The organism is Wolbachia endosymbiont (group A) of Barypeithes pellucidus, from assembly GCF_964030885.1.
Lineage (GTDB): Bacteria > Pseudomonadota > Alphaproteobacteria > Rickettsiales > Anaplasmataceae > Wolbachia.
This window is the reverse complement of the sequence record NZ_OZ034985.1, coordinates 57,672-115,342: the sequence shown is the minus strand read 5'-3', so window position 1 is coordinate 115,342 and position 57,671 is coordinate 57,672. Positions and strand designations below refer to the sequence as shown.

51 protein-coding genes and 11 pseudogenes (1 of these 62 only partly in view) are annotated in these 57,671 nt (G+C 35.5%); 36 read left to right on the top strand and 26 right to left on the bottom strand.

The window, feature by feature from the left end:
* Window positions 1-645: 645 nt before the first annotated feature.
* From mnmA to ACQH1X_RS00585, 3 genes are all read right to left on the bottom strand, one after another.
* Window positions 646-1,749, bottom strand: a complete 1,104-nt coding sequence (mnmA, locus tag ACQH1X_RS00595; RefSeq protein WP_425386261.1) for a tRNA 2-thiouridine(34) synthase MnmA — start codon at window positions 1,747-1,749, stop codon at window positions 646-648.
* 245 nt (window positions 1,750-1,994) lie between these two features.
* Window positions 1,995-3,071 carry a rod shape-determining protein gene (locus ACQH1X_RS00590; RefSeq protein WP_425386260.1) on the bottom strand — a complete coding sequence of 359 codons (1,077 nt, stop codon included), beginning with the start codon at window positions 3,069-3,071 and terminating at the stop codon, window positions 1,995-1,997.
* Between the two features lie 21 nt (window positions 3,072-3,092).
* Window positions 3,093-4,511 carry a carboxypeptidase gene (locus ACQH1X_RS00585; RefSeq protein WP_425386259.1) on the bottom strand — a complete coding sequence of 473 codons (1,419 nt, stop codon included), beginning with the start codon at window positions 4,509-4,511 and terminating at the stop codon, window positions 3,093-3,095.
* A gap of 276 nt (window positions 4,512-4,787) precedes the next feature.
* On the opposite strand from ACQH1X_RS00585, the gene ACQH1X_RS00580 reads away from it, so the two are divergent.
* The 6 genes and pseudogenes from ACQH1X_RS00580 to ACQH1X_RS00555 all read left to right on the top strand — a co-directional run bounded on the left by ACQH1X_RS00580 (window position 4,788) and on the right by ACQH1X_RS00555 (window position 10,960).
* Window positions 4,788-5,267 (top strand): OmpA family protein, encoded by a 480-nt coding sequence (locus ACQH1X_RS00580; protein WP_265026544.1) that lies wholly within the window; start codon window positions 4,788-4,790, stop codon window positions 5,265-5,267.
* 170 nt (window positions 5,268-5,437) lie between these two features.
* On the top strand, window positions 5,438-6,739 hold the full coding sequence (tilS, locus tag ACQH1X_RS00575) for a tRNA lysidine(34) synthetase TilS (RefSeq protein ID WP_425386258.1): 1,302 nt from the start codon (window positions 5,438-5,440) through the stop codon (window positions 6,737-6,739).
* A complete protein-coding gene (locus ACQH1X_RS00570; protein ID WP_425386257.1) occupies window positions 6,740-7,963 on the top strand; it encodes an ATP-dependent metallopeptidase FtsH/Yme1/Tma family protein in 1,224 nt (407 codons plus the stop codon). It begins immediately after the preceding gene.
* 145 nt (window positions 7,964-8,108) lie between these two features.
* Window positions 8,109-8,279: pseudogene (locus ACQH1X_RS00565) on the top strand (tRNA lysidine(34) synthetase TilS); the annotation flags it as partial.
* Between the two features lie 12 nt (window positions 8,280-8,291).
* On the top strand, window positions 8,292-10,124 hold the full coding sequence (gene ftsH / locus ACQH1X_RS00560) for an ATP-dependent zinc metalloprotease FtsH (protein ID WP_425386256.1): 1,833 nt from the start codon (window positions 8,292-8,294) through the stop codon (window positions 10,122-10,124).
* A gap of 158 nt (window positions 10,125-10,282) precedes the next feature.
* Window positions 10,283-10,960, top strand: coding sequence for a hypothetical protein (locus ACQH1X_RS00555; RefSeq protein WP_425386255.1), 678 nt, complete (start codon window positions 10,283-10,285; stop codon window positions 10,958-10,960).
* A 25-nt stretch (window positions 10,961-10,985) separates the two neighbouring features.
* On the opposite strand, the gene tmk is transcribed toward ACQH1X_RS00555, so the two are convergent.
* Entirely contained in the window at window positions 10,986-11,588 is a 603-nt protein-coding gene (gene tmk, locus ACQH1X_RS00550; protein WP_425386254.1) for a dTMP kinase, read from the bottom strand.
* A gap of 115 nt (window positions 11,589-11,703) precedes the next feature.
* Between tmk and ACQH1X_RS00545 the strand changes: the two genes are divergently transcribed.
* Both ACQH1X_RS00545 and ACQH1X_RS00540 read left to right on the top strand, forming a co-directional pair.
* On the top strand, window positions 11,704-12,276 hold the full coding sequence (locus ACQH1X_RS00545) for a thioredoxin family protein (RefSeq protein WP_425386253.1): 573 nt from the start codon (window positions 11,704-11,706) through the stop codon (window positions 12,274-12,276).
* Between the two features lie 5 nt (window positions 12,277-12,281).
* Window positions 12,282-14,000: a monovalent cation:proton antiporter-2 (CPA2) family protein gene (locus ACQH1X_RS00540; RefSeq protein ID WP_425386252.1), complete on the top strand. Its 1,719-nt coding sequence runs from the start codon at window positions 12,282-12,284 to the stop codon at window positions 13,998-14,000.
* Between the two features lie 30 nt (window positions 14,001-14,030).
* On the opposite strand, the gene ACQH1X_RS00535 is transcribed toward ACQH1X_RS00540, so the two are convergent.
* Window positions 14,031-14,648 carry an SURF1 family protein gene (locus ACQH1X_RS00535; protein ID WP_253309892.1) on the bottom strand — a complete coding sequence of 206 codons (618 nt, stop codon included), beginning with the start codon at window positions 14,646-14,648 and terminating at the stop codon, window positions 14,031-14,033.
* Between the two features lies 1 nt (window position 14,649).
* A complete protein-coding gene (bfr, locus tag ACQH1X_RS00530) occupies window positions 14,650-15,126 on the bottom strand; it encodes a bacterioferritin (protein ID WP_425386251.1) in 477 nt (158 codons plus the stop codon).
* A 36-nt stretch (window positions 15,127-15,162) separates the two neighbouring features.
* On the opposite strand from bfr, the gene ACQH1X_RS00525 reads away from it, so the two are divergent.
* From ACQH1X_RS00525 to ACQH1X_RS00510, 4 genes and pseudogenes are all read left to right on the top strand, one after another.
* Entirely contained in the window at window positions 15,163-15,450 is a 288-nt protein-coding gene (locus tag ACQH1X_RS00525) for a hypothetical protein (RefSeq protein ID WP_425386250.1), read from the top strand.
* Window positions 15,451-15,710: 260 nt separating this feature from the next.
* Window positions 15,711-15,854: a hypothetical protein gene (locus ACQH1X_RS00520; protein ID WP_425385930.1), complete on the top strand. Its 144-nt coding sequence runs from the start codon at window positions 15,711-15,713 to the stop codon at window positions 15,852-15,854.
* The gene (ltrA, locus tag ACQH1X_RS00515) at window positions 15,841-17,439 is read left to right on the top strand and encodes a group II intron reverse transcriptase/maturase (RefSeq protein WP_425385929.1); all 1,599 of its coding nucleotides are present in this window, start codon (window positions 15,841-15,843) and stop codon (window positions 17,437-17,439) included. The genes ACQH1X_RS00520 and ltrA (ACQH1X_RS00515) overlap by 14 nt, the downstream gene beginning before the upstream one ends.
* Window positions 17,436-17,570 (top strand): annotated as a pseudogene (locus tag ACQH1X_RS00510) (Rpn family recombination-promoting nuclease/putative transposase); the annotation flags it as partial. The gene ltrA (ACQH1X_RS00515) and the pseudogene ACQH1X_RS00510, both read left to right, overlap by 4 nt.
* On the opposite strand, the pseudogene ACQH1X_RS00505 reads toward ACQH1X_RS00510, so the two are convergent.
* Window positions 17,561-17,980, bottom strand: a pseudogene (locus tag ACQH1X_RS00505) (RDD family protein); the annotation flags it as partial. The pseudogenes ACQH1X_RS00510 and ACQH1X_RS00505 overlap by 10 nt on opposite strands.
* Entirely contained in the window at window positions 17,980-18,618 is a 639-nt protein-coding gene (locus ACQH1X_RS00500; RefSeq protein ID WP_425386249.1) for an HAD family hydrolase, read from the bottom strand. The gene ACQH1X_RS00500 and the pseudogene ACQH1X_RS00505, both read right to left, overlap by 1 nt.
* 166 nt (window positions 18,619-18,784) lie before the next feature.
* Between ACQH1X_RS00500 and ACQH1X_RS00495 the strand changes: the two genes are divergently transcribed.
* Complete coding sequence (locus ACQH1X_RS00495) at window positions 18,785-20,056, top strand: hypothetical protein (RefSeq protein ID WP_425386248.1); 1,272 nt, start codon at window positions 18,785-18,787, stop codon at window positions 20,054-20,056.
* A gap of 107 nt (window positions 20,057-20,163) precedes the next feature.
* Here the strand turns inward: ACQH1X_RS00495 and ACQH1X_RS00490 are convergent.
* Window positions 20,164-21,597: pseudogene (locus ACQH1X_RS00490) on the bottom strand (IS4 family transposase).
* A 261-nt stretch (window positions 21,598-21,858) separates the two neighbouring features.
* On the opposite strand from ACQH1X_RS00490, the gene ACQH1X_RS00485 reads away from it, so the two are divergent.
* The 5 genes and pseudogenes from ACQH1X_RS00485 to ACQH1X_RS00465 form a co-directional block, all read left to right on the top strand.
* The gene (locus ACQH1X_RS00485; protein WP_425386628.1) at window positions 21,859-22,371 is read left to right on the top strand and encodes a hypothetical protein; all 513 of its coding nucleotides are present in this window, start codon (window positions 21,859-21,861) and stop codon (window positions 22,369-22,371) included.
* Between the two features lie 296 nt (window positions 22,372-22,667).
* On the top strand, window positions 22,668-23,054 hold the full coding sequence (locus ACQH1X_RS00480; RefSeq protein WP_246433168.1) for a hypothetical protein: 387 nt from the start codon (window positions 22,668-22,670) through the stop codon (window positions 23,052-23,054).
* A 26-nt stretch (window positions 23,055-23,080) separates the two neighbouring features.
* Window positions 23,081-24,382, top strand: coding sequence for a group II intron reverse transcriptase/maturase (gene ltrA, locus ACQH1X_RS00475; RefSeq protein ID WP_425385808.1), 1,302 nt, complete (start codon window positions 23,081-23,083; stop codon window positions 24,380-24,382).
* Between the two features lie 11 nt (window positions 24,383-24,393).
* On the top strand, window positions 24,394-24,519 hold the full coding sequence (locus ACQH1X_RS00470; protein ID WP_425385885.1) for a hypothetical protein: 126 nt from the start codon (window positions 24,394-24,396) through the stop codon (window positions 24,517-24,519).
* Window positions 24,507-25,037: pseudogene (locus ACQH1X_RS00465) on the top strand (IS256 family transposase); the annotation flags it as partial. The gene ACQH1X_RS00470 and the pseudogene ACQH1X_RS00465, both read left to right, overlap by 13 nt.
* A 301-nt stretch (window positions 25,038-25,338) precedes the next feature.
* Here the strand turns inward: ACQH1X_RS00465 and ACQH1X_RS00460 are convergent.
* Entirely contained in the window at window positions 25,339-26,361 is a 1,023-nt protein-coding gene (locus ACQH1X_RS00460; protein WP_425385829.1) for an IS110 family transposase, read from the bottom strand.
* 223 nt (window positions 26,362-26,584) lie between these two features.
* Here ACQH1X_RS00460 and ACQH1X_RS00455 point away from each other — a divergent pair.
* Window positions 26,585-27,130 (top strand): annotated as a pseudogene (locus ACQH1X_RS00455) (IS256-like element ISWpi15 family transposase); the annotation flags it as partial.
* A gap of 203 nt (window positions 27,131-27,333) precedes the next feature.
* Here ACQH1X_RS00455 and ACQH1X_RS00450 read toward each other — a convergent pair.
* The 3 genes and pseudogenes from ACQH1X_RS00450 to ACQH1X_RS00440 all read right to left on the bottom strand — a co-directional run.
* A pseudogene (locus ACQH1X_RS00450) lies at window positions 27,334-27,534 on the bottom strand (transposase); the annotation flags it as partial.
* On the bottom strand, window positions 27,443-27,697 hold the full coding sequence (locus ACQH1X_RS00445) for a hypothetical protein (RefSeq protein WP_425386627.1): 255 nt from the start codon (window positions 27,695-27,697) through the stop codon (window positions 27,443-27,445). The gene ACQH1X_RS00445 and the pseudogene ACQH1X_RS00450, both read right to left, overlap by 92 nt.
* Before the next feature lie 230 nt (window positions 27,698-27,927).
* The gene (locus ACQH1X_RS00440) at window positions 27,928-28,188 is read right to left on the bottom strand and encodes a transposase (RefSeq protein ID WP_265026123.1); all 261 of its coding nucleotides are present in this window, start codon (window positions 28,186-28,188) and stop codon (window positions 27,928-27,930) included.
* A gap of 209 nt (window positions 28,189-28,397) precedes the next feature.
* On the opposite strand from ACQH1X_RS00440, the gene ACQH1X_RS00435 reads away from it, so the two are divergent.
* The 3 genes from ACQH1X_RS00435 to ACQH1X_RS00425 are packed head-to-tail and all read left to right on the top strand — an operon-like array spanning window position 28,398 to window position 31,811.
* Window positions 28,398-29,507, top strand: a complete 1,110-nt coding sequence (locus tag ACQH1X_RS00435; RefSeq protein ID WP_425386247.1) for a PQQ-binding-like beta-propeller repeat protein — start codon at window positions 28,398-28,400, stop codon at window positions 29,505-29,507.
* Complete coding sequence (gene lpdA / locus ACQH1X_RS00430; protein ID WP_425386246.1) at window positions 29,500-30,888, top strand: dihydrolipoyl dehydrogenase; 1,389 nt, start codon at window positions 29,500-29,502, stop codon at window positions 30,886-30,888. The genes ACQH1X_RS00435 and lpdA overlap by 8 nt, the downstream gene beginning before the upstream one ends.
* Before the next feature lie 2 nt (window positions 30,889-30,890).
* Window positions 30,891-31,811: a tyrosine recombinase XerC gene (locus tag ACQH1X_RS00425; RefSeq protein WP_425386245.1), complete on the top strand. Its 921-nt coding sequence runs from the start codon at window positions 30,891-30,893 to the stop codon at window positions 31,809-31,811.
* On the opposite strand, the gene ACQH1X_RS00420 is transcribed toward ACQH1X_RS00425, so the two are convergent.
* Window positions 31,808-31,987, bottom strand: a complete 180-nt coding sequence (locus tag ACQH1X_RS00420; RefSeq protein ID WP_425386244.1) for a hypothetical protein — start codon at window positions 31,985-31,987, stop codon at window positions 31,808-31,810. The genes ACQH1X_RS00425 and ACQH1X_RS00420 overlap by 4 nt on opposite strands.
* Before the next feature lie 171 nt (window positions 31,988-32,158).
* Between ACQH1X_RS00420 and ACQH1X_RS00415 the strand changes: the two genes are divergently transcribed.
* Window positions 32,159-33,388 carry an IS256-like element ISWpi15 family transposase gene (locus ACQH1X_RS00415; protein WP_425386153.1) on the top strand — a complete coding sequence of 410 codons (1,230 nt, stop codon included), beginning with the start codon at window positions 32,159-32,161 and terminating at the stop codon, window positions 33,386-33,388.
* A gap of 65 nt (window positions 33,389-33,453) precedes the next feature.
* On the opposite strand, the gene dnaG is transcribed toward ACQH1X_RS00415, so the two are convergent.
* Entirely contained in the window at window positions 33,454-35,202 is a 1,749-nt protein-coding gene (gene dnaG / locus ACQH1X_RS00410) for a DNA primase (protein WP_425386243.1), read from the bottom strand.
* 509 nt (window positions 35,203-35,711) lie between these two features.
* On the opposite strand from dnaG, the gene ACQH1X_RS00405 reads away from it, so the two are divergent.
* A complete protein-coding gene (locus ACQH1X_RS00405; protein WP_425386242.1) occupies window positions 35,712-35,882 on the top strand; it encodes a hypothetical protein in 171 nt (56 codons plus the stop codon).
* A 561-nt stretch (window positions 35,883-36,443) separates the two neighbouring features.
* A pseudogene (locus ACQH1X_RS00400) lies at window positions 36,444-36,922 on the top strand (transposase); the annotation flags it as partial.
* On the opposite strand, the pseudogene ACQH1X_RS00395 reads toward ACQH1X_RS00400, so the two are convergent.
* The 4 genes and pseudogenes from ACQH1X_RS00395 to ACQH1X_RS00380 form a co-directional block, all read right to left on the bottom strand.
* A pseudogene (locus ACQH1X_RS00395) lies at window positions 36,888-37,639 on the bottom strand (IS5 family transposase). The pseudogenes ACQH1X_RS00400 and ACQH1X_RS00395 overlap by 35 nt on opposite strands.
* 15 nt (window positions 37,640-37,654) lie before the next feature.
* A complete protein-coding gene (locus tag ACQH1X_RS00390; RefSeq protein WP_252154099.1) occupies window positions 37,655-38,137 on the bottom strand; it encodes an IS630 family transposase in 483 nt (160 codons plus the stop codon).
* Window positions 38,138-38,165: 28 nt separating this feature from the next.
* The gene (locus ACQH1X_RS00385) at window positions 38,166-38,513 is read right to left on the bottom strand and encodes an IS630 transposase-related protein (protein WP_425385784.1); all 348 of its coding nucleotides are present in this window, start codon (window positions 38,511-38,513) and stop codon (window positions 38,166-38,168) included.
* 255 nt (window positions 38,514-38,768) lie between these two features.
* Window positions 38,769-39,443: a septal ring lytic transglycosylase RlpA family protein gene (locus ACQH1X_RS00380; protein WP_425386241.1), complete on the bottom strand. Its 675-nt coding sequence runs from the start codon at window positions 39,441-39,443 to the stop codon at window positions 38,769-38,771.
* 26 nt (window positions 39,444-39,469) lie between these two features.
* Between ACQH1X_RS00380 and murC the strand changes: the two genes are divergently transcribed.
* The 4 genes from murC to fumC all read left to right on the top strand — a co-directional run bounded on the left by murC (window position 39,470) and on the right by fumC (window position 45,139).
* A complete protein-coding gene (murC, locus tag ACQH1X_RS00375) occupies window positions 39,470-40,993 on the top strand; it encodes a UDP-N-acetylmuramate--L-alanine ligase (protein ID WP_425386240.1) in 1,524 nt (507 codons plus the stop codon).
* A gap of 4 nt (window positions 40,994-40,997) precedes the next feature.
* Window positions 40,998-42,272, top strand: a complete 1,275-nt coding sequence (eno, locus tag ACQH1X_RS00370) for a phosphopyruvate hydratase (protein WP_425386239.1) — start codon at window positions 40,998-41,000, stop codon at window positions 42,270-42,272.
* Window positions 42,260-43,282, top strand: a complete 1,023-nt coding sequence (cgtA, locus tag ACQH1X_RS00365; protein ID WP_425386238.1) for an Obg family GTPase CgtA — start codon at window positions 42,260-42,262, stop codon at window positions 43,280-43,282. Before eno ends, cgtA begins: the two co-directional genes overlap by 13 nt.
* Before the next feature lie 471 nt (window positions 43,283-43,753).
* On the top strand, window positions 43,754-45,139 hold the full coding sequence (gene fumC, locus ACQH1X_RS00360) for a class II fumarate hydratase (protein WP_425386237.1): 1,386 nt from the start codon (window positions 43,754-43,756) through the stop codon (window positions 45,137-45,139).
* A gap of 4 nt (window positions 45,140-45,143) precedes the next feature.
* Here fumC and ACQH1X_RS00355 read toward each other — a convergent pair.
* A pseudogene (locus ACQH1X_RS00355) lies at window positions 45,144-45,236 on the bottom strand (Rpn family recombination-promoting nuclease/putative transposase); the annotation flags it as partial.
* Between the two features lie 34 nt (window positions 45,237-45,270).
* A pseudogene (locus ACQH1X_RS00350) lies at window positions 45,271-45,696 on the bottom strand (transposase); the annotation flags it as partial.
* Window positions 45,697-45,767: 71 nt separating this feature from the next.
* Here ACQH1X_RS00350 and ACQH1X_RS00345 point away from each other — a divergent pair.
* The 5 genes from ACQH1X_RS00345 (at window position 45,768) to ACQH1X_RS00325 (ending at window position 50,965) form a co-directional block, all read left to right on the top strand.
* On the top strand, window positions 45,768-45,923 hold the full coding sequence (locus ACQH1X_RS00345) for a hypothetical protein (protein ID WP_425386699.1): 156 nt from the start codon (window positions 45,768-45,770) through the stop codon (window positions 45,921-45,923).
* A gap of 73 nt (window positions 45,924-45,996) precedes the next feature.
* Window positions 45,997-46,344: an IS630 transposase-related protein gene (locus ACQH1X_RS00340; RefSeq protein WP_425385784.1), complete on the top strand. Its 348-nt coding sequence runs from the start codon at window positions 45,997-45,999 to the stop codon at window positions 46,342-46,344.
* A 10-nt stretch (window positions 46,345-46,354) separates the two neighbouring features.
* A complete protein-coding gene (locus ACQH1X_RS00335; protein ID WP_306794344.1) occupies window positions 46,355-46,855 on the top strand; it encodes an IS630 family transposase in 501 nt (166 codons plus the stop codon).
* A gap of 243 nt (window positions 46,856-47,098) precedes the next feature.
* Window positions 47,099-49,666: an ankyrin repeat domain-containing protein gene (locus tag ACQH1X_RS00330; protein ID WP_425386236.1), complete on the top strand. Its 2,568-nt coding sequence runs from the start codon at window positions 47,099-47,101 to the stop codon at window positions 49,664-49,666.
* 114 nt (window positions 49,667-49,780) lie between these two features.
* The gene (locus ACQH1X_RS00325) at window positions 49,781-50,965 is read left to right on the top strand and encodes a hypothetical protein (RefSeq protein ID WP_425386235.1); all 1,185 of its coding nucleotides are present in this window, start codon (window positions 49,781-49,783) and stop codon (window positions 50,963-50,965) included.
* Window positions 50,966-51,008: 43 nt separating this feature from the next.
* On the opposite strand, the gene thyX is transcribed toward ACQH1X_RS00325, so the two are convergent.
* The 4 genes from thyX to acpP form a co-directional block, all read right to left on the bottom strand.
* Window positions 51,009-51,863: an FAD-dependent thymidylate synthase gene (gene thyX, locus ACQH1X_RS00320; protein WP_425386234.1), complete on the bottom strand. Its 855-nt coding sequence runs from the start codon at window positions 51,861-51,863 to the stop codon at window positions 51,009-51,011.
* A 9-nt stretch (window positions 51,864-51,872) separates the two neighbouring features.
* Window positions 51,873-53,150, bottom strand: coding sequence for a UDP-N-acetylglucosamine 1-carboxyvinyltransferase (gene murA / locus ACQH1X_RS00315; protein ID WP_425386233.1), 1,278 nt, complete (start codon window positions 53,148-53,150; stop codon window positions 51,873-51,875).
* A 177-nt stretch (window positions 53,151-53,327) separates the two neighbouring features.
* On the bottom strand, window positions 53,328-54,602 hold the full coding sequence (gene fabF, locus ACQH1X_RS00310; RefSeq protein WP_425386232.1) for a beta-ketoacyl-ACP synthase II: 1,275 nt from the start codon (window positions 54,600-54,602) through the stop codon (window positions 53,328-53,330).
* A gap of 13 nt (window positions 54,603-54,615) precedes the next feature.
* A complete protein-coding gene (gene acpP, locus ACQH1X_RS00305) occupies window positions 54,616-54,876 on the bottom strand; it encodes an acyl carrier protein (RefSeq protein WP_341811841.1) in 261 nt (86 codons plus the stop codon).
* 145 nt (window positions 54,877-55,021) lie between these two features.
* Between acpP and ACQH1X_RS00300 the strand changes: the two genes are divergently transcribed.
* Together ACQH1X_RS00300 and ACQH1X_RS00295 are read left to right on the top strand one after the other, a co-directional pair.
* Window positions 55,022-56,029, top strand: coding sequence for a polyprenyl synthetase family protein (locus tag ACQH1X_RS00300; protein ID WP_425386231.1), 1,008 nt, complete (start codon window positions 55,022-55,024; stop codon window positions 56,027-56,029).
* Window positions 56,022-56,963: an FKBP-type peptidyl-prolyl cis-trans isomerase gene (locus ACQH1X_RS00295; protein WP_425386230.1), complete on the top strand. Its 942-nt coding sequence runs from the start codon at window positions 56,022-56,024 to the stop codon at window positions 56,961-56,963. The genes ACQH1X_RS00300 and ACQH1X_RS00295 overlap by 8 nt, the downstream gene beginning before the upstream one ends.
* A gap of 68 nt (window positions 56,964-57,031) precedes the next feature.
* Here ACQH1X_RS00295 and hslU read toward each other — a convergent pair whose 3' ends face one another.
* Window positions 57,032-57,671, bottom strand: partial view of an ATP-dependent protease ATPase subunit HslU gene (gene hslU / locus ACQH1X_RS00290; RefSeq protein ID WP_425386229.1) — the 3' end only. The gene runs 851 nt beyond the window's last position; only the last 640 of its 1,491 coding nucleotides appear in the window; the start codon falls outside the window, past its right edge — the gene reads right to left on this strand; it ends in the stop codon at window positions 57,032-57,034.

Here is a 57,671-nt window from a genome sequence, read left to right as displayed (position 1 = left end):
TTTGGTTGAAATTAAGTCTTCTGGATCCCAGTGTCAGCTACTTTCATGACATCATCATAAAGTAAAATGAGATCCCAGTGTCAGCTACTCGGATGACACCTTCCGTATAAATATTAAAAAATTTACCAAATAAAAAAAAAGGCAAAAGAAGCCCTGGGGTTATTATCCGCTTTAAAATATTGGCGTTTTTTATGTTTTAAACGCTTGACAAGCAAGATTTAGCTGCTTTTAATTGCAACTAACCTATGCTACAAATGTTTAAGAAATTTACCAAGTAAAAAAAAGACAAAGAATCCCCGAGTTAGCTAGTCTTTTACTATCTCTGTCGAGTATTGGCATTTTTTGATGTCTTGTAACGCTTTATAAGCGCGTTCAGCTTATTTAGATAAAAATCTAGATGTAGATGAAGTTTTGTAAAGACATACAGTATCTATATACTGCAAAAAATTGAACATAAGACGCCGATACATTAAGTAATCCTTACCTTTTAATCTGCAGATTGGCGAAAGCAAATACAATAGCCTCAGTTTCATGATAAGGGGGCTGGCAAAGCTTGTCAAGGAAGTTTTTTCGTTTCTACTCCCAATGTTATATGGTTATGCAAGAAGTCTATTGTACGTTTACACTCTGCATTAAAGCTTTTAGTTAAGAACATATCCATCCACCGCCAATTACTTGCTCATCTTTATACGCTACACAGGCTTGACCTGGACTGATGCCAAAGTAATCGTCGTTTAAAATGACACAGGCTTTATTTTTTTCGTCAGTTGAATGTATTGTTGCTAAACTTCCAGTATGTGATGATCTCAGCTTCACAGTTACTTCCATACCTTCCTTTGGTTGTTCTAACCAATTTAACTCTTTGATCAATATTTTTTTTTGCATTAATGCGTTGATCGGACCTACTATAACCTCATTATTTTCTGTATTAATTTTTATCACGTAAAGAGGTTCACTGTACCCAACACCTAAGCCTTTTCTTTGCCCTACTGTAAAATTCACTATGCCACTATGCTCACCTAGCACTTTTCCATTCACATCCACAATTTTTCCTTTCTGTACAGATTGTGGAGCTAATTTAGCTATTGTTTTACTATAGCTTTCGGAAACAAAGCATATATCTTGACTATCCGGCTTTTCAGAGATTTGTAAGCTGAAATACTTTGCTAATTTTCTTATATCACTTTTATGGAACCCACCTAGTGGAAATCGCAAAAGCTTTAACTGCTCCTTAGTAGTTGCAAACAGAAAATAGCTTTGATCTTTACTTTTATCAATGCTTCTGCACAACTTTACCTCACCATTTTTTTCTAACCTTCTCACGTAATGTCCTGTTACGAGCACATCCGCACCAAGATTTTTTGTAACTTGCAATAGATCACGAAATTTTACCGTTTGGTTACATCTCACGCATGGTATGGGAGTTTCCCCACGCATATAGGTACTCGCAAAATCCTCTATTACTTCCTTTTTGAATATTTCCTCATAGTTTAAAATATAGTGAGGAAAGCCAACACTTTCAGCCACACGCTTAGCGTCATAAATATCCTGTCCAGCACAACATGCACCTTTTCTTGCACCATCGGTGCCATAGAGTTGAAGAGTCACACCTATCACCTGGTACCCAAAGTTATATAGCAGTGCTGCAGCAACGGAGCTATCAACTCCCCCGGACATTGCAACAATAGCCTTGGTTTGGTGTGGAGCTTTATCTTTTAACAAAGGTTCAATTTCAAATTCTTTTAGCATGGTTATCCGAGTTTATTAAATATAGCTAGCACAGCCCTACGTCATACCGCCGCGGCGCTAACAAGTAGCGGAATGATGAGTTTTACGCTTATCAAATTGCAGGTAAATCTAATTACTCTAGCTATAGATATTGTACAGGACAATATGAAAATTGAAAGAGTTAGTGCAATTTATGCACAATTCCACAATAAGAAATATTTCTTGAGAACCTTAAAATTGAAAAATTTCAACAACCAAAATCGTGATTAATCTTGCTTAAATAAAACATGACTGAAGTAGTCCATGTTTTCAAGCACTTTTCCACTACCCAAGGCAACACAACAAAGTGGGTCATCTGCAACACGAACCGGTAATTTTGTTGTTTCACTGATAACTTTACCTAGATTACGTAATAATCCACCACCACCGGATAAAACTATTCCTCTATCGACTATATCAGAAGAAAGTTCGGGAGGAGTGCTCTCCAATGCTGTTTTAATAGCAGAAATTATCTGATGCACAGGCTCTATTAAACTTTCTGCAACTTGATATTCTGATAAAAGCATTTCTTTTGGCATGCCACTCACTAAATCCCTGCCTTTAATTATCATTCCCTCTTTGTTATTTTCACCTGGCAGACTGGCTGAACCTATGCTTTTCTTAATTTTTTCAGCAGTTGTTTCACCGATTAATAACTTACGATTTTCACGAATATACGATTTTATTGCTTCATCCATAATATCGCCACCTACTCTGGCAGAACGTGAATAAACAATTCCGCCTAAAGAAATAATTGCAACTTCAGTTGTACCGCCTCCTATATCAACAATCATAGAACCTTCAGGTTCAGTAACCGGGAGCCCAGCTCCGATCGCTGCAGCCATTGGTTCTTCAATTAAAAACACTTCATTTGCACCAGCACTTTCTGCTGCATCTTGTATAGCACGCCTTTCAACTGGCGTGGATCCAGATGGAACGCATATGATAATATTAGGTTTATTAACAGTGAATTTTGTGTTTGCACTGCGTATGAAATATTTTAGCATTTCTTCCGCACTTTTAAAATCAGCAATGACTCCATCTTTTAAGGGCCTTATCGCCTCTATCTCTCCAGGCGTTTTTCCAAGCATCATTTTAGCTTTTTTACCAAAAGCATAAGGAACGTAGCTTCCTTTTTCTTTTATTCTTGCTACAACTGAAGGCTCATCAAGCACTATTCCCTGATTTTTCTGATAAACTAAAGTGTTTGCAGTACCAAGGTCTATGGCAATATCGCTAGCAAACAAACCTTTGAAAGTAAAAAGGCTATAAAACTTTCCGGTCAATTTTCGAACAAAATTCATACATAACTCAAGAAAACCATTTTATTGAGATAAATTATACTTTTCAGATAAGTAGTAAGTAACACACTCAACGTCTAAACCCTCACCTGTTACTTTTTTTAGCAGTTCCAAAAGGCTATACTTTGCACTGTATACATTTTGAGATAACCAACTGATAAGTAAACTAAAATCTCCTTTTATTATAGCACTTAATGATTCGTAATGATTCTTTTTAACGCAAGAGAAAATCTGCACAGCAGCAATTAAAGCAATAATTTTTATAGGAAAGTAGCCCATAACACCGCTTGCCCAATATTCATCTTGAAAATAAGTGTCCAGCTCATTTTTAGCTTTTACTGGAATTTTATAATGCTTCATACCTTCCAACCACGCATCATGCAGGTCTTTGACTTCCAATGTGCCATTTATTATATCTTGTTCTAACCTAGTTCTCAACATAATATGAGCTAACAGACTAAATTCATCTGCATTTTTTAAAAAAGAAGAAAGATTTATTCCATTGAAAACCAAGTGCAAATTTTCAACACTGCTATTAGTTTTGCCTTTTATAGCAAACTTCTCTTTTATGTGTGGTTGAATGAACTCAATAAATTCTCTGGATGTTCCAATCATCCTTTCCATGAATAACCCTTGAGTTTCATACATAACATGTCTCATAATTGGGCTACTTATAGAATTTTGCGCTAAACATTTTTGATAAATTGCATAACCACTATGCCGTAAAAGTGAAAATAAACCATAACAAAAATCAGATTCATCATAATCTATAGGGTAGTAATAAGAAGTACGAATCTCATTTAGTGCAATACCCATTTGCTGTAAACATAATGAGCCAAGTTCAATCTGTTTCTGAGTAGCAACTTTTTGTATATTAGTAACCTTATCCTTTTTCTGCTTTTCAATTATTTTATCTACATTTTCGCTAAAAAATTTGCCTAATCTAGGAAATATTTCCCTTATATTCTTTTCTGTGATATCAGAGTCATAGTCAGCAAGCAGTGAGTCGTATTTTGAGCATTTTAATTGCTGCGATTTTATAGAAGCTACTTCGCGAATGAGTGTGATTAAATCAGCAAAACGTTCTTTTAGTTTTTCTAAGTTACTGGTTTCAGAACGAGATAGCTTCCATAAATTTTGGCATTCAACTTTAGCTTTGGATAAAGACTTTACTAAATCAATAGGAACAGCACTGTTGCTTTTATGTATTCTCTCTATTAACTTTAGCTGCTGAGTATTTGCACTTTTTTTGTTACCAAGAGCATCTGCTAATGATCCCTTTATTGCGTCATGAGAGATAATTTCATGTCTGATTTCTTCTAGAAGACTCATTTGTTCAACTTTGTCCTCTATATTCAATTGGCTTTGGTTTAGTACTTTTAGCGTATTTTCGATATTCTTTACCCTATATAATACTTCCTCTAAAAATTTATAAGATTTCATATTTGTTCATTATTTTAGAAAACATCTGTTTAACATCGTGATAGATTAATAATAAAGTTAAAAGTATATTTGCTTAAAGTACAATAAAAAATTGTACTTTTTATTCTTTTATTGGATTTTTCTACTCAGAGTCCAGCATATTATAGGAAAATTAATTGTAAGGTTGTAGAAAAAGTATTTAGTATTTTATTTCTCTTGACTATATTACAATATGGAGAGATATTAGCTACTGAAATTAAAGTTACGCACTATTTTAAAATTTATGGAGGTTTAGTAATGTGGAGTAGACTGGTTATAATGTGCTGTTTTTGTTTACTACTTACTGGTGTAAGTTCTTGCCCAAAAAAAGGAGCAAATACAACAAATAAAATGAATTCTGTTGTTAAACAGATAGGTGATAAAAGAGTTTTCTTTGGTTATGATGAATCTAGTGTTACTGAAGTAAGTGCAGATGCATTACTTGACGTAATGGAGGTGTTACAAGATAACCCTGACGCAAAGGTTATTTTAACTGGTCATACTGACAACCGTGGTTCTCATGAATATAATCTTGCGCTAGGCGCTAAAAGGGCAGATGCAGCTAAAAAATTTATGGTTAGTTGTACACCATACATAGAAAACAGAATAAAAACTGCTTCTAAGGGTGAAACTGAGCCTTTGGTTAATGTAAAAGATGATTCTAGAAATTCTAAATATGAAAAAGAGCATGCTAAAAATCGTAGAGTGGAATTTTCATTTTCTGGAATAAAGAAATAGATTAAAACCTGGATCCCAGTGTCAAGCACTGGGATGACATAAAGAAAGGGCACTGTGGTGGACAAAAAAACGACAAACTTGTCATATTTTGTTGCTTGTTAGCGGGATCTATATATACCACAAATAAGTCGCTGTATGACGTAGAGACTATCTGGCCATCAAGAGACATAATGGAATTAGAGTTATTATTTCAAAATATAGCTAATAGCTTTGCTTTCCATAATCAAATTGCAGTTGCAGTATCAGGTGGTGTAGATAGTATAGTCTTACTGCACTTAATGAATAACTGGGCAAAAAAAAACAAGCTTTCACTTCCTATAGCATTAACAGTAAATCATGGGTTACGTTCAGAGTCTCAAAAAGAAGCTGATTTTGTTGTAAGTTATGCAAAAGAACTTGGAGCAAAGGAATCGTTCATATTAAATTGGGAGAAGCAAAATATTAAAGGCAATATTCAGTTACAGGCACGAAAAGCACGGTATAAATTACTAGTAGAGTGGTGTAAAAACAATAATGTTAAATGTTTGCTCGTCGCTCATCACAAAGATGATCAAGCAGAAACGTTCTTATTAAGATTAGAGCGAGGTAGCGGCGTAGATGGATTATCATCAATGGACTACAAGTCTTTCCTAAATGGTATTTATATATTTAGGCCATTGTTAAATTTTAGTCGTAGTGAAATAGAAAAGTACGCTAAGCTTCACCAGTTAAAATGGATCGAAGATAGAAGCAACTATAACCTAAAATACAGGCGAACTTTATACCGTAACTTACTTAAAGCAAGTAACAATCAAGAGATTTTAACAGAGCGAATATGCCTCACAGCCCTTCATATGAAAAGAGCTGCAAAAGCGTTGATGCACTACACATGCCTTGCATTTAATGACTGTGTTAATGTTCATGATCTTGGTTATATTGAAATTAAACTAAGTGAATTTTATCAATTACCAGAGGAAATAGCCTTGAGGCTTCTTCTTTACTCTATAATGGCAATTGCCAGTAGACATTATAAACCAAGGTACAACAGCCTTATCGTAATATTTAATAAAATATTGCAAAAGGATAGTAATGTTAACTGTACACTTTCTGGGTGCAAAATAAGAAAATATGGAGAAAATATCTTAATAATTAGAGAATCGTCAAGGATACAAGAAATTACCGTAAACCTACCTTTAAATGAACCTACTCAATGGGATAACAGATTTAGCTGCACAATACTCGGAAATCAAGAGTGTTCAGTTATCATCGCTCCATTAAAAAAAACACAAAAAGTTCCTGAATTTCTGAAGGATTACAACTGCTGCCCTGAAGTCTTTTATTCTTTGCCTACAGTACAAAAAGATGGAAAAGTGCTTGCTTATCCTAGTACATGTCAAAGTAATCAGAAAATCGATAATAATGGAGTTAAGTGTATTATTACTAACATATTGTACGAAAATCTGATAAGCTCAATTCTTTCAGGTGAAAATTAAATGACTCGGTGGAAATTCCTTAAAATTGCTCTCTTATGTCTGGCAATTGCTGCTACCATTTTTGCAATTTATATGCTGTTTTTTCAAGGTGAAGGTCTAACTACTATATCTTTTTCAGAATTTTCAGACAGATTAGAAAGTAACGATATAAAAAGTGTTGTTATAGATATAAATGAAAATAGTATTGTAGGTAAGCTTAAGGATGGATCAAGTTTTAAGTTAGTCAGTATTATATCTAATGATCCCATAAAAATTTTACGCGACAAAAGGGTTCACATCCTCTTTTCAACAGAAGCCATAAATGCAGATGTCATTTTAGGTAGCATTTCCATTATAATATTTCTAGGTGTGCTAGTATTTGGCTGGGTGATATACAAAAAAAATTTTAGCATTAGCTTAGACGATAAATTAATTACAGAAGAAGAGAAATTAAAATTTAGTGATGTTGCAATCTCCGATAAGGTGAAGAAATCATTAGAAATGATTTGCAATTTCATAAAAAATAGAAAAAATTTTGAACAATTCAATTGTGATATACCAACAGGCTACATTTTATACGGTCCCCCCGGAAATGGTAAAACCCTCCTTGTTCGTGCAATTGCAGGCGAAGTTAATATTCCGTGTTATAGTGTTTTAGCGTCTGAGTTTTCTAAATCATTAATGGGTGCTGGTCCAGCTTACATTCGTGATCTTTTCGAAAAATTAAGAAAAAATTCTCCTTGCATACTCTTTATAGATGAAATAGATGCCGTTAGTAGACGAAATAATTCAGAAACTTCTGCTAGTAATAATGAAGAGAGGCGGATGATCACTCAGTTATTGAGTGAACTGGATGGGATAAAATCTAGAAAAGATGTAATAGTAATTGGTGCAACAAATCATTTGTCTCATATAGATGAAGCACTCTTGAGACCTGGGCGCCTAGGTGAGCGCATTTATATTCCTCTACCTGAAGAAAAGGAGCGTGAGAAAATATTGAATATCAACTTAAAGGATATACAAACAGCACCAGACGTAAATCTGGAAAAAATTGCAAGCCGCACTTCTGATTATTCAGGAGCTTATTTATCTAATTTGGCAAAAAAAGTAAAATATAATGCTATAAACAGAAGCCATGAAGGCACTACTCCTACTATTACTATGGATGATTTTGATCGTGAATTGAAAAAAATAAGTAGTGCAAGAGTAAAACATGTAGCTTGCCAGTGTAGTATAGAAATGTAATATAGAATAGTGTGCGGTAATGTACATAAAGTCATCTTATTAACAAATTACTTTGTCCCACAAGGTTTTCCTACATATTAGACCTTGCAACTATTTTCCCATAAAAGAAAGCACATGGAGCAGTAGCTACCCGCTTTTTCAAGTTTACAACTGCTGCCCTGAAGTCTTTTATTCTTTGCCTACAGTACAAAAAGATGGAAAGGTGCTTGCTTATCCTGATGTAAATTATAACGAAAAAAATACCAATGACGATAAGGTTCAATGCATTATTAATAGCACGATAAAACAAAATTTGGTAAGCTTGATTAGTACTTAGTTAGAAATAGAAATGAAAAAATTTTTAGAAGGCTTATTGATCTGGTTAGTAATTATTGTTCTTATTTCAGTTGCTTATATTCAGTTCAGCGGAAATGTAGGTAGAAGTAAAACAACCATACCTTTTTCGGAATTTTTAACTAGACTAGAAGACAATGATGTAGAAAATATTGTCATAAAAAACCAGAGCATTGAGGGCAAGTTCAGGGATGGTTCAAGTTTCAATTCAAACGGTGTCATATATAGCGACCTAATAAAAAATTTACATGATAGAAAAGTGAGATTCTCCTTTTCAACTGGAGATTCTGCCATGAACGTAATTGGTGGATTACTTATCTCATGGGTCCCAACATTTATCTTTATTGGCTTTTTGCTATTCTTTCTTAAACAAACACAAGCGGGAGGCAACAGAACTATAAGCTTTGGCAAGTCAAGGGCTAGACTCATGACTAGTGGAAAAAAAGTAACATTTGATGATGTTGCCGGAATTGATGAAGCAAAAGAAGAGCTGGTAGAGATCGTTGATTTCCTTAAACAAAGGCAAAAATTTCAAATATTAGGTGGAAAAATACCAAAAGGGTGCCTTTTAATTGGCTCTCCTGGAACTGGTAAAACTTTACTTGCTCGTGCAATTGCAGGTGAAGCTAATGTGCCATTCTTTAGCATTTCCGGATCTGATTTTGTTGAAATGTTTGTGGGTGTTGGTGCAAGTCGTGTTCGTGATATGTTTGATCAAGGCAAGAAAAATGCTCCTTGCATAATTTTCATAGATGAAATAGATGCGGTGGGTAGACATCGTGGCATTGGTCTTGGTGGCGGCAACGACGAAAGAGAGCAAACATTAAATCAGTTATTAGTTGAGATGGATGGCTTTGAGTCTAATGAAGGTGTGATAATAATCGCTGCAACTAACCGCCCAGACGTTTTAGATCCAGCACTGCTTAGACCTGGTCGTTTTGACCGACAGGTTACTATTTCTTTACCCGATATAAATGGGCGTGAAAAGATATTAAATGCGCATATAAAGAAAATATCAATGGCTCCCGATGTAAATGTGAGAACAGTTGCAAAAGGAACACCAGGCTTTTCTGGAGCTGATTTAGCAAATTTAGTGAACGAATCTGCACTTATCGCTGCAAGAAGAAACAAGAAGATTGTTACCATGGATGATTTTGAATATGCACGTGATAAAGTGATGATGGGCGTAGAAAGGCGATCTCTCATTATGACAGAAGAGGAAAAGAGACTGACTGCATACCATGAAGCTGGTCATGCGATGATTGCTGTTAATATGTCTGCTTCTGATCCTATACACAAGGCAACAATTATTCCACGCGGTAGGGCACTCGGTTTAGTTATGAGACTACCAGAAACAGATAGGGTGTCCCTCACAAGAGAAAAGATGATAGCAGATATTACTGTTGCTATGGGTGGAAGAGTGGCAGAAGAGCTAATTTTTGGCTACGATAAAGTCACAAGCGGTGCATCTTCGGATATAAAACAAGCATCTGATTTATCACGCGCTATGGTAACGAAATGGGGAATGAGCGACAAAATAGGCCCGATCTATCACAATCGCGAACAAACCATGCATGGTTCTGACATAATTTCTGAAGATACGTTAAAACTTATAGATGAAGAAGTGAAGGAAGTTGTGTCTTCTTGCTATGAAAAAGCAAAAGAGATTTTGACCAAGCATAAGAAAGGCTTAGATCTTATTGCTGAAAATCTACTGGAGTTTGAAACTTTAACAGGAGATGAAATAAAGGATATACTAAACGGAAAAAAAATTGTTAGAGAAGAAAATGAGAAGAATGAGAAAATAAAAAAATCCTCTCTCTATTAGATCTAACCCTAGCTTAAAATGCTAATCAGCTAACGTTGCAAAAAACATTCAGAATTGTAACTGTCAATATAAATTGTATTAGAATATTCATAATATTGCATTTTCATCACGATAATGCTATCATTCAGTTAGTATTACTGTTTAATGAGGTATGAGTAATGGTTGATGTAGCTTCTATTGGTGTAAATGCAGTCATTGATCATAAGTATAAAAAAAGAGCGCAATTAACTTTATTAGGGCTATTTCTTGTTGTATCAGCAGCAACTGCTGTCTGGTTTATCTTTCCTGTATCACAAAATGTACTAGTGCCATTCTTGCTCCCAGCCGTATTCTTGTTCTTTACTCTATCTATGGGTTATTACATGTTCATATTTAGTTGTGAAGAAAAATCTTTGGTAAAGAATGTTCTTGGTATGGTTGAACCAGCTGAATCGGTAAAGAGAGTGCATTGCCAAGAAAATATTAAATCCTTATTAGCAGAAGTGAGAAGTACTACGAAAGATAGGTTTTGCAACGCGCTTGTTAATCTTTGTTTTGAAGATCGCAGTAAAGCACACAAACTTGCATTATATGTGAAAGAAATTGACGATATTGTGTCTTCAATAAAAAATAAAGACCTCTTAGACCATTTTGATCAATTTTTTACTATTACTGAAGTAAGTAATAAAAAAAGTAGAAGTGAATTAATGGATTCCGCAAGAGCGTATAAGATAATAAGTGAAGAAGATCCAAACGAAATACAGAATTTTTTAGCTACTCAAACAAAAAGTTATTCATGTGAAATAACGTTATCTAAAATTAATAATTTTCTATCACAAGTTAAAGGGGCGGTTTAAATTAGTAGAGATTAAATAAATATAGTTAAGTCTTTGCAATAGTGATTTTATCAATAATTTTAGTATGTACTTGATTATCATTTTTTGTTTCAATTTCAGTGATGACATGGCACCTAACGGGCTCTTTTATGGCGATTTCTTTAAACCCTTTGCCAACTTTATTATAAAAATTAACATCCATTTCTTCATATTTATTCTTGTCTTTCGCTCTACTTAACCCAACTTTAACATCAATATCTAGAATAAATGTAATATCTGGATATCTAACTCCAGCCAACCTGTGCAAATCTTCTATTAGTTTTAAATCAACTCCAAACCCATATCCTTGGTATGCAATGGTTGAATCAATAAACCGATCACAAATCACTATTTTTCCTTCTGCAAGAGCTGGTAATATTAATTTTTTCATATGTTCGCGCCTCATCGAGATAAGTAGCAAGAGTTCAGAAATAGGATCAATATTATTTGTTAACAACACTCCTCTTATCTTTTCTGCAAAATCAGTGCCACCTGGTTCTCGAGTCAATACTACGTTATTTTCGCCTTGAATTTGCTTAAAATGATTTGCAAGTAGCTTAGATTGTGTTGTTTTACCAGAGCCGTCTATTCCTTCGAAAGTTATGAACATAAGTTTTATAATTATAATGCTAAAAAAGAATATGCAAATAGTATACATAGAAATCGTTTGACATTTAAATGATAAAATCATAAATTATATGTGGTATGATAATGCTCTATAAGCCATGGTTGCTCTGAATACTCCTAAAGTTAATTTTAGTTTTACTGCAAAAGATTTTAATCTTTTGGGAGTAGACAATAAATACTATACATTAAGTGACTGTTGTGGAAAAAATGGTCTTATTGTAATGTTTATATGCAATCACTGTCCTTACGTTCAGTCAATTATTAGCAATCTGGTAAGCGATGTTGATCAATTGAAAAAAGATTATCAGGTAAACACCGTTGCAATAATGCCAAATGATGTAAATGAATATCCAGAAGATTCCTTTGAAAATATGATTAATTTTGCCAAGGAAAATAAGTTTACATTTCCATATTTAATTGATAGTACACAGAAAATAGCTAAAGAATACGGGGCTGTTTGCACTCCTGACTTTTTTGGCTTTAATTCCAATTTAAACCTTTGCTATCGTGGACGTTTTAACGACACAAAAAAAGAAAAGGTTCAAAGCTATGAAGTAGGAAATAGTGACTTATCTCAAGCTATGAAATTTATTGCAGAAACTGGTAATTCTCCAATTGACCAAAAATCAAGTATTGGCTGCTCAATTAAATGGTCTAATTCTACAGGTTAAATATCATGCACAGCAGTTCCCAGTACTTGTTTGATATTATAATTTTACTTTCTGCTGCTGTGTTTATAGTCATAGCGTTTTGGAAAATGAATATTAGTCCAGTGCTTGGTTACTTCGTTGCAGGTGCAGTTATTGGTTCTCATGGATTTAATCTGATACACTCAGCTGAAGCAATGGATAATCTTGCAGAATTTGGTGTAGTTTTTCTATTATTCATTATAGGCCTTGAATTGACATTTGAACGCCTGATCGCTATGCGTATTCATGTATTTGGGTTCGGTTCTCTTCAAGTTATAGTTACCATGGTAGCAATATGGTGCATCGCTCTTGCTTTCGGAGTGAATACGAATATAGCGACAGTTATTGGTGGTGGGCTTGCGCTATCCTCAACAGCAATAGTGTTGCAGGTTCTGCAAGAAAAAGGTTCTCAAGCAAGTCAGGTTGGTAGGTTGTCGATAGCAGTGCTATTAATGCAAGATTTTGCAGTGGTACCATTAATAGTATTGGTACCTTTACTTGCTGGCAATTCTGAGCACAGCCTGATAAGCTCATTGGCAGGCTCATTAGTGCAAGCAGCTATTGCATTAGTGCTGATATTTATAACTGGTAGATTATTGCTTAGACCTTTATTTTCGGTTATTGCTAAAATGAAAAATAATGAGGTCTTTATATCAACAACGCTTTTAATAGTATTAGGAGCAGCATTTATTACTGAGCAATTTCATTTATCGTTGGCATTAGGTGCATTTGTCGCTGGATTGTTAGTTGCAGAAACAGAATATAGACACTCAGTGGAGCACGCGGTATTACCATTTAAAGATTTGTTTCTTGGCTTATTTTTCATGACTGTTGGTATGTCCATCAATACCGAACTTTTACTCAATAAGTTACCACTAATTACTTTATTATCGATTATCCTTATCGTTTTAAAAACATCTATCATATATATATTGTGTAGATTTTTTTGGTTTAAGAGTGCACCTGCTATACAAGCTGGGTTACTACTTTCACAAGGCGGTGAATTTGCGTTTATTTTATTTCGCTTAGCAAATGAACTAAATGTGCTACCAAGTGAAATCGCTCAAGTACTTATGATGGTAACTACAGTGACCATGGCTTTCACTCCTCTTTTATCGGGGCTTGGAGATTGGATAGCAAACTCATTTAGCACTGAGAAAACAATATTAGATGATGAAGCTGTTGAAACAGATACACAAGATCTTTATAACCATGTGATAGTTGCTGGATTTGGTAGAGTGGGATATATGGTAACAAAAATGCTTACGGCAGAGCATTTAAGTTACGTTGTTGTAGATATTCAATCGAAAATAGTCAAAGAAGGAAAAAGTGATAGTTTTCCTATATATCTTGGAGATGTTACAAGATGTGAAATTTTAAAATCGGTAGGAATAGAAAGAGCTCAAGCTCTCGTGGTTTCAATAAAGAATGAAGTTACTATAAAAAAAGTTGTTTCTTTAGTTGCTGCAAATTTTCCGCATGTAAATATTGTAATACGCTTACCAGATCTGAGTAATGTGGAGGTTTATAGAGATCTAGGAGCTAGTAAAATTATTCCTGAAACATCTGAGATAGGATTGCAGCTAGGTGGAGCTGCACTGAGCCTCAGTGGTATTAGCGAAAGTGGAGTTACGTCTTTAAAAAGTAGATTCAGAAAAGGCAATTACAGTATGTTAAAAGACCTTGGTAGTGATAAAGATGAATAACTACTTTTCTAATTTTATGTACAGAAAGCTTCAAGCTTTATTGAGGTTTTGCCTATAGTAAATTACGCACATAATCAACCAAGTTAAGGAAAGTGCAAACCAAGTGATTGCATATTCCAAATGCTTCATTGGCTGTATAGCTACTTTGCTGCCAAAATTGTTCGGCCACAATACACACTTCTCTAGCTTAATACCTAACTCATTGGAAATTTCCTCTGTACTCAGGGTAAACCATGTATTCGAAGCAGTATCGTTTTTGATGAACCAATTTTTGCTTTTATTGCTATCGCAATATAAAGTTCCATCTGCAACTACTTTTTCAATTTTTACTTTTTTCTCCTTTTTTTCTCTGACTATTCCTTTATTCACCAACATGTAACGTCCAGTGGTGAGCAACATAGGAGACAGCACGTGATAGCCGTGTTGCCCTGCAAAAACATATAGTTCTATGTCACTTAGAATCCCATCGATCTTGACATGCCTATAGTTAAATTTTTCAAGGTCGTTATTGGGCAATAGATGAACAACTGGAAGACTCATACTTTTAATAATATTATTCTTCCAGTTCAATCTGAATACTTGCCATAATCCTAATAAAAAAAGAAGCAAGCAAGGTATAATTAAAATAAATACTGTTTTTTTTAACACTCTATATTTGTGTTCTTAAATAGTTTTCAACACCCATTAGTTCAATAAGGTCAATCTGTTTCTCAATCCAATGGAAGTGCTCTTCTTCATTTTTTAACATCTCTTCTAATAACATTACACTAACAAAATCTTTTTCTTTCTCAGCGATAGAAATCGTTTCTTTGATATCCTTAATACCTTTTCCCTCTAATTTCAAATTAGTTTCTAAGATTTTCCGTATTGTGTCTTTTGTAAACTTTCCATCATGCTTTGATATTTCGTTTGTATCCTGAAAATTTGGAACTCCTTTGAATAACAAAATTCTTTCTGCCAACTTGTTTGCATGTTCAAGTTCTTCGTTAAGCTCATTTTTTACCTTTTCTGCAAGCCTATTAATTCCATTGTTTTTGAGAACCGCAAAATGCAAAAGATACTGACGTACAGAAGTCAGCTCATTGGTCAATAATTTGTTCAAATGTTTTACTATCTCTTCATTCATAATCTTCCCTTAGTTCAATTTATCAGCATAATTTATATGATAACGATGATTATAGCAACTCATTTAATAGTTCCTTTGATAACAACCGTATTAAATAGCATGTCATGGTATGTCTGTTTTTTCTTAGAGAAGGTGCGACCTGAAAGTCTTCGGTCATATTGTTTAAAGGGAGAGGAATTCCTTCAGAAAGAAACTGAAAGAGTTCTAAAACTTATTAAACCAGATGTTTTGCCATCTGAGTCTACGCATCAGTGCGAATCGGGTAACCGGTTGGTGCCGAGCGATGCGGACAATGAACCTCCTCTTGAAAAAGAAGATGCGTAATCGTAAGAGGAGCATAAACTACAAGCATCATGTGGTTGGAGGGCTAGGCTAGTGGTATGGTGAACGTAAGTGAAGCTTCGTAAGTATCGTAAAAATTGAAGAGCTAAAGATGCTGATAAGCTCTGACCAAAAGGTAATGTGGATAAGTTACATTTTTCATCTCTAGATGTACGCAAATAATAACTCCACCGGTATAGAGAAGTCACCTAACCCACTGTTGTATGACAGAAGGAACAGGGTAAGCCTGTATTTCCGCCTATATGGGAAGCAAACCGCAAGGAACGCTGATGAAAATGCAGGTAGAGGAAAATGGAGAAAGCGAATGCCATTTTGTAACGAAATGGATAGAATTTGTAACATTAATTCGCGTGAAAACGAGCAGACTTCCATTTGGTCCCTCGTGACAAGAAACTTTGTCAACCACTTAAGGTAGGAAAGCAGATGATTACAAGTAAAACTGTAAGTGCACCTACCAACAGCTCCGAAGCATGGAACCAGTTGCCATGGAAGAAATGCCAAAAGGTTGTTATGAGGCTACAAAGGCGTATTGTTAAGGCTGTTCAAGAAGGAAGATGGAGTAAGGTAAAATCTTTACAACATCTCTTAACACGCTCTTTTAGTGGAAAAGCTTTAGCCATTAAAAGAGTAACTGAAAACCAAGGAAAAAACACAGCAGGTGTAGATCGTCAACTATGGTCAACTTACAATGCTAAATTTCAAGGAATAAAGCAGTTAAAACAAAGAGGGTATAAACCTTCTCCGCTAAAACGAATTTATATCAGTAAATCTAATGGCAAAAGAAGACCTCTTGGAATACCCACGATAAAAGATAGAGCCATGCAAGCATTATATTTGTTTGCTCTGGAACCGATAGCTGAAACAATCAGTGATCGTCACTCTTATGGCTTTAGATCTAAAAGATCCTGCGCGGATGCTATTGTTGCTTGTCACTTATTACTGGCAAGGCGCAATCGACCACAATGGATACTAGAAGGTGATATCAAAGGGTGCTTTGACAACATTAACCATGAATGGCTTATGAAGCACATTCCTATGGAGAGAAAAATTCTCCATAGTTGGTTAAAGGCTGGTTTCCTAGAATCAAAAACCTTGTACCCCACAACTGCTGGTACCCCGCAAGGAGGTATAATCTCTCCAGTACTAGCTAACTTTACCTTAGATGGTCTTGAAAAATTATTAGAAAGTCGTTTTGGTAAACTAGGTAGCAAAAGAAGAGAAAAAATCAGAAGTGGAGTAAATTTAATCAGATACGCAGATGACTTTATCATCTCAGGAAACACATGTGAAGTACTGGAAGATGAAGTCAAGCCATTAGTATCATCCTTCCTTTGTGAGAGAGGTCTAGCTCTGTCAGAAGAAAAGACAAAGATTACATTTATTACAAAAGGGTTCGATTTTCTCGGTTGTAATGTACGTAGATACAGCAAGAAATTAATTATTACGCCTTCGAAGGAAAGTGTTAAGAGGTTTCTTAAAAAAGCGCGTGCATTAATAAAAGCAAATATAGGTAGTTCACAAGCTGTAGTAATTAAATCACTCAATCCTCTACTAAGAGGATGGGGAAACTATTACCGTCATGTGTGTGCTAAAAAAGCGTTTAGTAAGATCGACAATGAAATTTGGCATAGTTTATGGAAATGGGCAAAGAAAAGACATCCCCGTAAAGGGTTACGTTGGATAAAGAATCGCTACTTCAAAGTAACGAATCATCGTCAATGGGTCTTTGCTACTTCTGTATGCAAGAACAAACCAAAGGAAATAAGGTTTATGAGCTTACTCAAACTAAGCGATATTCCTATTAGACGTCATATTAAAATCAGGGCGGATGCAAATCCACTTGACTTAAAATGGAAAAAGTATTTTGATAAAAGAGTGAAACGAACAAGAATGTTAGCAAGCTCTTTCTCAAGAGAAGGTTCTCTACTGTTAGTGTCACCACTAAAGATGCTGTTTTCCGAGGAATCATGAAAGACAAGCCGGTTCGAGAAAAGAAGAACTTAGATAAGGGGCTCAAGCGCAGTGCTGGGAAACCTGCATGCTGCGTTTCTAAGGGAGGGAGTAGTAGTAATACTACTTCCTTACCTAACCAAGCAACTAGATACCAGCAGAGAGTGAGCAGCACTATAATTACTTTCAATGCACTCAAGACATTCACTAATACCTCCTGATCTTGCAAAAATTCAGTAAGGACAACTACTACACTGTTTAACAAAGGAAGAAAAAACTGGGAAGTGCTTCTGTCAAACGCTAAATTCAAGTCTATTTTAGAATTATCTAAATTGATAGTACATATATTCATTAACTGTTGACCTGGAGTTGCTTGGGCCTTTGAAGATATAAAATATGTGAAGTAACTACAATTTACACACATGTATGATAGATGTAAGATCAACGAAGAATCCTCTAACCGTAGTACAATTAATAAAGTTGGAATTAATAAAATTGCTACATCTATTAAATATGCACAAAAGCGCCTTTTTATACTGGCAATCTCTGTGACAGTGTTCATTACCTATCTTCCAAATATTTTATTATGAAATCTGTAAGTTTATCAAAATGTTGAAAACATAACAAATCTTTGTAATCGCTTATTGATTGACCGTATATAATGGGTAAACAATTGGCATTTTGTGCACACAGAACATCTGTGATGCTATCACCAACGAAAAACACATTTTCTCTATTTATAGACAACGTACTCTCTTCTAGTGCAAATAGCAGTGGGATTGCAGATGGTTTATCTTCTGCAGTATCGCATGACCCAACTACTCTTTCAAAGTAAGAATCTAGTTTAAAATAGGTAACTTCTTCACGTAAATTAGTATTTTTCTTATTACTTACTATTGCTAGATAAATATTGTAGCTTTTCAGTGTCTGCAACATTTCCTCTACTCCTTGATTCAGAGCAATGTTTTGCAATAGTGCATCATCTAAATATTGTTGATATATCTGATTTGCTTTTTTCCACTGATCGCCAAATAAATTGACCATATAGCTCTTTCTCGACTCATGGGAATTTCTATCAGCAGCTTTATTACTATACCCCATTGAGTTTATGGTATGTTTAATAGCATTAAAAATGTTATCTTGAGTGTCAACTAAGGTATTATCCCAATCGAATACTACTGCTAACGGGCTGTTTTTCATTTCTATATTGTTATATATTTTAAGTTAATAAGTAAATAGCATTTTAATAAAAAAAATATAAAGAGGACGCTCTTGATAAACACTCTTTACCACAAGTTATGTTAACTGTTTTTTATATAATTAGCTAATATACTGGTTATATGATATATTTTAATAGGTAATAGGTATGGCTCAGACATCTAAAGAAAGTGTTGAAAAAAAGTTTAAAGATGTTTTTGAACGTTCTCCAGGTGCTTTTCCGGAAGGTACCTCATTAGAAGAGAAGGTTAATTATATCGCAAAAGGAACAGAGGCTCTAAAAGCTGTGAACAGTAAGGAGCTTGAGAACAAAATGAAAAACGTTGCAGAATTGAATCAGAAATTTGAAAGTCAAAAAGGACGTGCAGATGAAAAAGTACGTCAAGATTTTGAAAGAATTGCTGAGCTTGACCAACAATATAAAGGGAAGGGCATCTTCACAAGTGAAAAAGTTGCAGAATTAAAAAATGACAAAAAATTTCAAGAAGCAGCTAACACTCTTAGAGAAACTACAACAGAAGGTGAAAGTGTTGAACAGAGTGGACAAAAAAAGACTTCTGAGACTTCTGTACAAACAGATACACAGCCATCAAGAGTTGAAGGGTTACGTAATCCAGAATTTCAAGAAGCAGCTAACACTCTTAGAGAAACTACAGCAAAAGATAAAAGCATTGAACAGAGTGGACAAAAAAAGACTACTGAAGCTTCTGTGCAAACAGATACACAGCCATCAAAGCACGATTCACAAACCGTTAGTCCTTCAGTGAGCAAGAGTTCTGTAAAAGAGAAGCTCAACAATAAAAAGCCTGAACAGGACAAAAAAGATAACATGCCTCAACCACAAGAAAATCAAAAAGAAGAAGGGTTTTTGAGTCTTCTGAAGCGCTTTGTTAAGAAAATGTTAGAAAAACTTTTGGGTGAGGATGAAAAGAGTGTGGAGAATACTCATAACATGAGAGAAGCGGCTCAAAAAAATACATCAAATAATGAAATGCAACAAAAAAGTATGGATCAGAGCTCTTTCATAAATATAAATGGAAAAGAGTTCAATTTAGAACCGGAAAAGGCTTTTAATTATCAGGATAAAGCTCTCAACATTAATATTACATACAATAGTCCTGAGACAAAGCAAAATCTGCAGCAAGATACAACTTCTCCCAATATTGCTAATGCGGTTAACTTAAATATTAATGGTAAGGAATATAGTGTCCAACCTGGTGAGTCTTTCAATCATAAAAGTCCCGGCTTAGAAATTAGCGTGGTGAATGGTCATCAACAAAGTAAAAACTTTGACAAGATTTTAGATCAAGATCGGAGCATAAGTGAAGGTTTAAAGCAAGCAACACAACTTGAAAACCCAATGATAACGCCTATTCATACTCCTAAAGTGAATGAAGTAAACACAGGTCGTGAAAGGTAATCCGCTTTCAAGCTTCATTAGTTTAAAAAAGTATTTAATTATACAATAATCCCAGTCGTCTAAGTGAGGAAAGTCACCTCTCCCCACTCGACTTCAAAACCTTACTATTACCCACAAGTATAAAATTCATGAGCGAGTCTCCATCCTTCTGCTAAATCAAAGAGACGTTTCCATCCCTTCCACAAAGCTATAGCTAAGTCATTTTTGCGAGCTAAAAACCCTCCTAATTTGGCTATCCACCTCACGATTTCTCTTATAGGTGGTGGGATTTCAGGATAGTCTTTTGTCTTAAGCATTTTGGTATACAAAACCTTCCATTCGTCATCAGTCAGTATGACAGTGCAAGAAAGATTTGGATTTGTTCTAGCTACTAGTGTGATAAAAAATATTCTCCATGCAATTATACTCATAATTGTAAGAAAGCGGATTAATCTATCTGCTGTTTGGAGCCTACATTCTTCAACTTTAAGACCGGATTTTAAAATTTTATGAAAAACCTCTATTCTCCATCTTAAGCAATACCATTGTATTTTTTCTACTGCTTCTTCAAAATTATTAATATTTATATTTGTCAACAAAATCCAGTTCATAGGTTCTTCGCCAAATGGGGGGTGTTTTTCTATAGCATAGACAGCATTTAAACTTAAATTAGGAAGTTTTTGGGTTTTACGTCTAGCATTATTTTTTGATGCATTCATCACAAAGTTACTAAACTTTACTTCTAAAACTGTTGTTCTTTGAGGTTTATCATTGCGAGCAGACTTGAATTTCTCCTTGACAAGACATGCGATTCATTAAATCCCACAACCTTTCACCACCTTTTTCAGAATAAGTCGACTTCTTATTTACTGTTCTGTTTTGATTTCCTCTTACTACAAAAAGAGATTGATTAGTGGAAGCGACTTCAAATAAATCATAAATATCTGCTTCTCTATCGCAAACGGTAACTACCTTAACGTTCTTTAATCCAGGATGGTGAGTAGAATCTTTAAGTGATGCTATCCACCGTATGCTTTCTTTCTCTTCTATCGGAATAGCAGTATTATGGCTTCTTCTTTTCAACTCTTTTAGGTCTTCAGCCAAAGGAGGTCTAGTACTAATTTTTTGATCTAATAATCCTATAGGTAGCCCTTCTGTTGTAACTGCAAACGTTGTATGCATCATGGGTTTTAAAGTTAGTTGTTTTAGATGTTAATCTTGCTGCTATAATCCCTAATCCTTCGGTCTTTTTATGATTTTTATATGAAATATAACTCGTGTCTTGGATAGCTAAGATAGTTTTTAGCTCTTTCAACAGTTTTAATTATATGACTGTCTAATATCTTTCTTTCAGAAATGGCATCGTTTTGGAAAAATCTATAAGCTGCTTTACTTTGATGCCAATCTTCACAAGCTTGATTTATTGAACGCTCAGGCGATTCAGCAAAACTATTAACTATTTTTAAAAGCCTCTTACTTAATCTTATATCACCAAAATTAACAATTCCAAATTCACTTTCTGCCCATTCGCCAGTTGAGGTATTTATATTTCTTTTCATCATATATTCCATTTTTAGACCATAGATCTATTTATAATAGAAAGTTGAATTAGTAAAATAGCAGCTTTTTCTCCATTTTTAGATTTATGGGTAATAGTAAGTTGTTAGCGGGATCTAGAGATACCGCGGCGGTATGACGTAGGAAAACCTTTCTTGGGTTAGCTATAGCATGTCAGTTTAAAATATTTTTTTTGATTATGCTAAATAACTCTTTCACTATGTGCAATATTTACTTAAAATAAATGTATGTTATTAAATTTGATTATGTCTATTTTATCGATACTCCTGTTTATCAGTCTTTCTTTACTCAACACTTCAAATAAATTGATGATATGTGCTGCCTTATTTGTGGGAGCTGCTTTAGTTGTAAATTCAATGGTTGAATTTTATGGCAAAAGCAAAGCTACGTACAGATTAATAGTGTGTACAGCGCTATGTTGTGTTTTTAAATGGCAAAGTTTTAATTTGATGATATTGATTTCATATACTGCAATTTTAGTCTCTCTTCTCTCAAGCATAATTATTTTTGAAAAATTGAAGTCCAAGTTGAATTTTCATATGGCAAATTTCATTACTTTAATTATAGCATCAGTTGTTGATAGTGCCGTTGTATGTGTTGGATTACTATACAAATTTTCTGCAGGTAAATGCTTATCAATATATATTAGAGATTTAATTTTTAAGTTTTCTTATGTGTCAGTATTGAGCATCTGCTTGTTTGTAGGAATGTATTTATTTTGCTTGGCGAACAAGAAGTATTTTAAGATTTCCACATAACCTGTTTTCTGATATAGCTAAACTGACTTTGGGTCCTGGGTTGGTGGTCCTAATACGTAACAACAGTTTAGAATTTATAGGTAGCCTAAACCCACAACTGTACAAAGATTGCAATTTGAGGACGATCTCCACCAGTAAGATGTCACCCCAGTGCTTGACACACAGCTGTACGAACATTGCAATTTGCAGGTAATTTGCGAGTAAGTGGTGTCATGGTGCGCCAAGAAGTGCTTGGAGAACAGTTGGTGAAAATCCAACACAAACAAAGTCTAGCCAACAGTTTGGAACAGACCACTATGTTGCATGAGGTAACGAGTGTAATAGAGCTAGTGGGATGGACAATGCAGGGTACAACGAAAGTGAAGGGATTGAGTTCCGAAATACCTGAAGACATAGAGGTCGACATTTTCATGGCCATGGAAGACAGCATGAAGGATAACGTAAAGGCAAGTTATCACTCACTCTATCGGGATCTGAGACCGTGCCATGTATTGAAATGGACTTCAAGTGAACTTGGGAGATCCTATGCATTCCTACAAAGGTACGCTGGAACAAGTCAACAAAGGCAAGAACTAGCGGAAGATGCAGGGGAAGTCGGACTGATTGATAGTACTCAGAATGTGGGAAAGCCACGTACAAGGGGAAGCGATCAGCAATATAGTAACTGGAATAGGGATTGCTAGGCCAATACAACGGAGGTTGGAATAACATGCAAAATAAACTAAACCAGATAGCAGTAAGAGCAAAGCAAGATAAGCGACTAAAATTCACATCGTTAGTCCATCTGATAAATACAGAGAATCTTGCGAGATGTTATAAAGAACTGAAGCGTAACAAGGCTTGTGGAGTAGACCAGATAACAGTGGAATCATACGGAGAAAATCTGAATGAGAAACTCGAAGTGCTAGTAGAAAGTATGAAGAGGAAGCAATATCAACCACAACCAGTAAAGAGGGTATATATACCGAAAGCTGGAAGTAAAGAGAAACGCGGACTCGGAATACCATCGACCGAGGATAAATTAGTACAGATTATGCTGAAGAAGATATTAGAAAATATTTACGAGGCAAACTTTCTGGACAGCTCATATGGATTTCGACCTGGAAGAAACTGTCATCAAGCGGTAAATGCACTAGATAAAGCAGTTATGTACAAGCCAATAAACTACATTGTAGAAGTGGATATCAAGAAGTTCTACGATAATATACAGCATAAATGGCTAATGAGATGTCTAAGGGAACGAATAACTGACCCAAATTTGCTGTGGTTAGTAAAGCGGTTTCTCAAGGCAGGGATAGTCGAAGCTGGAAATTATGAAGCAACAAAACAAGGTACACCCCAAGGTGGTATAGTAAGTCCTGTATTAGCAAATATATACTTACATTATGTGTTGGATTTATGGATAGAAAAGAAATTTAAACCAAGATCCAGAGGATATATACAACTAATAAGGTTTTGCGACGATTTTGTGGTTTGTTGCGAAAGTAAGGTAGACGCGGAAGAATTTCTGGAATTACTGAAACAAAGGCTAAATAAATTTGGGTTGGAAGTATCTGAAAACAAGACCAGAGTAGTAAAGTTTGGCAAGAGGGAGTGGCAACAAGCGATAAGAGAGAAACGAAGGACGGAAAGTTTCAATTTTCTGGGGTTTACGCACTATGGTGCAAAAAGTCGTCGTGGTAGATTAATAATGGGACATAAAACCTCAAAGTTAAATCTAGCCAGAAAACTAAAAGAAATCAAGGAGTGGTTGAAAATAGTCCGCGGAAGTATTCGACTTAAAGATTGGTGGCAAGTACTGAAGGCTAAATTAACAGGACACTATAACTACTTTGGTATTAGCGGAAATTATTGGTGTTTGAAACAATTTTACACATCAGTAAGAAAGCTAGCATTTAAATGGATAAATCGGCGTAGTCAGAAAAAGAGTATGACCTGGGAACAGTTTGTACACTACGTAGAAGTAAATCCATTACCAAAGCCAAAAATACATTTTTCTTTATATGCATAAGAGGGACGACTGTGAAAACTAATATTGATGAGCCGTGTGCGGGAAATCTGCAAGCACGGTTCTTTAGGGGGAGTTGTAGTAATAAAACTCAAACGAGAGGAGTAAAGCTACAGCTTCTACCGAACAAGGTGAAATAGAAAACCACTTGTCGGCTAAAAGCGAAGAGAATAATCGAAGAAATGGGAGAAATGCAAAAACTTTACGTACAAGTGCAGAGCTATTAACACCAAGAGATAGAGAAGGAAGTTTCGAACCACAAATAGTCAAAAAAAGGCAAACAAACTTACATCCAGAGCTTGAAACGAAGATTTTGAGCACATTTGCCAGTGGTATGGGCTATAGAGATATAGTGTCACATGTTGAGGAAATTTATGATCACAAAATATCGGCGGCAGAGATATCAAGTATTACTGACAAATTGCTACCAGTAATCAACGAATGGCGTAGTCGCCCGCTGCAGTCTGTATATCCGATAGTTTTCATGGATGGCATGTTTTTTAAAGTCAAAGAGGACGGGCATTGCGTAAGTAAATGCATGTATAACATATTAGGCATAGATCAAAATGGCAAAAAAGAAGTATTAGGTTTTTATTTGGCTGAAAGTGAAGGAGCTAACTTCTGGTTGGGAGTGCTAAATGACCTCAAAGAAAGAGGAGATACCGTCTCGCCAGTCAACAAGAAAATTACAAAAATTGAATCTAAATTGCCTAAGTTATATTGTGAAATCAAAAAATACTGCCAATTCCCGTCCTGTGTAGCGGTATACAGATTGTAGTTGTATTAAACAAGAGCCTGATATTAGTTTTGACTACCTCAATTCTTCTGTCAGTTAATTCTTGTCTGTCAGATTAAATCTTGTCTTTTACACTTATCAACATATACACTAACCAACTACATTCAATAAATTTGTGTAAGATACCATTTTACATAAGATAGAATGGAAGCATTTTTCGATTTTAAATTACTAAAGCTTCAGTCAATCTCCTAGTCCTGTAGCTTTTGATATGGTCAGGATTAAAAGCCTTTTTTGATTTTAAAATACCAAAAACAATATGAAGCAACTTACGCATTGCAGCACCAACAATGGCCATATTATGCTTGCCTTTTTCTTTTAATCTCTTGCAAAAAGTCATAATAATAGGATTGTGATTTTTAGCTACTATAGCAGGAAAATACATGGCCTTACGTAGTGTTCGTGAACCTGATTTACTTAATCTGGGCTTGGCATATACAGATGAACCTGATGTTATATTTCGTGGTATAGTTCCAGCGTATGCTGCCAATTGTCTGGCATTTATAAAAGCCTTTGTGTCAGGAATTTCAGCTAAAATAGCTATTGCTGATTCCTCTCCTATTCCTGGAATAGTCAATAAGAGTTGAAAGTTTTCCAACAACTCTTTGTGCTGTTTTAATAGTTCACGTATGGAGTTTTTTATTGTTTCTATTGATTGTTCTATGTTCACTGCAAGGTTTTCCCAAGCATTTGCAACTTCTTCAGGCAGTCTCTCCTTCTTTTCTAAATGATTATTTACGAATGTTAATCCATCTTTTAACGCAACCGAGCAACGATAAAGATGTTTTAATTTTTTCATTTCAGGAGAAGGTGGTGTCCAACGAGTAGGTTCCTGTCTTTGGCAATAATCAGCAATAATTTCTGCATCGGTCTGATCATTCTTTTGTCTTACAAGCTTACTCCTCGCATAAGATTTAATACAATAAGGATTTACAACACTTACAAAATGTCCAGCATTGTGTAGAAATTCAGCCAAAGCTTCACTATAACAACCGGTAGCTTCCATACAAGCTTTCACTTGCTCTACGTTATGTTTTTGTAGAAAGCTCTGCAGACCTTGAAACCCATTATCATCGTTCTTAAAGCTTCTTTTCCTAGTTTCACGTTTTCCTTTTTTACTTATAAATGAGAGAAAAACATCAAAGCGATCTTTTGATACATCTATTCCCAGAAAGTTGTTGATCATATATAACCCCATACGTTACTATTTAAAATGAAAAGTAAGGCTAACCTTGTGAATACAGAATTAGAACCATTTAGGTTTTTCTACGATACCGTCCAGCCTATACTTTTGAGAAGGGAATTCTTATCTCCTCTACAGATTTTATATCTAAGAAGAAGCACAGAGTTCCTCCCTTCTCCACCTAATGCTTAAGCTTAAAACATTAGATGCTTTTGACAAGATACAAGTAGAAGATATCCTTATTGCCTGCGTTGATGGGCTAAAAAGCTTTCCTGCAGCTATAAACAGTGTCTTTCCTAATGCGGAAGTGCAGATGTGTATAGTGCATCAGATACGCAACTCACTGAAGTATGTGGCCAGTAAAGATGCGAAGAGTTTTTTGAGCGATTTAAAGAAGGTATATCAAGCTTCAAGCAAGGAAATTGCCGAGAATTATCTGTTGGAATTGGATGAAAAATGGGGCACAAAGTACCCTATGGTTATAAAATCTTGGCAGAATAATTGGGAAAACTTGTCTGGTTATTTTAAGTATTCTGGTCCAGTTAGGAGGATAATCTACACCACCAATCCCATAGAGGGGCTACATAGGCAAATTAGGAAATTCACTAAGACCAAAGGCTCATTTACCAGCATAAATGCCTTGTATAAGCAGGTATATTGTGCTATAAAGAAGGCAGAGGAAAAGTGGACGATGCCTGTACATGATTGGGCATTAACTATCTCTCAACTTGATGTTTTCTTTCCTGGCAGATTGAAAATTGAGTCGAACTAAAAATGCGGTTTGACACAGTTTATTTAACACTCCCAAAATTTCTATATATTCAAATATAGCAGTTTTAATATACTGTTTAGAGTGCTTAGAAGTGTCTATTGGTAACTCCCTTTTTAGAGAACTTTTCTACAACAGAATTGTCGTAACAACAACCTTTATGGCTCATCTATATTCTTTATGGCTAAGAGATATTGATAACCTTATGAAGTATATTGTGAACCTTGATCACTATGTAACAGTAGGTTTTTGGCAGGTTTGCGTTTATTAACGGCCATTAATACAGAGTCCATGACCAATTGTTTATTCATTGAACTACTCATTGACCAGCCAACTACCATGCGTGAATATAGATCGATTATTGTTGCCAAATATAGCCATCCTTCTTTGGTTTTTATATAAGTAATCCCATACTTTATTTGGTTGATCGACAATAAAGTTTTGGTCTAATATTACGACTCTACTGTCCGTTTGTTGTTTCTTAATTTTAAATTTTCTTCTCAATATAGCCTGAATACCATTTTTCTGCATAATACTTTGCACTGTTTTCAAGTTGCAACTTTTACCCAAAGCCTTTAATTCAGCATGAATTTTACGAGCTCCATATCTACATTTAGAAGCTTTTTTTGAATATCTGCTTTTATTTGCTAATTCTCTATTGCTTATTTCCCTCGCAGCCCACTTATAGTAGCCACTAGCAGATACATTCAAAATCCTACATAATTCCCGTACTTTATAGCAGTTGCTATGTTCTTTTATAAAAAAATATTTTACTCTTTTTGACTGCCCAGGGCTTTTTTTTAAATGTCTCTCTCTCTTGTTACTCTTGCTAACTCTTTCTTTAAATCAAATCTTTCTTTGTCGTAAGGAGCTACATTACCCCTACCTGGAAAAGCATTTGCTACTGACTTCTTTTCGTTATATTTTTTTATCCACTTACCTAATACGTTAGAGCTTATACCTAGATCTTTTGCTACTTTCGAAATTGTTTCTCCTCTTTCTTTAAAAAGTTTTACAGCTTCTTCTTTCAACTCTGCTGTATATTCTCTTCCATTTGACATATTCTACCTCTCTATAAAAACATTTTTTTATTATAAAAACGTACCAACTTTCTCTCCACTTTTTCTGGGTAAGGTCAAGTATGCATTATCTCACATAATAATATAATATTTCGTTCATAAATCAACGTTTTTAACATGCAGCAAGAACATTTCCGTTGTAATTAAGGTTCTTAAGATGTATATTAATTAAGTCTTGTTTTCAATAAGTAATGAAAGTAATAATTGTCATGATAATGTTATTGTGTAGCAGTTACACAATGGCAAGCGAGCGAATAAGTCTAGTGGATAAAAAACTATCTCAAGGGTATGTAGCTCCAGTGCTTACAGAAGATAGCGTTATTTTATCAGACAAGCACGGCGCTTTATATTCCTTTGATATTGATAACTCAAAGGCTATGAATTGGAAATCACACCTCTCACATAGGAAAAAAATTGGTAACATGAGCCTATCGCATTATGAAAAAAATGTTTTCTTTATAGTGGATAACACTTTACACGCAATAGACGCAAAAACTGGCAAGATTGAGTGGGAAAAAGAATTGAGAGCTCCAGTAAGAGGAAAAGCAGCAGTAATAAATAATAAATTGGTAGTATTGACTATTGATAATTATCTGTACGTGTTTGATATAAAAGATGGCAGCTCCGTTTGGACTTATCAAAACGGTATCAATGAGGTTCGAGGTTTGTATTCCATATCGCCAACAATTTCTAACGATAAAATAATAGCACCATTTTCAAATGGTGAGTTAATAGCTTTTAATGAAGACGGTAAAAAATTGTGGAGCCAAAAATTGGCTACAAACCTTTTGGATACACAGCTCACAGATGTAACTACTACACCGAGAGTGCTTGGCGATACTTTAATAGCTACAAACAATTCCTATATTTATGGTATTGACGTGAGATCAGGAAATATTTTATGGTCAAAGTCACTGCAAGTAAAAAGTGTATCAGACATTGAATCATATTATAGTCCTCTTATTCCTGCAGAGAAACAAAAAGAAGGCGGAAGAATTTTTATAGTAACTGAAGATAATAAAATAATCGGCCTGGATATAAAAAATGGAGAAACAGTCTGGGCATCTGATTTAATAGAAAATACGCAATTGTTTGCTCCAATTGTGCATGCCCATACACTGTGGGTGACAAGCAATAAAGGTTCAATGCTTGCTTTTCCTGGATCTGAAAGTGCAGGAAAGGTAATCAAAGTACCTGGTAATGTGTTTCACACTCCAGTGTTTACTCACGATAAAATATATGTAATAACTGAGAGAAAAGGTGTTTATTCTTTAGAAAATAGGTTTGTTCTTTATGATTGATTATGACCTGATTGTTATAGGTGGTGGTCCAGGCGGTTATAAGTGTGCTATCGCTGCTGCAAAACTTGGATTGAAAGTTGCCTGTATAGATAAAAATAGCATTTTTGGTGGTACGTGCCTGCGGGTTGGGTGCATACCCTCCAAAGCATTGCTCCATTCTTCCTATCAGTATGCTCACACGAAAAATGATCTGTCGAAGCTTGGCATAAAAATTAAGGATGCAAGTTTCGATTTAAAAGAAATGCTAGGCTATAAGGACGCCAGAGTTCAGGAACTTGGAAAAGGTATAGAATATCTGTTTAACCTTCACAAAATCACTAAAATCAATGGGCTTGGGAAAATTACCTCTTTTAACCAAGGTAATCTTGAAGTTTTAGCTGAAGGTAAGGTGCTGAAGACAAAAAATATAGTAATTGCAACCGGTTCTGACGTTATTTCTTTGCCAGGAATTAATATCGATGAGAAAGACATTATTTCGTCTACTGGTGCATTATCTTTAACTGAAGTACCAAAAAAACTTGTCGTAATCGGAGCTGGGGCAATAGGGCTTGAAATGTCTTCTGTATGGAGCAGGCTAGGGTCTGAAGTCACTGTAGTAGAATTTTTTGATAGAATCGCTACAGCAATGGATGGAGAATTAAGTAAGTCTCTACTTTCTAGTCTACAAAAACAAGGAATAAAATTTTTACTTAGCACTAAAGTCGAGGAGATAAAACAAAGTAGCAACTCTTTGAGTGTGAAAGTTTGCTCTGTAAAAGATAATCAAACAAACACTATAGAGGCGGATAAGGTATTGGTGGCAGCAGGACGCAAACCATGCACTGAGAATCTTAGTATTGATGAAAAAATAGAAAAAGATAATCGCGGTTTCGTTCAAGTTAACAACAGATATGAAACTAATGTGAAAGGAATATTTGCTATTGGTGATGTGATCGGTGGAGCAATGCTTGCTCATAAGGCAGAAGAAGAAGGAGTGGCAGTTGCAGAGATAATAGCAGGACAGTCACCTCACGTTGATTATGAAATTATACCATCTGTCATTTACACTCACCCTGCGGTTTCTTCAATCGGTAAAACTGAAGAGGAGTTGAAAAGTGTTGGCCGTAAGTACAAAGTTGGTAAATGTCAATTTGCTGCAAACGGCAGAGCAAAAATCACTGATGATGCTGAAGGATTCGTGAAAGTGCTGACTTGTAGCAGAGCAGATACAATACTAGGTGTGCATATCATAGGAGCATACGCTGACACGCTAATAAACGAAGCAGCGGTTGCAATGGCATATGGCGCAGCAGCAGAGGATATATACAGAATTTGTCACTCTCATCCTGATATAAATGAAGCCTTTCGAGATGCGTGCATCGATGCTTTCTTTAAAAAATAATTGTGGACCTCGGTTCAATCATTGAAAAATGGCATGAGTGGCTGAGGTGCAACAGATCTTATTCACCAAACACTTTAGAGTCATACATGAAGGACTTGAAGGATCTTATAAATTTCCTAAATACTCACATTGGTGGAGAAGTAAATGTTGGTACTCTGAAAAATTTAAGTATACCTGAGTTAAGAAGTTGGCTTACCTCTCGTTACGCAAGAGGTGTGAATGCAAGATCTAACACTCGAGCACTCTCAGTAATCAGAAATTTCTTCAAGTACATAAAAAACAACCACAATATAGACAATGAAGCTGTATTTTCCTTGTCAAGGCCAATTCAGAGAAGAACTCTGCCCAAAGCATTATCAATACCTGATATAAAAACTTTATTGAAAGAAATGAAACTATCCGACCTGGGTGAACCTTGGGTGATAAAAAGAGAAATTGCAATTATTGTCCTGCTATATGGCACAGGCTTAAGAATCAGTGAAGCGTTGAACCTTAGGGTTAGTGATATTAACAATGAAAGTTTAATAGTAACAGGTAAGGGAGATAAACAAAGGCAGGTATTCATTCTCCCAGTAGTAAAAAAATGTATACAAGAATATGTAAAAGCCTGTCCTTACCTTGATGAAGCACAATATCTTTTTTTGGGAGTAAGAGGAAAAAAATTGGGGAGAACTTATGTCGCCAATCGTTTGCAGAAAATAAGGAGAATGTTAAATTTACCAGAAATTTTATCTCCACATGCATTTCGCCATAGTTTTGCTACTCATTTGCTTCAGGAAGATATTGACATAAGATCAATACAACAACTGCTTGGCCATTCAAGCCTTGAGACCACTCAAGTTTACACTCACCTCAATTATCAAGATGTTTTTAATATGTATAAGAATTTTCAGCAGAGTTTGGAGAAGAAATCAAAATCTTAACTTCGTCCTAAACCACCAAGCTGAGTGCTTTCAACATCACTAAGTACCGTGTTTGCTTTATATAAACTATAACATCCTACTAAAAGAAAAACCAGTGCAAATGCTGCAAAGAAAGCACTCATCCCTGGATAATCTTCTATTACTAAACATGAATCAACAGCACATATTCCAAGCAATATAAAACATGCAGAAGCGTAGTTGCTTTGCTTTTTACCAAGAGAAATTGTTCGTGAGGGTTTTTCGTTTTTATTACTCAGACTTGTAGTACGGATTTCGGGAGTGTTAAATAAACTGTGTCAAACCGAAAAAAAAGTAATAAATTGATATAAAAAAATGGAGGTTTGACAATGAGTCAGAAAGTAGTAAACAGAACTACCGGTTTGGTAGATTATAAAGAATTAGAAACAAATATCCTGTCGTCTATACGAGAAGGAAGACCGTTGACAGGAAGAGATGGAGCATTAACACCGTTTATAAAAAAGTTGCTGGAGGTAAGCCTGGAAGGTGAAATAGAAAACCACTTGTCGGCTAAAAGCGAAGAGAATAATCGAAGAAATGGGAGAAATGCAAAAACTTTACGTACAAGTGCAGAGCTATTAACACCAAGAGATAGAGAAGGAAGTTTCGAACCACAAATAGTCAAAAAAAGGCAAACAAACTTACATCCAGAGCTTGAAACGAAGATTTTGAGCACATTTGCCAGTGGTATGGGCTATAGAGATATAGTGTCACATGTTGAGGAAATTTATGATCACAAAATATCGGCGGCAGAGATATCAAGTATTACTGACAAATTGCTACCAGTAATCAACGAATGGCGTAGTCGCCCGCTGCAGTCTGTATATCCGATAGTTTTCATGGATGGCATGTTTTTTAAAGTCAAAGAGGACGGGCATTGCGTAAGTAAATGCATGTATAACATATTAGGCATAGATCAAAATGGCAAAAAAGAAGTATTAGGTTTTTATTTGGCTGAAAGTGAAGGAGCTAACTTCTGGTTGGGAGTGTTAAATGACCTCAAAGAAAGAGGAGTAGAAGATATCCTTATTGCCTGCGTTGATGGGCTAAAAAGCTTTCCTGCAGCTATAAACAGTGTCTTTCCTAATGCGGAAGTGCAGATGTGTATAGTGCATCAGATACGCAACTCACTGAAGTATGTGGCCAGTAAAGATGCGAAGAGTTTTTTGAGCGATTTAAAGAAGGTATATCAAGCTTCAAGCAAGGAAATTGCCGAGAATTATCTGTTGGAATTGGATGAAAAATGGGGCACAAAGTACCCTATGGTTATAAAATCTTGGCAGAATAATTGGGAAAACTTGTCTGGTTATTTTAAGTATTCTGGTCCAGTTAGGAGGATAATCTACACCACCAATCCCATAGAGGGGCTACATAGGCAAATTAGGAAATTCACTAAGACCAAAGGCTCATTTACCAGCATAAATGCCTTGTATAAGCAGGTATATTGTGCTATAAAGAAGGCAGAGGAAAAGTGGACGATGCCTGTACATGATTGGGCATTAACTATCTCTCAACTTGATGTTTTCTTTCCTGGCAGATTGAAAATTGAGTTGAACTAAAAATGCGGTTTGACACAGTTTATTTAACACTCCCAAACAATCTAAAAATAATTAACTGTAGCAGTCTACTTTTCAATAAACTTCATTTGCATTTCTTGTATACTACTTTCTATTTGCTTTATTTGTTCTATCAACCTTTCTTCTAAGTCAAGATTACCGCTCAGCCTCGCTTCGGTTCTTTCTTTTCGTAATGCATTTAATTCTTTTAGTAACACTATATTATTCCACACAATTTCTGCAGATTTTCTCTCGTTCAGTTGGCTACTTAGTATGCTAGTTTTTTCAAATACATACTTTATAACGTTAAACTGTTTCAATTCTTGTAACAAAGCCTCTTTACCAAGTTTGCTTTTGTTACTTATTACATCAATTATACGCTGTTGTAATCTTTTCATCTCATTAGTAAATTCAAAATGAGAAAATTGCTCAAAAAATATAGGACGGTTCAAGATTTCAGGAAATTCTACGGCTATACGTAAAATTACGGCCTGATTTTGCTCTGCTTCAATTAGCTCTGGAGATTTGCTATGAAGATACTCACCTTTTGTTGCTCTAGCTTTACTATTAAAAATCTGTTTTTTGAAGCTACTTCTTAGTTCACTAGCCTTATTGTAAAAATAATCTCTGTAATACCTTCTAATACTGCTGTTGCTAATAGTATTTACATATTCCATGAACTTGTGCTCAAGAATTGAATATTTTTCCGGAGCAAGTTTTTCATAATTTTGCAAATTGCTATCGATTATGTGATGCCATAAATATTCAGAATGCAGTTTTGTTGAATGGTCAAGAGCAGTCAATACGTCTTCTTTCTTGCATTCCAGTTCGTTACATATATCGTATGGATCTTTATTACTCGGCAAAGTCACAAATTTTAACGTGTATCCAGGCTCTAATATTGACAGAGCAAGTTCTGCAACTCGGGTAGCAGCATGACGTCCAGCACTATCGCCATCCATACAGATGGAGATTTCTTTAGCAAATCTCCATAGATTTTTTATCTGTTCTGCAGAAATTGCGGTACCAAGTGGAGCAACTGCATTACTAATTCCCGCTTGATGTAGCGCTATAGTGTCCATATATCCTTCAACAACAAATATGTGCTGTTTTTTACGTATTTCGCTTAAAGCAAAGTTTAATCCGTATAAATTCTCCCTCTTCTTGAAGAGCTGACTCTCTGGGCTATTTAAATATTTCGGCTGTTGCTCAGAACTCAGCGCACGTCCGCCAAAACCAATAACTCTTCCTGCAATGTTGTATATAGGAAATATCAGCCGGTCATAAAAATAATCACGAAAATTTTTATTTATTAATCCTACATCAATCAAAATTCTGTCTTCAATACCTGAAGAGTTTAAATACTCTTTCAAACCAGAGCTTGGTGCATAACCTATCTTAAATTTATCTATGATTTTAGGTGAAATCTTACGCTGCTTTAAATAATCTACAACGCCCTGATTTTTTTGTGCAAACCAATTTGCAGCTAAATCAAGCACTAAAAATAGTTTATTGTCCTCTTTTGTAATACTAAGACTTTTGGGCAGTTCAACACCTGTAACCGATGCTAATCTTTCCAATGCTTCTTTAAAGCTTAATCCTTCAGTTTGTGAAATAAATTCAAATGCATCACCACTAGCTGAACAACCAAAACAGTAGTATAACCCCTTAGTATTGCTCACCGAAAAAGATGGGGTTTTTTCGTTATGAAATGGACAGAGCCCAATAAAACTATCTCCTCTTTTTATTAGCCTGACTTTTTTACCTACTATTTCAGATAATAATAATTTTGATTTTATAATATCTATGTGATCCATCTTATTGAATTAGTAGTAGGATAAAAATTATATAGAATTTATACACATCTGACTCGAAATTTATTTCTATAACTAAAGCAATTTAGATTTACCGACAATGTAGCTATACAAATTCGACCCAGCCGAGAGTCAAGTAGCTCATAGAAACGAAAAACTTCCTTGACAAACTCCGCCAGCCCCTTTATCATGAAACTGAAGGTATTCAGTTATCTTCATCTGTGCAGATTAAACAGCAAGAAAACAACGTGGTTGGCGTCTTATTTTTAATTTTTTGCACTATGTGCACCTTATGTCTTCACAATATTTCTAGGTTTTTACCTATATAAGCTGAAACGCGCTTATAAGTCGTTTAAGACAGTATAGTACGCCAATTTGCAGGATTAGAGGGTGACAACTAGCTAACACGGGGTTTCTTTTGCCTTTTTTTCGCTTGGTAAATTTCTTAACGTTTGTAGCTAAACGACAACCGTCATCCCGCTACGTGTTAGCGGGATCTAGAGATACCGCGAATGAATTTACAACTGTACGAACATTGTCTAGCAGGAGGGTGTCATCCCAGCGCCCCTATGATGTCATCCCAGTGCTTGACACTGGGATGGCTTTGTTGCATCGCTAGCTATGATGGATTAAAGATAAAAAAGATAGAGAATATCAGTAGCTTATTATTCTGGTATTTATAACAAGAACGGTCAGTGAATACCTAAATTTGAGTAAAAGAAATTTCACTACCACTCACTAATCCGGCTAAAATTCAAGAATTTCAATGCTTTAGCTATTTTCAATAGAATTAAATTTATTAATATAAATAATAAATTACTATTCTTAAATTTGATCAGATTGATTGCAAAAAAACAAGATTTTCAATAGGTTGCTTATAATCCTAACTATAGTTAGCCTTTCATAAGTAGCGATGCAACAAAGCCCACTGGGATCCAGGAATTTTATTAAGTTGGTAAGCATAAAAGTAGCCGTTTTATGTTAAAATACAACGTTTTGATGATTATGAAAAGGCTGGATCCCAGTGTCTGGGCACTGGGATGACACCATCTGCCACGCAAATTGCCTGCAAATTGCAATGTTCGTACAGTTGTGGAATGAATCGCGGTATGACGGTTCGTGGCAGCATGACGGTTCGCGGCGGGATGACGATAAGCTCGTCATCCCGCTACTTGTTAGCGGCTAAGAGCTTATCCGCAAACGAAAAAAAGTATAGTATATGAGTTTTAAAAATGGGGTTAGAAATGAGAAAAAAGTATCCTACAGATCTTAGTGAAAGAGAGTGGTCGCTAATAGAGAAACACTTTAGAGTATCATACAAGAAAGGAGGAAGGCCGCTAAAACATAGCAAAAGAGAAGTATTATCAGCAATTTTTTATGTACTACGTACAGGATGTCAATGGCGCTATTTACCGCACGCCATGGAAGGCAGTATATGAACAATTTAGGAGGTGGAAAAAGCAAGGAATTCTCGAAAAAATGAACTACGATATCACTAAATATAGTAGTTCAAAAATGGGAAGAAACGAGGAGCCAAGTGCTTGCATAGTAATCTGTAAAAACGACAGAAAAAGGGGGATCAAAGGTTATGATGGGAGTAAAAAAGTAAAAGGTAGAAAAAGGCACATAATCTCAGGGTTTTATATTAGGCTGTTATGTGGGTGCTGCTAGGCTCTGTGGACAAAATTTTAGAGAAGCCATACAAGAGCCCCGACAAAATTTAGAAAACCCATAAAAACCTCAGCCGTTTTATCGAATCTGGAAAAAATACGCCTAAAGTTCTTAATTTTACCGAAAAACACTCAATTAAATGACGCTCTTTATAAATGTGTTTATCGTAACCCCTCTGCACTTTTCGATTACGCTTCGGAGGAATAACTGCTGTACATCCCTTGCTTTCAAGACTCGTAACAAAAGCATTGCTGTCATAGCCTTTATCAGCCACTACAGTGGTATTATAGACACTTTCAGTTAATGTTGCTGCTTGTGTAATCTCATTTCTTTGACCAGGGGTCAGAGTAAATTTAAGTGGATTTCCAAGTGCATCGACAAGCGCATGTATTTTAGTTGTAAAGCCACCTTTGCTCCTCCCTAAAGCTTCTTGATCCTTGGAGTTTTTTGTATATCCAGATGAACATGGATGGGCTCGGATGATCGTACCGTCGATTATAGCAACTTCTAAATCAGGCTCTTGTTTAGTATATTCAAGCAATTTTTCCCAGACATCTCTTTCACACCATCTTTTAAATCGCTTATGTATACTCCTGTAATTACCATAAGTTTTTGGTAAAAGTCTCCATTGGCAACCACTTCGGACTATGTACCACACTGCCTCTATGAATATTCTTAAACGTTTTTCATCTTTGCTATGCATTCCTTTTACGCTTTTTATGAACTCTAAAATTTGTTTCCAATTTTCCTCTTTGATGTAATATTGCATATGGTATAGTATTTTCTAAAATGAATGATAAATTTCCATTATGGTATTACCAACCAAAAGTTGTAAGTCTGTACATTTATACATTAGAGGTCTGAGGCGGCTTTTGATGGTATGCCAACAGTGTTCTATGGGATTCAAATCTGGTGAATATGTTGGAAGATACAGCACATGACAGCCAAAAGACTCTATTAATGATTTTGTTTTAGTGGTCTTATGAAATGTAGCATTATCCATAACTATGGTTGTGCCAAGTGGCAATTTAGGTAATAACATCTTCTCCAACCATATATTGAATACCTCTTTGTCACACCCACCTTTGAAAGTCATTGGTGCAATAAATCTCATTCCAATCCACCCGGCTACTATACTGATTCTCTCTCGAGTTCTCCCTGGAATATCTGCATAAATTTTCTTTCCTCTTGGAGCACGTCCATATTCTCGGTATAATTTATTATCAACTCCTGCTTCATCTATATATAAGATGCTGGAATGGTCTATTTTTGAGATTTTATCAATAAACTGCTGCCTATCTTCTTGATTGCGCTCTTGATATAGTGTGACTTTTTTTTAAAGTAATTTTTAGCTGTTTTAGTCTATACCAAATTGAATTTATTCCAAATCCAAGATTTTGTTTCATCTCTGCCAGAGTATGATCTGGATTCTTTGTAACATATTCTTCGAGTATTTTTGGGTCTATTTTTCGAATAAAGCTGCCGTTTTTAGATGGCTTGAGGCTTTCACCAGCAGCTTTCTTTTTTAACCAGCGGTACAAAGTTGCTATTCCTATCTCCAGAAGCTCTGCCACCTCAACCTTCTTCTTCCCTTTTCCTATCATCGATATTGCCTTTTCTCTTAAATCCACACTATACGCCATTATAACCCAAATACCTTATTATACCTTTATCATTTACTTTGGGAAATACTATAGTTAGCGGAATCTATGCTAAGAGATACCGCGAATGAATCGCGGTATGACGGTGTAGATGACGGTTAAGTATCCCGCTACGTGTTAGCGCCGCGGCGGTATAGCTATAAATTGTTGATATCTTTTTTATATCACATTTTTAACTTACAATAGTTAGCCAGCGTTTCTTACATTAACCAAATCTTTCAAATTCTGCACTCACCACTACCTATAACTCACTTTCACACAATATTGATTGTTCTTAAAAAGCAATCTAACATTTTTCATTCCTTGATTACGAAGCTTCGATGCAGCTGATTTAGCAGCCTGAGCACTTTTAAAAAATGCGACATATCCCTTACTTTCTGCACTGTCTTGTTTTGGGTGACGTTTCTGCATTTCTTTTTCATATTGCTTTCTGTAATGAGGAGTATTTTGTATCAATTGTTCTGACATCTTTCTTAGGTATTGGACTTTTACCTTTGCAAGCCCTACTTTATGAAGTCCTAAGACTTGAGCTGCTTTTTCTGATAAGTCTATTATTCTGCCTTCAATAAATGGTCCTCTATCGTTAACCCTTGTAACAAGCTTTCTTCCATTTTCTAAATTAGTGACAAGAACAAAGCAGGGTAGGGGCAAAGTCTTATGCGCTGCAGAGATCAAGTGGCGGTTAAACACTTCACCATTTGCTGTAAGCGTGCCATGATCTTCTATTCCATACCACGATGCTATTCCTATTTCTTCGTGATGTTTACAGTTTTTTGGGTGATAAGTTATACCATTTATTGTGTAGCTGCTGCCAATTTTGTAATGACCTGCAGTGCAATTAAACCTGTTGCTAAAACTGCAACTACTTATCAAAACAAATGTTAGACATAGAAAGGTTAGGTTTTTTATCATTGTATTCGGTAAGAGGGTTCGATACTATGAGGATTTTAAATTATACTATAATAAATTTAGTAATGAGTAAACATCTACTGCTAAATATTAACAAAACTCAAAAAGGAATAATACATATTATTGGTATAGGTGGAATTGGAATGAGCGCTATTGCTGAAATTCTTCACAATTCCAATTACAAAGTTCAAGGCAGTGATACGCAGTCAAACGACAATGTAGATAGGTTACAAAAGCTAGGTATAGAGGTTTTTATTGGTCACAATGCTAATAATATAAGCCAAGCTCAAATAGTTGTACATTCTTCTGCAATAAAATCTGATAATGTGGAGTTAGTAACAGCGAGAAATAACAATAAAACCATTTTGCATAGATCAGACATACTTACTGAAATTATGAAAGATAGGTGTGTAATAGCGGTTTCAGGTTCAAGCGGAAAGACAACAACAACGGCTATGATTGCTTCCATTTTTGATCATTCTGGCATTGATGCGACTGTAACTGTAGGAGGGATATTAAATTCCTATAAGAGCAACTTCAAACTTGGAGGGAGTGACACTTTTCTGATCGAGGCTGATGAGTCTGATGGAACTATGCTAAAAATCCCTGCAAAGATTGCTGTCATAACAAGTATCAACAATGACCACATAGATTATTACGGCACATTTGATAATATCAAAAATGCATTTTCCCAATTCGTGAATAATGCAGGTTCTGCAGTTTTACCTGATTCTGTAGACATCGATTATGATGCGAGTAATTCTATAACGTTTGGGTTTGAGAATGGTAACATTAGAGCCAGCAACATTAAACAGCATGCTAACAGCATAGAATTTGACGTGTTGAACAACTGGATTCCAGTGTCAAGCACTGGAATGACAGAAAAACAGGTGTCATCCCATCGCCCTCTGTCATCCCATCATCCTCTGTCATCCCAGTGCGTGACACTGGAATCCAGACCTTTAAAAAACATAGTACTATCAAATGCAATTGGAATTCACAAAGTAAGCAACGCCCTAGCTGCAATATCAGTTGCGATAAAGCTCGGGATTAGCGATGCAGAGATTAAAAAAGGCCTTTTGGAATTCAAAGGAGTAGCAAGAAGATTCTCTTTGATTGCCAATATTAAAGGTGTTAAGTTAATTGAGGATTATGCCCATCATCCAAATGAAATATATGCAACTTTAACGGCTGCACGTTCGATTACTAAAGGAAAAGTAATAGGAATTATCGAACCACTTCGTTTTGCTCGCATTCGTAATTTTTTTGATGAATTCATACGAATTTTCATGATGTTTGATTATGTCATCCTCACTCCTGTTCATCCTCCAGAAGACAAGCCTATTCCTGGTTGTGGAATTGATGATATACAAGAAGCTTTAATCAGTAATGGGTTTGATAGCGTAAAAATCATGAATGATTCTCTACTCATTTCACATTTTATTAGTGATTCGACAAGTCCAGGTGATATAGTATTATTTATTGGTGCTGGTAGTAATATAGCTAAACTGGCAAAAGAAACTGTAGCACTTATTGCGGAAGTTAAGGTTTAATGCAATGAATAAGATAATCAATAACGTATTTGCAAGAGAAATTTTAGATAGCAGGGGTTACCCCACTGTTGAGGTAGAGATTGAGCTCTGTGATGGAGCAATAGGCAGAGCATCTGTACCTTCTGGAGCTTCAACCGGTAAATTAGAAGCCTTGGAACTCAGAGACCAAGATGAGAAAAGGTATTGTGGTAAGGGAGTGCTGAAAGCTGTTCAAGCTGTAAATGGAGTGATAACAGATAAAATCATTGGAATGAACGCAGCGGACCAAAATGCAATTGATAAAGCATTAATTGAACTAGATGGAACAAAAAATAAATCTAAACTTGGAGCAAATGCAACTTTGGGTGTGTCTCTTGCGGTTGCAAAAGCAGCAGCAAACAGTTTCAAAATACCGTTGTATAGATATTTGGGAGGAAAGCAGATGAGTGTTATGCCGGTTCCACTCATTAACATAATTAATGGTGGAGTACATGCAGACAATAAGCTCGATTTTCAAGAATTCATGATTCTTCCAGTCGGTGCTGAGACTTTCAGTGAAGCAATCAGAATATCTGCGGAGGTGTTTCATAACTTACGTAGCATTCTTAAGAAAAAAGGTTATAGCACAAATGTAGGAGATGAAGGCGGTTTTGCACCAAATATTGAAAGTACTGAAGAAGCACTTGACTTGATCATATACGCTATAGAATCAGCAGGTTATTCAGCGCAAAGTGATTTTGCACTAGGCCTTGATGTTGCTTCATCTACTTTTTATGAAGATGGAATTTACAAATTTGAAAATAAAGAGCTTACTTCAAAAGAATTGACTGAATATTATTGTAATCTTGTGGAAAAATATCCAATAATTTCTATAGAAGATGCAATGAGTGAAGACGATTACGAAGGTTGGAAATTACTTACTGCAAAATTGGGGAGTAAAGTTCAATTAGTAGGGGATGATTTGTTTGTTACAAATTGTGAACTGATATGCAAAGGAATAGAGGAAAAAATGGCAAATGCTGTACTGATCAAGCCAAATCAAATAGGGACGTTAACAGAAACTTTTGCTGCTATTGAAATGGCAAAATCAAATGGCTATAAAGCTGTGATTTCTCATCGCTCAGGTGAAACAGAAGACACAACAATATCTCATATAGCAGTTGCATCAAATTGCGGGCAGATAAAAACCGGATCGCTATCGCGTTCTGATAGACTCGCGAAGTATAACGAGCTAATGAGAATAGAAAGCGCATTAGGAAAGGATGCTAAATATTATCGTGGGTTAGCATGGGTTTTATAGACGAAGTAAAATTGTGTTTAAAAGCCGGTGACGGTGGTGACGGCTGTGCAAGTTTTCGTCGAGAAAAGTTCGTTGAATTTGGTGGTCCAAATGGTGGTAATGGAGGAAAGGGTGGAAACATAGTTTTCATCAGCGACGCTAATCTCAACACTTTGCTTCATTTTCGTTATAGAAGACACATTAAAGCAGATAGTGGGAAAAATGGTGCAGGCAGGGATAGATCTGGCACAGCAGGGAAAGACGTTATACTTAAAGTTCCAGTCGGTGCACAAATAATTGATGAAGAAAGTGAAGAGATAATAGTCGATCTTGACAAGCCTGATATGGAATTTTTAATAGCACAGGGTGGAAAAGGTGGACTTGGAAATACTAATTTTAAATCTTCTACTAATAAGGCACCAAGACATTTTACTTACGGTCAGCCTGGCGAAGAAAAACATGTATTATTAAAACTAAAAGTTTTATCAGATGTTGGAATTATTGGCATGCCAAACGCAGGTAAATCAAAATTTTTGACTCGCTGTTCGAATGCGGATACAAAAGTAGGCGATTATCCATTTACCACCGTAAGACCCCACTTAGGTGTGGCAAAAGTGGATGATAGCGAAGTTGTAATAGCAGATATCCCTGGAATAATTACTGATGCTCACCTTGGAGTTGGGCTCGGACATAAATTTTTAAAGCACATAGAAAGGTGTCAAATTTTACTTCATTTAATTGATGCAACTCACGATGATGTTATTTCAGCTTATAATTGTACACATAATGAGCTGGAGCTTTACGATAGCGATCTTGTTAAAAAAGAAGAAATTGTAGTACTGAACAAATGCGACTTATTGAGGGAAGCAGAAATTCTGGAAAAGAAGAATCACCTAGCCAATTATCTTAATAAAGAAGTGCTGTGCTTATCAATTAATGGTGATTTACAGCCTATTTTGAGATTATTAAGTAAAAAATTGAAAAAGAGTAATTCTAAGGAAATCGATGTATATAATCCTTTTAAAGCGTAAATTTTCTATTTGTGGCTGTACAAGAATGGTAGCGTGTGACCAGAACTAGGATGGTCAAGCGTACAATTGTGCAAACATTGTGATTTGAGTCTACCAGATCCCAGTGCTACTTTCTTGTCATACGAGTAGCTGGCACTGGAATAACGCCCTCCTTACATGGTCACTGGGGTGACAGGATGAAGGTACTGGGATGCCAGTGTCGGCTACTTGCATGACATCGTCGTAACATTGTACCATATTGCAATGTTTGTACACTTGACACTAAAATCCAATATGATTTAATTAACCAAGAAATGTAGTATAGCTAAACTGACTTAGATTTACCGACAATTTGGAAAATGACAAATTCGTCATTCCGCTACTAGTTAGCGGAATCTATGCCGAGATACCGCGATTCATTCGCGGTATGACATGTTGCTTGGGTCAGCTATAAGTAGTAGAGTAACAGAATTCTAATGCAAAGGAAAAAGTATGGTAAGAATAGAATCAGACAGCTTAGGGGAAGTAAAAGTACCAAGTGAACATTACTGGGGAGCGCAGACTCAGCGTTCTTTAGAAAATTTTAAGATTGGCACAGAAAAAATGCCAGAGCCTCTGATTAAAGCATTAGCAATAGTAAAACTTGCAGCAGCACGTGTTAACATGAAGCAGGGTAGCATAGATAATAAGGTAGGGGACGCAATCTGCGCAGCCACAAGGGAAGTAATAGATGGCAAATTTAATAATGAATTTCCGCTTGTTGTTTGGCAAACCGGATCCGGAACGCAGACTAATATGAATATGAATGAAGTGATCAGCAATCGCGCAATAGAGATTTTAGGTGGTAATTTGGGTAGTAAATCTCCAATACATCCAAACGATCATGTGAATTATGGTCAGTCGTCAAATGACACCTTTCCAACAGCAATGCATATAGCAGCAGCAGAGCAAATAAACTGCTTGCTTATTCCAAATCTTGAAAAATTGCATAAGGTGCTGGATAATAAGGTTCAGGAATTTAAAGATATAATAAAAGTAGGACGTACTCATCTGCAAGATGCAACGCCCCTAACACTGGGACAGGAGTTCTCTGGCTATGCAGTCCAGATTAAAAAGGGGATAGAGAGAGTAAAATCAACTTTAAGTGATATATATGAGCTTGCACAAGGTGGCACTGCAGTTGGCACGGGACTCAATACTAAAAAGGGTTTTGCTGAAGATTTTTCAAGCCAAGTTGCAGAAATTACTAACCTTCCATTTACTTCAGCAGGCAATAAATTTGAAGCGCTAGCAGCAAATGATGCTTTAGTTGAGCTCAGTGGAACACTCAATACAGTAGCAGTCAGTTTAATGAAAATTGCAAATGATATAAGGTTGCTTGGTTCTGGTCCAAGATGCGGAATTGGGGAAATAATGTTACCGGAAAATGAGCCTGGTTCTTCAATTATGCCAGGTAAAGTGAATCCAACTCAGTGTGAAGCGGTGACTATGGTATGCACTCAAGTTATGGGAAATCATGTTGCTGTAACCATTAGTGGTTCAAACGGTCATTTTGAATTGAATGTGTTTAAGCCAGTGATAATTTACAATGTTTTGCAGTCTATAAGACTTTTAGCTGATGCAAGTTTAAATTTTACAGAAAAATGTGTAGTTGGTATTAAAGCAAATGAAGAGAGGATAAAAGATTTACTGAATCAGTCGTTGATGTTGGTCACTATATTAAATACGCATATAGGGTACGACAATGCAGCAAAAATAGCGAAGCTTGCTTATAAAGAAAATATCACTCTAAAAGAAGCAGCAGCAAAACTTCAACTGCTCACTGAGGAGGAGTTTGAAAGGATAGTGAAACCAGAAGAAATGGTAAATTATTTGTAACCGCTCACAAATTTCCACTTAATTCTTCAATCTCACTAATAGAAAGGCCAGTAAACTTGACAATAGTGTTGACATCAACATTATTAGCCAGCATTGCGGGAGTGTTAAATAAACTGTGTCAAACCGCATTTTTAGTTCGACTCAATTTTCAATCTGCCAGGAAAGAAAACATCAAGTTGAGAGATAGTTAATGCCCAATCATGTACAGGCATCGTCCACTTTTCCTCTGCCTTCTTTATAGCACAATATACCTGCTTATACAAGGCATTTATGCTGGTAAATGAGCCTTTGGTCTTAGTGAATTTCCTAATTTGCCTATGTAGCCCCTCTATGGGATTGGTGGTGTAGATTATCCTCCTAACTGGACCAGAATACTTAAAATAACCAGACAAGTTTTCCCAATTATTCTGCCAAGATTTTATAACCATAGGGTACTTTGTGCCCCATTTTTCATCCAATTCCAACAGATAATTCTCGGCAATTTCCTTGCTTGAAGCTTGATATACCTTCTTTAAATCGCTCAAAAAACTCTTCGCATCTTTACTGGCCACATACTGACCTTACCCAGAAAAAGTGGAGAGAAAGAAAGGAGTTTTTTCGGGTAAAATAAAATTTTGGAGGATTAGAAATGGCAAGAGAATATACGGCAGAATTCAAATTGGAAGCTGTTAAGCTGGCAAATGAACAAAGAAAGGCAGGTCAACCAGTTGCAAAAGTAGCAAGAGATCTAGGCTCTGTGGACAAAAAATATGAAAAGAGAGAAAAAGATGGTAGTTTAGCTTAATAGGTAAAAAATGGAGAAACTATAGTATTTCCCAAAGTAAATGATAAAGGTATAATAAGGTATTTGGGTTATAATGGCGTATAGTGTGGATTTAAGAGAAAAGGCAATATCGATGATAGGAAAAGGGAAGAAGAAGGTTGAGGTGGCAGAGCTTCTGGAGATAGGAATAGCAACTTTGTACCGCTGGTTAAAAAAGAAAGCTGCTGGTGAAAGCCTCAAGCCATCTAAAAACGGCAGCTTTATTCGAAAAATAGACCCAAAAATACTCGAAGAATATGTTACAAAGAATCCAGATCATACTCTGGCAGAGATGAAACAAAATCTTGGATTTGGAATAAATTCAATTTGGTATAGACTAAAACAGCTAAAAATTACTTTAAAAAAAAGTCACACTATATCAAGAGCGCAATCAAGAAGATAGGCAGCAGTTTATTGATAAAATCTCAAAAATAGACCATTCCAGCATCTTATATATAGATGAAGCAGGAGTTGATAATAAATTATACCGAGAATATGGACGTGCTCCAAGAGGAAAGAAAATTTATGCAGATATTCCAGGGAGAACTCGAGAGAGAATCAGTATAGTAGCCGGGTGGATTGGAATGAGATTTATTGCACCAATGACTTTCAAAGGTGGGTGTGACAAAGAGGTATTCAATATATGGTTGGAGAAGATGTTATTACCTAAATTGCCACTTGGCACAACCATAGTTATGGATAATGCTACATTTCATAAGACCACTAAAACAAAATCATTAATAGAGTCTTTTGGCTGTCATGTGCTGTATCTTCCAACATATTCACCAGATTTGAATCCCATAGAACACTGTTGGCATACCATCAAAAGCCGCCTCAGACCTCTAATGTATAAATGTACAGACTTACAACTTTTGGTTGGTAATACCATAATGGAAATTTATCATTCATTTTAGAAAATACTATACTTTTCTGCACGTATAAAGCTTACAGATGAAAGCAAAAATCTTTTGCGCGAGAAGCTTGGCAGTACAATTCAATTCGATAATCTAGATGATCACTTCAATCTTAACCATGAGAATTTTTATATCTACTACAATAAATATAGTGAGCACAATGGTAGAAGCGAGCTATACGTTAGGGATGATAACGGTAGATATTTAACTTCCAATCTTCCACTTAATCACTATGGATTCTCAATGGAACTATCATCTGATGGGGCGTCAATAGCAGATTATGGTTTTTATCCTCTGTATGCAATCTATAACCCAAATCACTATGATAAAGCAAAGGAAAAAGTATTTGATGATCACGGTGAATTGTCACCAATTGCATCAAATGTGTTAGATAATTTTTTAAGCAACACAAATAGCTTAACCACACAAGAGATGTTTTTACAGTTGCAAAATAAAGCTACTGAAAAAGAGGAGAAATTGATAAGAGAGAAAAGACAAGCAGAGGAAGAATTAGATCAAAAGAATGAGGAATTAAAGGAGCTCATAGGAAAAGGTGAAATTACCTTGTTTAAAGTGGTAAAAGGTAATGACGTAGGTAACGGGCGTTCAGCAGTAGTTTTACAGTTTACTGCAGAAGGTAAGGGGACAAATGAAATTACCCTTGATTCCGAAAAATTCTATATAGCAGATTATGAAGATAGTGAATTCTTGCATTGTGTTAGTTCTGATTATGACATGCTACTTGATTATGAAAATTTATTCTTTGTGCTCAATAAAAGCTTCTACTCAGACTTTGAAAGTGGGTTTTATTCAGCAGACAGCACTGATCCCTATAATTACGCTAAATATTCAAAAGAACCATATTTGAGTGGTGATCAGCTATCTGAAAAATTATCTAATGAGTTGGAGGAAGATAGTAATCAGATAGGTACTGAATTTACAATTGATGATGAACAAATAGACGAAGAAGTTGTGGTAGGAAATGAAATTAAATCTAGGAAGAAAAGGGTAGTTGATGAGGATAGTAAGAAAAACGTTATAGAAGATGTAAATAAGGCAGATGAAAACGGTGCAACACTTTTGCACTCTGCTGCTTCATTGGGAGATTTAAGTAAGATAGTAACGCTTATAGAACACAATGCGTATATTGATGCAAGAGACCATAACGGACAAACGCCACTACATTATGCTATTCAGTCAGGAAATACGGAAGTAGCAAAATACCTTATTGATAATGGTGCGAACCTTAATATTCAGGACAATTATTATCAGAAAACTAATACTCAATATGTTTATTACAAAACACCTTTACACTATGCTGTTGAATCTGGAGATACAGAGATAGCTAAATACTTAGTAGATCATGGTGCAAATCCTAATATTCAGGATGCTTATTCCAGAACGCCACTACAAAGTGCTATTTATTCAGATAATACAGAAATAGTGGAATATCTGTTAGATCATAATGCAGATCCTAATAGTAAAGGTTATACTCCTCTATTGTTTACTGCTGTTAAGCTAGGACATACAGAAATAGTTAAGAATTTAGTTGAACATGGTGCAGATCTTAATGTCAAAAACACCTCTGCTCAAACACTACTGCATTATGCTATTGAACTAAAACATACAGAGATAGCTAAATACTTAATAGATCACAATGTAGACATTAATACTCGTGATATTAGCTCTGGCAAACCTCCACTACATTTTGCCATGAGCATAAAAAATACAGAGGTAGCAAATTACCTAATAGAGCATGGTGCAGATGTTAATGTTAAAGATAGTTACGGTTTAGCACCTTTACACTTTGCTGTTAATTTAGGAAATCAAGAGATATTAGAATATTTAATAAAGAATAATGCAAATATTGATGTTCGAGATAGTGAAGGCTGGACACCACTTATTCATGCAGTAAGGCATGGGCAATTGGACAAAGTAAAGTACCTGATAAAGAATGGAGCTGATGTTGATATTCATGGTAATGAAGGATGGACGCTATTTGAGCATGCCGAACAATGGATAGATGATAGAAGAATATTAAAGGATGTAATCAATAGTGATAGAAAATATGCAGATGCTGCAAGTTGGGAAAAGACTGGAAAAGATATGCTTGATTACCTTAAGGGAGTCACAAAAAATACTATACAGGAAGAAGAATCTAACTATATAGATCAAATGCAAGCGGATGATAGCAGCAGTTATGTTGAAGATCAACCAGCTTCGCAAAGCAATCGTGACGATTATGCTGACATGGAAAAAGCCCTGCAGGAGAAATTGCATGGAGATGAAATACGCAAGCAAAGTAATGAGAAAGCTCAAAAAGATATGGAAACAAGAAAAGTCACTGTGGAAACTGAAAGTAGCAATAATAAAATTGAAAAACAAGCAAAACCAATAGAAGACGAACAAGAAACTGTTATGGCAAGTGTGATAGAAAATATGGATAAAAATTCTGATATTGAAGCAGAAATTTCTAACAGTGTTGCAAATTCACAATATCCCTTAAAAATAAGGACAGGAAGTCCTCTTGAAGTGGGAAAGTATAAGGTGGAGCTGCAAGTGACATATGATGATATAAAGAATTTTTATGATACCGTACGTGGCAAGTACCATGACGGCAGTGGATATAACCGTGAGCAAGTAATGGTTTTATATAATGAAATTGTTAGGCCCGCTCACAATCATCGTTACGAGCAATTTACTCTTGATGAAGCACATGTTGCTAATGATCACCTATTTATCAAGGGTCAGGATTTTGGAACTCTACATGATTTCAATGAGATGTTCTATAAAAGTGATGAGTTAATTTGATCAATATTAGTATAATAAATTAAATTTAATAAGTATTTTATTAAAATATTAATTGCCCGATGGTGTGAATTATTATATTATTAGCTTATATAGTTAATAATTTAAATAATTAATATGCCAAGATACGTTAAGAAATATATTAATAGTATTACTGAGTCTAATATATTAAAAGTTTATACTTCCGAAGATAACTCTCAAATTAAAGTATTTTTCAAAATTGCAAATGAAGAAATTGATAGAATTTTTTCAGGGCAAGAAGTAGTGAAATTTTTAAATCAAACTACCAATATAAGAGATCATGAAAACAAATCTGCCATTAGTAAAAATGTGGAACAAGGCATCATTAGAAATGTAGAAGGTATACATAGAGAGAATGGTAGATATGTATATAAATCGGATTTATTAGCTGAAGAACAGTACAGAGAGCTATTTGATAGCAGGCAAGCTATAAAATTTAATTTGAATGACTTTATGTCAGATAGCATATCAAAAATTGTACACTTAAGAAGTAGATTTGAAGGAATTTTGGGTTTTGATCCCGAAGAAGGCCTATGTCAGCCATTAATTTATTTTATTACTCTTTTAGGATTAAAGAGTAGGGAAGACTTTGCTAAACTTCTCAAGTCTGGTGATGTTGTGTCTGAACAAGATTTTATAGCTTATGTTGATGGAAGAAAAGAACAAACGACCGGATTATTAGCAACGCAGATCTTGCTACAATTCTTACCTATTCTTCATATTCAGAGCATTGAGAGACGTGAGGGAGATCAATTTTATGACAAGACAATATATGAACAAGAGTGTAATGATTTATCGTCAACAGAAGTATGGATCCATATTAATCAAGAAAAAGTTAAGTGTGCTTTGGATAATGTAGAGATAGAATGCTGCTTAGAATTTAATTTCTCCTGTTATACTTGTAATGAAGGAGATAGTGATGATGATGACGAGAATATTGCACATTCTATGTTGGTATATAAAGCAGAGAATGGTAAATACATATTTTTTGACCCTAATAGAGGAGCAGTTGGCTTTTGTCCTAATACAGGAGTTGCTAATTTTACATCAGAGGAGGTTTGTAGGGCAGTGGAACTGGCTGTAAATTTTTATTCATATAATATGTATATTGAAAATTCTCCAGATCATTGTGAAATTTACGTTACGCTTAGAAACGCAACATTAATGTTAAGGAAAGCTGAGGAACTTTATGAAACAAGAGAGAGAACAAATTCAAAAATAGTTGATATATCAGTTGATAACAATACTGGTAAATTGTTGCTTACACCTATAAATCTATAGAGATATACAATTGCCATAAAGATTTATGTATATGCCTTTATCTTTAAGATCGTTTATCAAGTATAGACATCAGCTCATCCCATTCTCTTTTACCAATATTACTTTCTTCTCTAGTAACGGTTTCCCCTTTAATTAATTTACGAATTATGTCTAAACCAGTTCTTGAAATACAGGCTGATTCTAGGCAATATTCAACAAAGGCATTGTAGGCCAATGGGACCCATTTTTTTATTATATCCAACATAACTTCTGCATAAACTCTGATTTCATATTGGGCGTGCTTATCAGCTCTAAGCTTCAAAAAATGAAAAAGGTTATGTAGATCTATTTTCCAATAAAATTGCGTGTAGTAATTAAGCGTTAGGTTAGTTCGGGCAATTTCTCTTGCAAGCCCCTGCTCAATAAATTTTTCATAATGAAAATATACTAAATTAGAGTCATTTGTTAGAGAATCTATTATTTCCTTTGAGGTATCTGGATCAAAAGCTTCCCCACTACCTTGTTTATTATTGTCAGATTGTTTTGCAACTTGTTCTGGTTTAGGTGTATAAAATTCATTATCAAGTATTGAATACCTTGCTGAATATTCATTCACATTTGCAGTTCTATGCCTTATCCATTGCCTTGCAACAAAAATTGGAAGTTTCACGTGAAACTTAATTTCACACATTTCAAATGGAGTTGTATGATGATGTCTCATTAAATACTTTATAAGTGCTTCATCCTGACTTATCTGTTTTGTTCCCTTGCCATAAGAAACACGAGCAGCTTGAACTATGCTACTGTCAGAGCCCATATAATCCACTACTCGAATAAATCCATGGTCTAATACCTTATGTTCTTCATATAAGATTTCATCTATTTCTTTTACTATAGTTCGTTTGGTTGCTTCATTCATAAAATATCCTCAAGACGAAATGGAGATATCAGCTCCACATGAATTGAGTTTTTCATGCATTGCTTCATATCCTCTCCATAAATGATGTGAATTGTTTATTATAGTTTCTCCACCGGCTACCAAAGAAGCAAGCACCAAAGCTGCTGTTGATCTTAAGTCAGTAGCATATAGATTAGCTCCAGATAAGCTTTTTATTCCACTTATAGTAGCTTTGCTTTTCTCGATGCTGATATTAGCACCTAACTTTCTCAATTCATCTGCATGTGCAAATCTGTTTTCAAAAACGTTCTCTTCAATTACTGATATCCCATCAGCGATGCACATTGCAGACATCAGTTGTGGTTGCATATCACTGGGAAAGTTGGGGTATGGATCTGTCACAACGTTAGCAGACTTAATAGAGCCATTTTTTCTGGAAATCATAACCCCCTCATTATATAGTTCAACATTAGCCCCTATAGCTTTCAATTCATTCACAATACATCTTATATCAGATAGACTTATTCCTTCTAACTCCAACTTACCACCGGTTATTATAGCAGCTAGTGCATAGGTGCCTGCTTCTATGCGATCTGGTATTATTTTATGAATACATCCATTTAATGCTTCAACTCCTGTTATTGTGATCCTTGTATCACTAATCTCAATATTAGCACCCATTTTCTTTAGGAACTCTATTAAATCAAGAACTTCCGGCTCCGTTGCAGCATTGTTTATTATTGTCACTCCTTCTGCAAGTGTTGCTGCCATTATTATATTTTCTGTTGCACCAACGCTTATTTTCTCAAGTGTAACCTCTTTTCCTTGTAGCTTTCCTTTCACTGTTGCAATTATATTACAGCCTTCAACTTTAATTTTAGCTCCCATTTCTTCTAATGCTTTGATATGCATATCAACGGGACGCTTTCCGATATTGCATCCACCAGGAAAGACTGTTGTGATTTTACCAAATCTACTGAGAATTGGACTTAGCATTAAAAAAGATGCTCGCAGCTTACTTGCAGTTTCATGTGACATTACGTGATGGTTGATATTACCGCAGTCAATTTCCAAAGTATGATTTGCTTTATAATCTTTATTACATGTAAAGCTCACTTTCGCCCCAAGACTCTCAAGCAGCTTAGACATTAGATGCACATCAATTAAATCAGGTACATTATGCAAAATCACCGGGAAGCTACTCAATAGACTTGCTGCCATTATCGGTAAAATAGCATTCTTTGAACCATTAATCTTGATTTTTCCGACCAGGGATTTGTAGTTATTTCTTATTAATATCTTGTGCATTTAATTAGATATAAAGTATATATTCATTAATTTATTGAAGTCTTACTAAGTATAATAGATTGATCGTAAAAGGCAAAAATTTGCTTTTTCTCCCTCCGTCATCCAAGTAGCGTGACACCATTGTTTTCTTCCTTAGCCAATTATTGATACCTTACGTTTATTTTATCCTTAAGAGGTTTAATTATAATTTTTTCCAAAGATGAGCGATGCATTAGTGCCACCAAAACCAAACGAATTAGAAAGTGCATATTGAATTTTATGCTCTTGAGCTTTAAGTGGTACAAAATTTAAATCACATCCTTCTGAAGGGTTATGTAAATTTAAGGTTGGCGGAATAATTCCATTATTTAACGCAAGAATACTAAATATTGCTTCAACGCTCCCTGCAGCACCAAGTAAATGTCCTATAGAAGATTTAGTTGAAGAAATAGGTATTTTATAAACGTAGTCACCGAATAACTGTTTCATTGCTATTACTTCAATTTTATCTCCAAGTGGTGTTGAAGTCCCATGTGCATTAATATACCCTACTTGATTGGGATTAATTTGTGCGCTCTTTAAAGCAAGCTGCATTGCCTTAAATGCGCCTCTTCCTTCTGGATGTGGTGCTGTAATGTGGTGTGCATCCCCTGTCAGTCCGTACCCAACCAGTTCAGCATGTATTTTTGCCCCCCTTTTTTTTGCATGTTCGTATTCCTCCAGCACCAATATACCTGCTCCTTCACCCATAACAAAACCATCGCGTTCTGCATCCCATGGTCTTGAAGCTTCTTTGGGTTTATCATTGAATTTAGTTGATAACGCCTTCATAGATGCAAAACCTGCAATTCCAACTCTACACAGTGCACTTTCTGCTCCACCTGCAATCATAACATCCGCTTCACCAAGTTTTATAGTTCTTGCTGAGTTTATGATTGCATGCGCACCTGTTGCACATGCGGTTACTGCTGAATCGTTTGGACCTGTAAATTTGTATTTAATAGAAATATGGCCAGATATCAAATTTATTAGACTTGCAGGGACAAAAAATGGACTGACACGTCTGGGCCCTTTTTCCTGCATGGTAATAACATTTTCCTGAATTGACGGAAGACCACCTATACCAGAGCCAATAGTTACGCCAACACGTTCTCTATCTACTTTTGAATCTTCTAAAGATGAATCTTCCACAGCTTGAATCGCTGCTGCAATGCCGTAATGAATAAAACGATCCGTTCTTTTTAGATCTTTTTCAAAAATATAACCTACAGGATTAAAGTAATTCTCAATGTTATCGGATTGCACAGGCACCTGCCCTGCAACCTTGCAAGCAAGATCAGAAGAGTCAAATCTATCTGTATTGATTGCTTTTATGCCAGACTCGCCTTTTATCAGCCTTGACCAAGTGTTGTCAACATCTGCCGCTAGTGGAGTGATTAAACCAACACCAGTGACTACTACTCTTCTGCTCATTTAACACTAACTATTAGCCTTTTTTACTATTAATGTACTCAACTATTTGCTCCATAGTTTCCATTTTTTGTGCGTCTTCATCTGGGATTTCTATCCCGAACTCTTCTTCTGCCGCCATGATGATTTCAACTGCATCTAAACTGTCTGCACCATGCTCCGAAAGCTTTGAAGAGCTGTTGAATTTCTCTACATCCTTACTAATGTGCTCTAGTATAATCTTTTTCACTTTCTCTTCTATGTCTTCTCTAGTGCTCTTTGCTAGTTCGCTATTCACATTTCTTACCAAAAAAATAACCTATTCTTTGATGTTATAAAAAATTTTTATGTTTGCAATATCTTTTATAACTGATAAACTACAGTAAAGTTTTCTACTGCCCTAGCTGGCTGGCGTTACGTGCTAAACAATTAATAATTCAAAAATGCTAGACGAAACAACAAAAAATTTGCTTATTGTAGAAGTAAATAAACTCTTACCCGAAAATAGCGAGAATAAGCTTATATCAGCTATGCGTTATATACTCCTTGCTCCTGCAAAACATATACGCTCCTTTTTAGTCGTAGCTTCATCGCGAGTGTTTAACGCGGAAGCTAAAAAAGTAATATCAGTTGCTGCAGCAATTGAATTTGTTCATGCTTATTCTCTAATTCACGATGATTTACCGTGCATGGACAACAGTGATACTCGCAGAAGCCAGCTAAGCTGCCATAAAAAATTTGACGAAGCAACAGCAGTGCTTGCCGGAGATGCACTACTTACTCTGGCTTTTGAGGTATTATCTTCGTTAAATGAGAAACGCTGTGAGATCATAAAAGTGCTCTCTCAAGCAATAGGAATTAGGGGAATGGTGGGAGGACAGGCTTTAGATATTAACAGTGAGCATATAGATTTTAGACCCCAACCCTCTGTCATGCAAGTAGCTGACACTGGAATCCAGAAGGCTTTGCCTACAAGCATTTCGTGCAAAAAGCCATGCGATGGTGGAGCTGAACATGAAATGGATTCCAGTGTCAGCTACTTGCATGACACCCTTTCTACCTTAAACCCACAACATTCGTACAGCTGTATGTATAACGCTGGAATGACGTCGGGCCAAGCTGATAAAATAAAAGAAATTCATTTGATGAAAACCGCAAAATTATTTGCAGCTTCATGCGAAATAGGCGCTATAATAGGGAATGCTACAGACAAGCAACGTAAAGCGTTATATAACTACGGGATAAACCTAGGGCTTATCTTTCAAGCTAAGGATGATATTGAAGACTACGAACAAGATAAAACAAATAATCTAATGTCTGTGCTTGGTAAAAGTGAAGTAGAGGACTATATAGACGGCCTCTTTAAACAAGGCTTGGGTAATTTGAGTGCGCTTTCAGGGGATACTAATTATTTATATGATTTATTGAATCAAGTAAAGAAAGATGGTTAGAAAAATTATATTACAAATGCTTATTTCCGTAGTAATGATTTTCACTTTAACTTCTGCTTTTGTGTTTACTATTGTCTATATAAACAAAGGTAAACCGGAAAAAAAGGACAAGCTTTATGAGATAAATGCCACGCATGGTGGCTTGATACAGACGATAGCACATTACCTAGTGAAGCCAATACTTGAATCAGCACTTGACCGCTATATTGAAAAGCATGGGCTAACAGAATATTTAGAAGAAATAACGCAGCAAAAGGAAGAAGATTCAATAAATTTTTATGAAATTACTGAAGGTAATGGCAGTAAGGCTTTCTGTGGCCTGGAAGTCCTACTGCAAATATATAAAATTTCTAATAATAGCTTAGCAACACTCCCTAGCAAAGTTTCTGATGTTACTTTGAAAATAGGTCAAGATGACCTAAAAGAAGTGGGTTTAGGGGTGATAGGTATGAAAGAAGGCGGAGAGCGTGTAGTTACTATTGCTAATGATAACAAAATGAATTTTAATTCTTATTACGTCAAACTGATCGAAGTAAAGGATAAATATCCCGACTCAGTAAATAATCTGATGGTTTTTAATGACTTAATTAACAAGACTGGAAAACAAGTAAGGTGCGGTGATGAGATATCGGTTAAATATAGCGTAAAGGAGCATAATGGAGAATATATAGTCAAAGATCAAACAGTGCAATTCAAAGTTGGTAACAAAGAAATACCACTTGCTATAGAGTTTGGCGTTGTGGGAATGAGAGCTGGTAATAAAAGAACTATTCTTTCTCCGCCTGACCTTTTGACTATTACTGACGATATGTTAATAAAAGACATAGATTGTGATGAAGAAAATATCTCAATAATTGACTTAAGCTTAGATGTTAAGCAAGAGGTTGCAGCACACCATTCTACTGTTGAAAAACAGCCTAAAGAATATAGCTGAAATTTTAGGTTTACTGGCTGATCTTCTGAACACTCTCTATACTACTTAAAGTAGGCTTCTCGTTTCTCCTAAAGTATAAACTTAGATAAATCCAACTGCTTCGAAATTGACTCAAGTTTATCTTTTACATACTTGCTGTCTATAATGAATTTTTCGCTATTCTTCTCAGAAGCAATGAAACTTATTTCATCTAAAAGCTTCTCCATGACAGTGTGAAGCCTTCTTGCGCCTATATTTTCCACTTGCCTATTAACTGTAAACGCTATTTCAGCTATGGTTTTTATACCATCATCAGTGAACTCAAGCGTCACATCTTCTGTTTTCATTAAAGCTATGTACTGCTTTAACAAACTAGATTCTGGTTCCTTTAATATTCTTATTAAATCCTCTTGAGTAAGTGCCTTAAGTTCTACCCTGATCGGTAATCTGCCCTGCAATTCCGGTAAGAGGTCAGATGGTTTAGATTGATGAAAAGCACCAGATGCAATAAATAATATATAGTCTGTTTTTACATGGCCATACTTAGTTGTAACAGTTGTTCCTTCAAGTAGTGGTAACAGATCGCGTTGCACTCCTTCTCTGTTTACTTCACCTTTTATTTCTGTACGCGCTGCAATTTTGTCTATTTCATCCAAAAATACTATACCGTCGTTACTAACAAGATCAATGGCTTCTTTGATTATCTTATCTTCATCCATTAGCTTTTCA

Coding starts and splice junctions, on each gene's coding strand:
- mnmA (WP_425386261.1), bottom strand. CDS start 1,749: ATGCTAAAAGAATTTGAAATTGAACCTTTGTTAAAAGATAAAGCTCCA.
- ACQH1X_RS00590 (WP_425386260.1), bottom strand. CDS start 3,071: ATGAATTTTGTTCGAAAATTGACCGGAAAGTTTTATAGCCTTTTTACT.
- ACQH1X_RS00585 (WP_425386259.1), bottom strand. CDS start 4,511: ATGAAATCTTATAAATTTTTAGAGGAAGTATTATATAGGGTAAAGAAT.
- ACQH1X_RS00580 (WP_265026544.1), top strand. CDS start 4,788: ATGTGGAGTAGACTGGTTATAATGTGCTGTTTTTGTTTACTACTTACT.
- tilS (WP_425386258.1), top strand. CDS start 5,438: ATGGAATTAGAGTTATTATTTCAAAATATAGCTAATAGCTTTGCTTTC.
- ACQH1X_RS00570 (WP_425386257.1), top strand. CDS start 6,740: ATGACTCGGTGGAAATTCCTTAAAATTGCTCTCTTATGTCTGGCAATT.
- ftsH (WP_425386256.1), top strand. CDS start 8,292: ATGAAAAAATTTTTAGAAGGCTTATTGATCTGGTTAGTAATTATTGTT.
- ACQH1X_RS00555 (WP_425386255.1), top strand. CDS start 10,283: ATGGTTGATGTAGCTTCTATTGGTGTAAATGCAGTCATTGATCATAAG.
- tmk (WP_425386254.1), bottom strand. CDS start 11,588: ATGTTCATAACTTTCGAAGGAATAGACGGCTCTGGTAAAACAACACAA.
- ACQH1X_RS00545 (WP_425386253.1), top strand. CDS start 11,704: ATGGTTGCTCTGAATACTCCTAAAGTTAATTTTAGTTTTACTGCAAAA.
- ACQH1X_RS00540 (WP_425386252.1), top strand. CDS start 12,282: ATGCACAGCAGTTCCCAGTACTTGTTTGATATTATAATTTTACTTTCT.
- bfr (WP_425386251.1), bottom strand. CDS start 15,126: ATGAATGAAGAGATAGTAAAACATTTGAACAAATTATTGACCAATGAG.
- ACQH1X_RS00525 (WP_425386250.1), top strand. CDS start 15,163: ATGATAACGATGATTATAGCAACTCATTTAATAGTTCCTTTGATAACA.
- ACQH1X_RS00520 (WP_425385930.1), top strand. CDS start 15,711: ATGGGAAGCAAACCGCAAGGAACGCTGATGAAAATGCAGGTAGAGGAA.
- ACQH1X_RS00500 (WP_425386249.1), bottom strand. CDS start 18,618: ATGAAAAACAGCCCGTTAGCAGTAGTATTCGATTGGGATAATACCTTA.
- ACQH1X_RS00495 (WP_425386248.1), top strand. CDS start 18,785: ATGGCTCAGACATCTAAAGAAAGTGTTGAAAAAAAGTTTAAAGATGTT.
- ACQH1X_RS00485 (WP_425386628.1), top strand. CDS start 21,859: ATGTCTATTTTATCGATACTCCTGTTTATCAGTCTTTCTTTACTCAAC.
- ACQH1X_RS00480 (WP_246433168.1), top strand. CDS start 22,668: ATGTTGCATGAGGTAACGAGTGTAATAGAGCTAGTGGGATGGACAATG.
- ltrA (WP_425385808.1), top strand. CDS start 23,081: ATGCAAAATAAACTAAACCAGATAGCAGTAAGAGCAAAGCAAGATAAG.
- ACQH1X_RS00460 (WP_425385829.1), bottom strand. CDS start 26,361: ATGATCAACAACTTTCTGGGAATAGATGTATCAAAAGATCGCTTTGAT.
- ACQH1X_RS00440 (WP_265026123.1), bottom strand. CDS start 28,188: ATGTCAAATGGAAGAGAATATACAGCAGAGTTGAAAGAAGAAGCTGTA.
- ACQH1X_RS00435 (WP_425386247.1), top strand. CDS start 28,398: ATGAAAGTAATAATTGTCATGATAATGTTATTGTGTAGCAGTTACACA.
- lpdA (WP_425386246.1), top strand. CDS start 29,500: ATGATTGATTATGACCTGATTGTTATAGGTGGTGGTCCAGGCGGTTAT.
- ACQH1X_RS00415 (WP_425386153.1), top strand. CDS start 32,159: ATGAGTCAGAAAGTAGTAAACAGAACTACCGGTTTGGTAGATTATAAA.
- dnaG (WP_425386243.1), bottom strand. CDS start 35,202: ATGGATCACATAGATATTATAAAATCAAAATTATTATTATCTGAAATA.
- ACQH1X_RS00405 (WP_425386242.1), top strand. CDS start 35,712: ATGAATTTACAACTGTACGAACATTGTCTAGCAGGAGGGTGTCATCCC.
- ACQH1X_RS00385 (WP_425385784.1), bottom strand. CDS start 38,513: ATGGCGTATAGTGTGGATTTAAGAGAAAAGGCAATATCGATGATAGGA.
- ACQH1X_RS00380 (WP_425386241.1), bottom strand. CDS start 39,443: ATGATAAAAAACCTAACCTTTCTATGTCTAACATTTGTTTTGATAAGT.
- murC (WP_425386240.1), top strand. CDS start 39,470: ATGAGGATTTTAAATTATACTATAATAAATTTAGTAATGAGTAAACAT.
- eno (WP_425386239.1), top strand. CDS start 40,998: ATGAATAAGATAATCAATAACGTATTTGCAAGAGAAATTTTAGATAGC.
- cgtA (WP_425386238.1), top strand. CDS start 42,260: ATGGGTTTTATAGACGAAGTAAAATTGTGTTTAAAAGCCGGTGACGGT.
- fumC (WP_425386237.1), top strand. CDS start 43,754: ATGGTAAGAATAGAATCAGACAGCTTAGGGGAAGTAAAAGTACCAAGT.
- ACQH1X_RS00345 (WP_425386699.1), top strand. CDS start 45,768: ATGGCAAGAGAATATACGGCAGAATTCAAATTGGAAGCTGTTAAGCTG.
- ACQH1X_RS00340 (WP_425385784.1), top strand. CDS start 45,997: ATGGCGTATAGTGTGGATTTAAGAGAAAAGGCAATATCGATGATAGGA.
- ACQH1X_RS00330 (WP_425386236.1), top strand. CDS start 47,099: ATGGAACTATCATCTGATGGGGCGTCAATAGCAGATTATGGTTTTTAT.
- ACQH1X_RS00325 (WP_425386235.1), top strand. CDS start 49,781: ATGCCAAGATACGTTAAGAAATATATTAATAGTATTACTGAGTCTAAT.
- thyX (WP_425386234.1), bottom strand. CDS start 51,863: ATGAATGAAGCAACCAAACGAACTATAGTAAAAGAAATAGATGAAATC.
- murA (WP_425386233.1), bottom strand. CDS start 53,150: ATGCACAAGATATTAATAAGAAATAACTACAAATCCCTGGTCGGAAAA.
- fabF (WP_425386232.1), bottom strand. CDS start 54,602: ATGAGCAGAAGAGTAGTAGTCACTGGTGTTGGTTTAATCACTCCACTA.
- ACQH1X_RS00300 (WP_425386231.1), top strand. CDS start 55,022: ATGCTAGACGAAACAACAAAAAATTTGCTTATTGTAGAAGTAAATAAA.
- ACQH1X_RS00295 (WP_425386230.1), top strand. CDS start 56,022: ATGGTTAGAAAAATTATATTACAAATGCTTATTTCCGTAGTAATGATT.